At 67.4% G+C, this 57,671-nt stretch carries 43 protein-coding genes and 1 tRNA gene (1 of these 44 running past the window's edge); 28 read left to right on the top strand and 16 right to left on the bottom strand.

Features of this window, described 5'->3' with window-relative positions:
* Positions 1 to 408, top strand: partial view of a TolC family protein gene (locus LZ005_RS18630; RefSeq protein WP_237810007.1) — the final stretch only. It extends 1,095 nt beyond the left edge of the window; the window shows 408 of its 1,503 coding nt (coding positions 1,096-1,503); its start codon lies off the left edge, out of view; it ends in the stop codon at positions 406 to 408.
* Between the two features lie 7 nt (positions 409 to 415).
* Here the strand turns inward: LZ005_RS18630 and LZ005_RS18625 are convergent, their stop codons facing one another.
* On the bottom strand, positions 416 to 1,681 hold the full coding sequence (locus LZ005_RS18625; protein ID WP_237810006.1) for an NHLP bacteriocin system secretion protein: 1,266 nt from the start codon (positions 1,679 to 1,681) through the stop codon (positions 416 to 418).
* A 7-nt stretch (positions 1,682 to 1,688) separates the two neighbouring features.
* On the bottom strand, positions 1,689 to 3,338 hold the full coding sequence (locus tag LZ005_RS18620) for a diguanylate cyclase domain-containing protein (RefSeq protein WP_237810005.1): 1,650 nt from the start codon (positions 3,336 to 3,338) through the stop codon (positions 1,689 to 1,691).
* A gap of 103 nt (positions 3,339 to 3,441) precedes the next feature.
* On the opposite strand from LZ005_RS18620, the gene LZ005_RS18615 reads away from it, so the two are divergent.
* The 6 genes from LZ005_RS18615 (at position 3,442) to trmB (ending at position 10,133) form a co-directional block, all read left to right on the top strand.
* Positions 3,442 to 3,515, top strand: a tRNA-Gly gene (locus tag LZ005_RS18615).
* Between the two features lie 255 nt (positions 3,516 to 3,770).
* Entirely contained in the window at positions 3,771 to 4,751 is a 981-nt protein-coding gene (locus LZ005_RS18610) for an HlyD family secretion protein (protein WP_237810004.1), read from the top strand.
* A gap of 6 nt (positions 4,752 to 4,757) precedes the next feature.
* Positions 4,758 to 7,502: a ribosome-associated ATPase/putative transporter RbbA gene (gene rbbA, locus LZ005_RS18605; protein ID WP_237810003.1), complete on the top strand. Its 2,745-nt coding sequence runs from the start codon at positions 4,758 to 4,760 to the stop codon at positions 7,500 to 7,502.
* Between the two features lies 1 nt (position 7,503).
* On the top strand, positions 7,504 to 8,637 hold the full coding sequence (locus LZ005_RS18600) for an ABC transporter permease (protein WP_237810002.1): 1,134 nt from the start codon (positions 7,504 to 7,506) through the stop codon (positions 8,635 to 8,637).
* Between the two features lie 3 nt (positions 8,638 to 8,640).
* Positions 8,641 to 9,324, top strand: coding sequence for a CerR family C-terminal domain-containing protein (locus LZ005_RS18595; protein WP_237810001.1), 684 nt, complete (start codon positions 8,641 to 8,643; stop codon positions 9,322 to 9,324).
* Between the two features lie 128 nt (positions 9,325 to 9,452).
* Positions 9,453 to 10,133 (top strand): tRNA (guanosine(46)-N7)-methyltransferase TrmB, encoded by a 681-nt coding sequence (gene trmB, locus LZ005_RS18590; RefSeq protein ID WP_237810033.1) that lies wholly within the window; start codon positions 9,453 to 9,455, stop codon positions 10,131 to 10,133.
* Between the two features lie 4 nt (positions 10,134 to 10,137).
* Here the strand turns inward: trmB and recQ are convergent, their stop codons facing one another.
* The 6 genes from recQ to LZ005_RS18560 all read right to left on the bottom strand — a co-directional run bounded on the left by recQ (position 10,138) and on the right by LZ005_RS18560 (position 22,631).
* On the bottom strand, positions 10,138 to 11,967 hold the full coding sequence (gene recQ / locus LZ005_RS18585; protein WP_237810000.1) for a DNA helicase RecQ: 1,830 nt from the start codon (positions 11,965 to 11,967) through the stop codon (positions 10,138 to 10,140).
* 4 nt (positions 11,968 to 11,971) lie between these two features.
* Positions 11,972 to 12,805: an undecaprenyl-diphosphate phosphatase gene (locus LZ005_RS18580; RefSeq protein WP_237809999.1), complete on the bottom strand. Its 834-nt coding sequence runs from the start codon at positions 12,803 to 12,805 to the stop codon at positions 11,972 to 11,974.
* A 63-nt stretch (positions 12,806 to 12,868) separates the two neighbouring features.
* Positions 12,869 to 13,165 carry a YkgJ family cysteine cluster protein gene (locus LZ005_RS18575; RefSeq protein ID WP_237810032.1) on the bottom strand — a complete coding sequence of 99 codons (297 nt, stop codon included), beginning with the start codon at positions 13,163 to 13,165 and terminating at the stop codon, positions 12,869 to 12,871.
* A 42-nt stretch (positions 13,166 to 13,207) separates the two neighbouring features.
* The gene (locus LZ005_RS18570; RefSeq protein ID WP_237809998.1) at positions 13,208 to 15,886 is read right to left on the bottom strand and encodes an EAL domain-containing protein; all 2,679 of its coding nucleotides are present in this window, start codon (positions 15,884 to 15,886) and stop codon (positions 13,208 to 13,210) included.
* Between the two features lie 64 nt (positions 15,887 to 15,950).
* Positions 15,951 to 17,567, bottom strand: a complete 1,617-nt coding sequence (locus LZ005_RS18565; protein ID WP_237809997.1) for a PAS domain-containing methyl-accepting chemotaxis protein — start codon at positions 17,565 to 17,567, stop codon at positions 15,951 to 15,953.
* 108 nt (positions 17,568 to 17,675) lie between these two features.
* On the bottom strand, positions 17,676 to 22,631 hold the full coding sequence (locus LZ005_RS18560) for a PAS domain S-box protein (RefSeq protein ID WP_237809996.1): 4,956 nt from the start codon (positions 22,629 to 22,631) through the stop codon (positions 17,676 to 17,678).
* 109 nt (positions 22,632 to 22,740) lie between these two features.
* Here LZ005_RS18560 and trxC point away from each other — a divergent pair, with 109 nt between their 5' ends.
* Entirely contained in the window at positions 22,741 to 23,175 is a 435-nt protein-coding gene (gene trxC / locus LZ005_RS18555; RefSeq protein WP_237809995.1) for a thioredoxin TrxC, read from the top strand.
* Here trxC and LZ005_RS18550 read toward each other — a convergent pair.
* From LZ005_RS18550 to LZ005_RS18540, 3 genes are all read right to left on the bottom strand, one after another.
* Positions 23,166 to 24,041 carry a hypothetical protein gene (locus tag LZ005_RS18550; protein ID WP_237809994.1) on the bottom strand — a complete coding sequence of 292 codons (876 nt, stop codon included), beginning with the start codon at positions 24,039 to 24,041 and terminating at the stop codon, positions 23,166 to 23,168. The genes trxC and LZ005_RS18550 overlap by 10 nt on opposite strands.
* 83 nt (positions 24,042 to 24,124) lie before the next feature.
* Positions 24,125 to 25,771, bottom strand: coding sequence for a S41 family peptidase (locus LZ005_RS18545; RefSeq protein WP_237809993.1), 1,647 nt, complete (start codon positions 25,769 to 25,771; stop codon positions 24,125 to 24,127).
* Between the two features lie 606 nt (positions 25,772 to 26,377).
* Positions 26,378 to 27,373: a S41 family peptidase gene (locus LZ005_RS18540; protein ID WP_237809992.1), complete on the bottom strand. Its 996-nt coding sequence runs from the start codon at positions 27,371 to 27,373 to the stop codon at positions 26,378 to 26,380.
* Positions 27,374 to 28,400: 1,027 nt separating this feature from the next.
* On the opposite strand from LZ005_RS18540, the gene LZ005_RS18535 reads away from it, so the two are divergent.
* The 4 genes from LZ005_RS18535 to LZ005_RS18520 all read left to right on the top strand — a co-directional run bounded on the left by LZ005_RS18535 (position 28,401) and on the right by LZ005_RS18520 (position 31,538).
* Positions 28,401 to 29,048 carry a TetR/AcrR family transcriptional regulator gene (locus tag LZ005_RS18535; protein ID WP_237809991.1) on the top strand — a complete coding sequence of 216 codons (648 nt, stop codon included), beginning with the start codon at positions 28,401 to 28,403 and terminating at the stop codon, positions 29,046 to 29,048.
* A gap of 146 nt (positions 29,049 to 29,194) precedes the next feature.
* On the top strand, positions 29,195 to 29,845 hold the full coding sequence (locus LZ005_RS18530; protein ID WP_237809990.1) for a protein-L-isoaspartate O-methyltransferase: 651 nt from the start codon (positions 29,195 to 29,197) through the stop codon (positions 29,843 to 29,845).
* Positions 29,846 to 29,855: 10 nt separating this feature from the next.
* Entirely contained in the window at positions 29,856 to 30,179 is a 324-nt protein-coding gene (locus tag LZ005_RS18525; RefSeq protein WP_237809989.1) for a rhodanese-like domain-containing protein, read from the top strand.
* 42 nt (positions 30,180 to 30,221) lie between these two features.
* The gene (locus tag LZ005_RS18520; protein ID WP_237809988.1) at positions 30,222 to 31,538 is read left to right on the top strand and encodes a TolC family outer membrane protein; all 1,317 of its coding nucleotides are present in this window, start codon (positions 30,222 to 30,224) and stop codon (positions 31,536 to 31,538) included.
* 62 nt (positions 31,539 to 31,600) lie between these two features.
* Here the strand turns inward: LZ005_RS18520 and gloA are convergent, their stop codons facing one another.
* Genes gloA through LZ005_RS18505 form a run of 3 tightly spaced genes read right to left on the bottom strand, consistent with a single transcriptional unit; the run spans position 31,601 to position 32,770 of the window.
* A complete protein-coding gene (gloA, locus tag LZ005_RS18515; RefSeq protein ID WP_237809987.1) occupies positions 31,601 to 32,011 on the bottom strand; it encodes a lactoylglutathione lyase in 411 nt (136 codons plus the stop codon).
* A gap of 43 nt (positions 32,012 to 32,054) precedes the next feature.
* A complete protein-coding gene (locus LZ005_RS18510; RefSeq protein ID WP_237809986.1) occupies positions 32,055 to 32,330 on the bottom strand; it encodes a hypothetical protein in 276 nt (91 codons plus the stop codon).
* 59 nt (positions 32,331 to 32,389) lie between these two features.
* Positions 32,390 to 32,770: a VOC family protein gene (locus tag LZ005_RS18505; RefSeq protein ID WP_237809985.1), complete on the bottom strand. Its 381-nt coding sequence runs from the start codon at positions 32,768 to 32,770 to the stop codon at positions 32,390 to 32,392.
* A gap of 50 nt (positions 32,771 to 32,820) precedes the next feature.
* On the opposite strand from LZ005_RS18505, the gene LZ005_RS18500 reads away from it, so the two are divergent.
* The 10 genes from LZ005_RS18500 (at position 32,821) to LZ005_RS18455 (ending at position 47,663) form a co-directional block, all read left to right on the top strand.
* The gene (locus LZ005_RS18500) at positions 32,821 to 33,696 is read left to right on the top strand and encodes an NAD kinase (RefSeq protein ID WP_237809984.1); all 876 of its coding nucleotides are present in this window, start codon (positions 32,821 to 32,823) and stop codon (positions 33,694 to 33,696) included.
* 31 nt (positions 33,697 to 33,727) lie between these two features.
* Complete coding sequence (recN, locus tag LZ005_RS18495) at positions 33,728 to 35,374, top strand: DNA repair protein RecN (protein WP_237809983.1); 1,647 nt, start codon at positions 33,728 to 33,730, stop codon at positions 35,372 to 35,374.
* 21 nt (positions 35,375 to 35,395) lie between these two features.
* Positions 35,396 to 36,505, top strand: a complete 1,110-nt coding sequence (hemH, locus tag LZ005_RS18490) for a ferrochelatase (protein ID WP_237809982.1) — start codon at positions 35,396 to 35,398, stop codon at positions 36,503 to 36,505.
* A gap of 239 nt (positions 36,506 to 36,744) precedes the next feature.
* Positions 36,745 to 37,287: a nucleotide exchange factor GrpE gene (gene grpE / locus LZ005_RS18485; protein WP_237809981.1), complete on the top strand. Its 543-nt coding sequence runs from the start codon at positions 36,745 to 36,747 to the stop codon at positions 37,285 to 37,287.
* An 81-nt stretch (positions 37,288 to 37,368) separates the two neighbouring features.
* Positions 37,369 to 39,303, top strand: coding sequence for a molecular chaperone DnaK (gene dnaK / locus LZ005_RS18480; RefSeq protein ID WP_237809980.1), 1,935 nt, complete (start codon positions 37,369 to 37,371; stop codon positions 39,301 to 39,303).
* 105 nt (positions 39,304 to 39,408) lie between these two features.
* Positions 39,409 to 40,539, top strand: coding sequence for a molecular chaperone DnaJ (dnaJ, locus tag LZ005_RS18475; protein WP_237809979.1), 1,131 nt, complete (start codon positions 39,409 to 39,411; stop codon positions 40,537 to 40,539).
* The gene (can, locus tag LZ005_RS18470) at positions 40,536 to 41,198 is read left to right on the top strand and encodes a carbonate dehydratase (protein WP_237809978.1); all 663 of its coding nucleotides are present in this window, start codon (positions 40,536 to 40,538) and stop codon (positions 41,196 to 41,198) included. Before dnaJ ends, can begins: the two co-directional genes overlap by 4 nt.
* 4 nt (positions 41,199 to 41,202) lie before the next feature.
* Complete coding sequence (locus LZ005_RS18465) at positions 41,203 to 42,090, top strand: hypothetical protein (RefSeq protein WP_237809977.1); 888 nt, start codon at positions 41,203 to 41,205, stop codon at positions 42,088 to 42,090.
* Between the two features lie 79 nt (positions 42,091 to 42,169).
* Positions 42,170 to 43,099 carry a diguanylate cyclase domain-containing protein gene (locus LZ005_RS18460; protein ID WP_237809976.1) on the top strand — a complete coding sequence of 310 codons (930 nt, stop codon included), beginning with the start codon at positions 42,170 to 42,172 and terminating at the stop codon, positions 43,097 to 43,099.
* On the top strand, positions 43,071 to 47,663 hold the full coding sequence (locus LZ005_RS18455) for a CHASE domain-containing protein (RefSeq protein ID WP_237809975.1): 4,593 nt from the start codon (positions 43,071 to 43,073) through the stop codon (positions 47,661 to 47,663). The genes LZ005_RS18460 and LZ005_RS18455 overlap by 29 nt, the downstream gene beginning before the upstream one ends.
* Here the strand turns inward: LZ005_RS18455 and LZ005_RS18450 are convergent, their stop codons facing one another.
* Positions 47,664 to 49,118: an NAD-dependent succinate-semialdehyde dehydrogenase gene (locus LZ005_RS18450; protein WP_237809974.1), complete on the bottom strand. Its 1,455-nt coding sequence runs from the start codon at positions 49,116 to 49,118 to the stop codon at positions 47,664 to 47,666.
* 104 nt (positions 49,119 to 49,222) lie between these two features.
* Here LZ005_RS18450 and LZ005_RS18445 point away from each other — a divergent pair, with 104 nt between their 5' ends.
* From LZ005_RS18445 to LZ005_RS18430, 4 genes are all read left to right on the top strand, one after another.
* A complete protein-coding gene (locus tag LZ005_RS18445; RefSeq protein WP_237810031.1) occupies positions 49,223 to 50,008 on the top strand; it encodes a gamma-glutamyl-gamma-aminobutyrate hydrolase family protein in 786 nt (261 codons plus the stop codon).
* An 81-nt stretch (positions 50,009 to 50,089) separates the two neighbouring features.
* The gene (locus tag LZ005_RS18440; RefSeq protein ID WP_237809973.1) at positions 50,090 to 51,460 is read left to right on the top strand and encodes a glutamine synthetase family protein; all 1,371 of its coding nucleotides are present in this window, start codon (positions 50,090 to 50,092) and stop codon (positions 51,458 to 51,460) included.
* 10 nt (positions 51,461 to 51,470) lie between these two features.
* Positions 51,471 to 52,862 (top strand): aspartate aminotransferase family protein, encoded by a 1,392-nt coding sequence (locus tag LZ005_RS18435; RefSeq protein ID WP_237809972.1) that lies wholly within the window; start codon positions 51,471 to 51,473, stop codon positions 52,860 to 52,862.
* 71 nt (positions 52,863 to 52,933) lie between these two features.
* Positions 52,934 to 53,698 (top strand): ABC transporter substrate-binding protein, encoded by a 765-nt coding sequence (locus LZ005_RS18430; protein WP_237809971.1) that lies wholly within the window; start codon positions 52,934 to 52,936, stop codon positions 53,696 to 53,698.
* A 3-nt stretch (positions 53,699 to 53,701) separates the two neighbouring features.
* Here the strand turns inward: LZ005_RS18430 and LZ005_RS18425 are convergent, their stop codons facing one another.
* Positions 53,702 to 55,171: a sodium:solute symporter family protein gene (locus LZ005_RS18425; protein ID WP_237809970.1), complete on the bottom strand. Its 1,470-nt coding sequence runs from the start codon at positions 55,169 to 55,171 to the stop codon at positions 53,702 to 53,704.
* 134 nt (positions 55,172 to 55,305) lie between these two features.
* Between LZ005_RS18425 and LZ005_RS18420 the strand changes: the two genes are divergently transcribed.
* Both LZ005_RS18420 and LZ005_RS18415 read left to right on the top strand, forming a co-directional pair.
* The gene (locus tag LZ005_RS18420) at positions 55,306 to 56,787 is read left to right on the top strand and encodes an aldehyde dehydrogenase (RefSeq protein ID WP_237809969.1); all 1,482 of its coding nucleotides are present in this window, start codon (positions 55,306 to 55,308) and stop codon (positions 56,785 to 56,787) included.
* An 81-nt stretch (positions 56,788 to 56,868) separates the two neighbouring features.
* The gene (locus LZ005_RS18415; protein WP_237809968.1) at positions 56,869 to 57,570 is read left to right on the top strand and encodes a YqhA family protein; all 702 of its coding nucleotides are present in this window, start codon (positions 56,869 to 56,871) and stop codon (positions 57,568 to 57,570) included.
* Positions 57,571 to 57,671 lie beyond the last annotated feature (101 nt).

The raw sequence follows: 57,671 nt of genomic DNA, 5'->3' as shown, positions 1-57,671 counted from the left end.
TCGCTGCCGATGGCGAATGCCGCCACCGAAGGCCCGCTGTTGACGGCGCTGGCCAATGCCGACAGCGCGCGCCTGCGCCGCGAGGCGCTCGAACAGAGCATCCTGGCGAATGTGGAAGCGGCCTATGGCAATCTGCGCGCGGTCGAAGCCCAGCTGGCTTCATCGGCCGTGTCGGTGGAGCGCTACCGCGCCGCCCTGCGCGACACGGTGACCAAGCGCCAGCTCGGCACCGCCACCCTGATCGACGTACTGAATGTGGAAGACCGCCTGAATAATGCGATCCAGGGGCGCCTGGCCTATCAGCTGGCCTATGTGCAGGCGCGCGCCACGATTCTGTATGAGACCGGACGGCTGCTGAAACCGGAAGGGCAGGGCTTCACCGTGGCGCTCGAGCAGCTGCTGCCCTGAACCGCGCTTACTGGCCCTGCTTGACGGTGCTGCGGAAGATCGGCAGCACCATGGCCACCGGCTTTTCGTGCTGGACCAGGATCTCGCCCTGGCACAGGGCGCCGCTCGAAATGGCGACGCGGTTGCCGCCTGCGCTGGTCCACTGATACGGGTTGCCGGGACCGGCGCCCGGCCCCAATTTGAGCAGCTGCAGCCGCACCTCATAGGTGGCCGTGCCGCGCGCCAGTTCGCGCATCAGGTCCGGATTGGCGATGGTGTTCAACAGGCCCTGGGGCGAGGCCGGGTAGGCCGAGGTGGTGCGCACGCGCGCGCGCAGCATGCCATGCTCCTCACGCTTGGCGTGGCTGGGCAGCAGCTCGGCGTCCTGCCCGGCCGCGATCTTCTTGCCATCCGCGGCCGACACATACATCACCGCTTCCAGCTCGCGTCCGGCGTTATCGATGCGTTCCAGCGACAGCACCGCCATGTCGCGCTTGACCGGCGCGTCCAGCCCCGCCTTGACCTCGACCACCTTGCCGTCTGTCGGCGCGCGCAGGCGCGTCACCGCGCCCTCCTGGTTTTCGAGTGCGGCCAGCGCGCGGCGCGCATCCTGGATCTGCAGGGTGAGCTTGGCCAGGGTGCCGCTGCTCTTGCGCGCGAGGTCGGCCTCCTGCTTGTCGATGTCGACCAGCTTGCGCTGGGTGTCTTCCAGCGCCGCGCGGGCGTCGGCGAGATCGAGCGGCGTGGTGGCGGCGGCGCGCTCGGTGATCAGGCCTTCCTTGCGGATGCGATTATTGATGTCGACCTGCTGCTCCAGCAGCGCGATGCGTTTCTGATCGCTGCGCGCGCGCAGCTGCAGGGCGGCGCGCTGCTCGGCCAGACTGTCGTGGGCCAGACGCACGCTGTTGCTGGTCTGCTCGCGCGCGACGCGCGCTTCGGCCTCGAGATCGGCCACCGACTGGCGTGCCGACTGGATTTTTTCGTACAGGTCGGGCGTGGCCACCAGCGCCACTTCCTGGCCCGCGCTGACGCTGTCGCCCGGCTTGACCAGCAGGGCCGTGATGCGGCCCGCCACGTCGGTCGTCACGTCGGTGACGCCGGCCGGATGCATGATGATGCAGCTGCCGCGCACCCGCGTCGGCACGTCGCCGACGGCCGACCAGACGATGATCGCCGCGAGAATCGCGCCCAGCAGGGCCAGCATGCCCCAACCGCGCCAGCCCACGCGCGCCACGTGGCGGTCGAACTCGCGCACGGCTTCGGGCGGGGGCAGGGTCGGCGTCGGGGTGCTCATCCGGCGATTATGCCAAGCGGGCCAGATTGCTGTCGAGCGCTTCGTCGTAGATGCAGTACTGATTCTTACCGGCGCGCTTGGCCGCGTACATGGCCGTGTCGGCGCGCGACATCAGCTGCGACCCGGACAAGGCAATGCCGTGATAGATGGCGATGCCGATCGAGGCCGACAGGTTGACGCGCACTTCGCCCGCCAGATAGGGCTCGGCCAGCACCTGCAGATAATGGCGCGCGATGGCCTCGGCATCGGCGCGGCCCTGCTCCAGGTCGGCCAGCAGGACCACGAATTCGTCGCCGCCCTGGCGCGCCACGGTATCGGTGCGGCGCCGCCCGGCGCTCAGGCGCTGCGCCACTTCCACCAGCACGGCGTCGCCGACATCGTGGCCGTGGGCGTCGTTGACCGGCTTGAAGCCATCGAGGTCGATGAACAGCAGCGCGAACACGGCCGGTCCGCGCGCCGCCCGTGCGATGGCCTGCTGCAGGTGGTCTTCCAGCATGGCGCGGTTATACAGGCCGGTCAGCGAGTCATGATGGGCGATGTAGCTCATGCGCGCCTCGCTCGCTTCGAGCGCCGCCTCTTTCTCGCGCAGGCGTTTGACCAGATGATTGAAGCCCTCGAGCATCTGGCCCACTTCATCATCGGCCTGCACCGGCAGCGGCGCCAGTTCGCGCTTGCCATCGGCCATATCGCGCATCGCGCTGGCGGCCGTGCTGAGAGGGCGCAGAATGCGCGGCAGCGCCAGCACCATGATGGCGATCAGCAGGGCCGAAAAGGCCAGGCCGAACGTCAGGACCACGCGTTTAAACGACTGCATCACGGCGAAGGCCTCGCGCGTGGGCACGCGCGCCACCACGAACCAGCCGGTGGTCGGCACGCTGGCGATGGCGGATAGCTCCTCCACGCCCTGGGCATTGGTGGTGATGCCGCTGCCGCGGAAGCCGTTCATGGCTTTGTCGTGCAGCGGATTGACGCCGGCTGGCGGCAGCGGCGTGAACACCATGGCCGGATCGCTGGCGCCGACGAACAGGCGATCGTCGGGCGCCACCACCAGCAGGCCGCCGCTGCGGCCCACATGGTGGCCCTGCACGCGGCCCAGAAGGCTGGACGCGTCGAGGCGCGCCACACCGGCCAGCACAGCGCGTGCGCGGCCATCGGCATCGCGCACGGCGGCGGCAAAAATCAGGATCGGCTCAGCGCTGATGCGCCCGCGCGCAGGGCGCGACAGCACCGCGCCGCGGCTACCCAGCGCGCGCTGGAACCATTCGGTATCGCGGTAATTGAGTTTGCCGCGCGCGGCCACGGGCGGATAGTCGGCCAGCACGCCATTGCCATCGATGGGCAGGACGGTCAGGCCGCGGTCGAGCAGCGGCGCCATGCGCTGGCGCTCGCCCAGCCAGGCTTCCAGCGCATCGCCCTGGGTCAGCAGGTTCTGCGGCAGGGCGGAGGCAAGGGAGCTGACCATCAGCAGGCGCGCGCGGATCGCTTCGTCGATGTCCTGGGCGACATAGGTCGCCTGCGACATGGTCTGGTCCTCGGTCGAGCGCTCCACCTCTTCCTGAGCGATCGGCATGGCGACCAGAATCCGAACCAGGACCGCGACCACCATCAGCGTGATGGTGACCGCCATGAGCCGGAATTTGATGCTTTGTGGATTCATAGCCTTGCATAATACCCAATACCTGTGACGGGCAGGTTGCAGAGGCTCCACAATCGGGGGACTTTGCCAGACTTGCCGGGTTTCGCGTAGAATGCGGGGCGCTGCGGGTGTAGTTCAATGGTAGAACGCCAGCTTCCCAAGCTTGATACGTGGGTTCGATTCCCATCACCCGCTCCACAGAGCACCGTCGCGACAGCCAACCCTAGCCGGTTGGCTTTTTTATTGCGCCTCGGAAAAAATGGGGTCAGACCCCATTTTTCAATATCCCCAGGCGCTTCCTTGCCCAGCAGATAAATGGGGTCTGACCCCGATTTATTCGAAATTTTGATTTGGACATGTTTTCCACAGGAATCCCTCGGAGTAGAATGAAGTCATTCAAATGAATGAATTTCGCCGGGCCTGGTGCTGTGGCGGGTTAAAGGGAGTGGAGCCATGTCTTTCCTCACACTGCGCCGCTGGTCGGCCTTGGTGATCCTGCTGGTGGTCGGCGTGGCCATTTTCCTGCTGCTGCGGTCTCAGCATCAGACCAGCCTGCCGCCGGGTATCGCGCTCGGCAACGGGCGGCTCGAGGCCACCGAGGTCGATGTCGCCACCAAGGTGGCCGGGCGGCTGGCCACCGTGGCCGTGCGCGAGGGCGATGCCGTCGTGCGCGATCAGGTGCTGGCCAGCCTCGATGTGGCGGACCTGCAGGCGCAACTGCGCGCCGCCCAGGCCCAGGTGGCCCAGGCGCGCGCCGCGGTGGCGGAAAGCCGGGCTGGGGTGGACAGCAGTAACAGCCAGCAGAAGCTGGCCAGCCTGACCCTGGGGCGCACCGATCAACTGGTCAAGCGCGGCTTCCTCTCCGGCGATCGGCTCGACCGCGATCAGAGCGCCCTGCAGACGGCCGAATCAGGCGCCGCGGCTGCGCGCAGCCGCCTGCGCGAAGCCGGCGAGGCCGTCACGGCGGCCGAAGCGCGCGTCGATGCGCTCAAGGTGACCATCGCCGATGCCGCACTCAAGGCGCCGCTGGCGGGGCGGGTGCTGTATCGCCTGGCCCAGCCGGGCGAGGTGATCGCGGCCGGCGGCAAGGTGCTGACCCTGCTCGATCTGTCCGATGTGTTCATGTCCGTCTACCTGCCGACCAGCGAGGCCGGCAAGGTCGCCCTGAATAGCCCCGCGCGCATCGTGCTCGATGCCCTGCCGGGCCAGGTGATTCCGGCGCGCGTGGTGTTTGTCGCGCCGCGCTCGCAGTTCACGCCGAAGGAAGTCGAAACCCGCAACGAGCGTGAGAAGTTCATGTTCCGCGTGAAGGTCCAGGTGGAGCCGGCCTGGCTGGCCGCCCACGCGGAACTGGCCAAGCCTGGCATGCCCGGCGTGGCCTATGTGCTGACCGTGCCGAACACGCCCTGGCCGGCTGCGCTGACGCCGCGGTAAATCGGCATGCGCACGGATCCGCAGCCCTCTGCCGTCGCCAGTCTGGCCGGCGTCAGCCTGCGCTACGGCGCGGTGGCGGCGCTCGACGATGTCAGCGTCGCGCTGCCGGCCGGGGTCATGGTCGGCTTGATCGGGCCCGATGGTGTCGGCAAGTCCTCGTTGCTGGCGCTGGTGGCGGGTGCGCGCAAGCTGCAGTCGGGCGAGGTGCGGGTGTTCGGCGGGGACCTGAGCGAGCGGCGCTTCCGTAGCCGCGTCCAGCCGCGCATCGCCTACATGCCTCAGGGCCTGGGCAAGAACCTCTACCCAAGCCTGTCGGTGGCCGAGAATGTCGACTCGTTTGGCCGCCTGTTCGGCCAGGGCCGCGCCGAGCGCGCCGCCCGCATCGATGAACTGCTGACGGCCACGGGCCTCGCGCCTTTCCGCGACCGGCCGGCCGCCAAGCTCTCGGGCGGCATGAAGCAGAAGCTGGGCCTGTGCTGCGCCCTCGTGCACGACCCCGATTTGCTGATTCTCGATGAACCCACGACCGGCGTCGACCCGCTCTCGCGCCGCCAGTTCTGGGAGCTGATCGACACCATCCGCGCGCGTCGTCCGGGCATGAGCGTGCTGGTGGCCAGCGCCTACATGGAGGAGGCCGAGCGCTTTGACTGGCTGGTGGCGATGGACGCGGGCCGCGTGGTCGGCACCGGTTCGGCCAGCGAACTGAAAGCGCAGACCGGCAGCGCCACGCTGGAGGAGGCCTTTATCCGCCTGCTGCCGGAGGAGCGCCGCCGTGGCCACCAGGCGCTGGTGATTCCGCCGCGCCCGGCCGATCAGCAGGCCTGGGCGATCGAGGCCGAGGGCCTGACCCAGCGCTTCGGCGACTTCACCGCGGTCGATGGCGTGAGCTTCAAAATCGGCACCGGCGAGATTTTCGGCTTTCTCGGCTCGAATGGCTGCGGCAAGACCACCACGATGAAGATGCTTACCGGCCTGCTGCCGCCCACGGCCGGGCAGGCGCGCCTGTTCGGGCATCAGGTGGACGCGGGTAATCTGGAGAGCCGGCGCCAGGTCGGCTACATGTCGCAGTCGTTCTCGCTGTATGGCGAACTGACGGTGATGCAGAACCTGGACCTGCATGCGCGCCTGTTCCATCTGCCGGCCGCGCAGATCGGCCCGCGCATCGCGGCGCTGACCGCGCGCTTTGGCCTGGCGCCGTATGTCGACATGCCGGCCGCCGCGCTGCCGCTGGGGATCCGCCAGCGCCTGTCGCTGGCGGTGGCAGTGGTGCACAGTCCGCGCCTGCTGATCCTCGATGAACCCACCTCGGGCGTCGACCCGATCGCGCGCGATGAATTCTGGGCGCTGCTGGTGGAGCTCTCGCGCGAGCAGGGCGTCACCATCTTCATCTCGACTCACTTCATGAATGAGGCCGAGCGCTGCGACCGCATCTCGCTCATGCATGCGGGGCGGGTGCTGGCCAGCGACAGCCCGGCCGCGCTGCAGGCCGCGCGCGGCGCCGATAGTCTGGAGCAAGCCTTCATCGGCTATCTGGAAGAGGCCACCGCCGCCGAACGCAGCGCCACGCCCGCGCCCAGCGCCGCGCCCACGCCGGCAGCGGTGCGCAAGGCCGCGGCGCCGGCCGCCTTCAGCCTGGCGCGCCTGCTTGGCATCGCCTACCGCGAATCGCTTGAACTGCGGCGCGACCCGATCCGGCTGGCCTTCGCCCTGATTGGGTCGGTGCTGCTGATGTTCGTGCTGGGCCTGGGCATTTCGCTCGACGTGGAGAACCTGCGCTTCGCCGTGCTGGACCGCGACCAGTCGCCCGAGTCGCGCGCCTACATCGAAAACATCGCCGGCTCGCGCTATTTCGACCGCCGCGCCGATATCCGCGACGATGCCGACATGGCGCGCCGGATGGAGAGCGGCGAACTATCGCTGGCGGTGGAGATACCGCCGAACTTCGGGCGCGATCTGCGCCTGCTGCGCAGTCCCGAAGTCGGCGTCTGGGTCGATGGCGCGCTGCCCTTCCGCGGCGAGACGGCGCGCGGCTATGTGCTTGGCATGCACCAGGACTACCTGGTCAAGCTGATCACCGAAAAAACCGGCAATCGGCCGGAGCTGCTGCCCACCGATATCGCGCTGCGCTACCGCTACAACCAGGACTTCCGCAGCATCTACGCGATGGTGCCGGCCGTGATCCCGCTGCTGCTGATGTTCATCCCGGCGATCCTGATGGCCCTGGGCGTGGTGCGCGAAAAAGAACTGGGTTCGATCACCAACCTGTATGTGACGCCGGTGACGCGCACCGAATTCCTGCTCGGGAAGCAGCTGCCGTATATCGCTGTGGGGATGATCAGTTTTCTGGCGCTGGTGCTGCAGGCGGTGTACTCGTTCAAGGTGCCGGTCAAGGGCGATCTCGGCGCGCTGGCCCTGGGCACGCTCGTGTATGTGACGACCAGTACCGGTATCGGCCTGCTGATCTCCACCTTCACGCGCACGCAGATCGCGGCGCTGTTTGGCGCCGCCATCCTCACCATGCTACCGGCGATTCAGTTCTCCGGCCTGACCACGCCGGTCGGTTCGCTCGAAGGTATGGCCTACTGGATCGGCCAGTTCTTCCCCACGACTTACTACCTGACCCTGTGCCGCGGTGTCTTCACCAAGGCGCTGGGCTTTGCCGATCTGGCCGGCCAGTTCGCGGTGCTGCTGGCCTTTGTGCCGGTGCTGACTGCGGCCTCGGTCGCCCTGCTGCCAAAACAGGAAAAATGAGATGCTGCGCGATTCGCTGACCAACATCTTCCGCCTGGGCCTGAAGGAGCTGCGCAGCCTCGGTGCGGACACCGTGCTGCTGGTGCTGATCATCTGGGCCTTCACCGGCGCCATCTACAGCGCGGCCAAAGGCGTGGCGCAGGAGCTGCGCCAGGCGCCGGTGGCCGTCGTCGACGAGGACCGTTCGCCGCTGTCGCAGCGCCTGGTCGGCGCGCTCACGCCGCCTTACTTCCGGCCGGTGCAGCACCTGTCGCTGGCGCAGATGGACGCCGCCCTCGATCACGGCAAGGTGTCGTTCGTGATCATGATCCCGGCGAACTTCCAGCGCGACTTCGTGGCCGGCCGCCGTCCGACCATCCAGGTCAATATCGACGCCACCATCATGACCCAGTCCTTCATCGGCGCCAGCTACATCCGCACCATCTTCGCCGAGGAGCTCAATGAATATCTGACCGGGCGGCGCGACGGGGCCGAGCTGCCGGTGCGGATCGCGCCGCGCGTGCGCTTCAATCCGAATCTGACGGGCTTCTGGTTCGGCGGGGTGATGGAGACGATCAGCAATATCACGATGTTGACCATCATTCTGGTGGGCGCCGCCTTCATCCGCGAGCGCGAACACGGCACCCTCGAACACCTGCTGGTGATGCCGCTGACGCCCTTCCAGATCCTGGTGGCGAAGATCTGGGCCAATGGCCTGGCCGTGCTGATTGGCGCCGCAGTGGCCCTGATCGCGATCATCCAGGGCCTGATGGCGGTGCCGATCGCCGGCTCGATTCCGCTGTTCCTGTGCGGCGCCGCGCTGTATCTGTTTTCGGCGGCGTCGATCGGCATCTTCCTCGCCACGCTGGCGCGCTCGATGCCGCAATTCGGGCTGCTGGTCATCCTCACCATCGTGCCGCTGGAGTTGCTGTCAGGCGGGGTCACGCCGCGCGAGAGCATGCCCGAGATCGTCCAGAACATCATGCAGGCCACGCCCACGCCTTACTTCGTGCGCCTGGCCCAGGGCATTCTGTACCGCGGCGCCATCTTCCGCCAGGTCTGGCCCGATTTCCTCGCCATCGCGGGGATCGGCACTGTGTTCTTCACCCTGGCCTCGCTGCGTTTTCGCCGCTCGGTCTCGCAATCGCAGGGCTAAGCCATGCCGCGACATGATCGTGCCGAAGAGACCCGCCAGCGCCTGATCGCGGCCGGGATGCGCCTGTTTGCGCGCGATGGCTACGAGGCCGTCACGACGCGCCAGCTGGCCGAAGCGGCGGCAGTCAACCAGGCGGCGATTCCCTATCATTTCGGCGGCAAGGAGGGCGTCTACCTGGCCGTGGCCGAGCATATCGCCAGCGCCGCCGGCGCGCGTGTGCAGGCGCTGGCCGCTTCGGTACAGGCGCGCCTGCCGGCGGCGGATCAGACGGCCGTGCGCGCGCTGCTGCTGGAAGCCACCGTCGCCGTCGCCGAGGCCATCTTCGCCACCGGCGATCGCGGCGTCTGGGCCCTGTTCCTCGCGCGCGAGCAGTTCCATCCTTCGCCCGCCTTCGCGCAGCTGTATGCGGCCTTCGTCGAACCCGTGCACGCGCTGATCGGCGCCCTGATCGCCCGTCTGACCGGCAGCGCAGCGGACGCGGTCGACAGCGTGATGCTGACCCACGCCTACCTCGGGCAGATTCTGGCCTTCACCTCGGCCCACGCGACGCTCGAACGGCGCCTCGGCCAGGCCGCCGGGGACGACACCGCCGCCACGCTGGCGGCGATCCGCCGCTTCAGCGGGATGGCGATAGCGGGCATGGGGGCCGGCCGCGATGCGACAGCGGGCGTCGGTGCGCAGACCTGACGGTGTGATGCCTATTTCGCGCGCTGCCCTTGTTAGCGGCCGCCGTGATCAACCAGGGCGAGCCCCATGCTAGAATGTCGGCCCCGCCAAATGACCGACATGCCATGAGCAACGACGACACCCGCCAGATGCTGTATGACCCGACCGAGCGCCGTATCCGCAGCTTTGTCACGCGTGCCGGCCGTCTGTCGACCGGGCAGGCCAAGGCGCTCGAGCAGTTTGGCCCGGCCTTCCTGATTCCGTATCAGAAGGCGGCGCTCGACCTGCATGCGCCGTTCGGCCGCCAGGCCCCGGTGGTGCTGGAAATCGGCTTCGGCATGGGCGATTCGACCGCCAAGATCGCCCAGGCCATGCCGGACACGGATTTCATCGGCGTCGAAGTGCACACGCCCGGCGTGGGCAGCCTGCTCAAGCTGATCGGCGAACAGGGCCTGCGCAATCTGCGCCTGATCCAGCATGACGCGGTCGAAGTCCTCGACCACATGATTCCCGATGGCGCCCTGCACGGCGTGCACATCTTCTTCCCCGATCCCTGGCACAAGGCGCGCCACAACAAGCGCCGCCTGATCCAGGCGCCCTTCGTGGCCAAGCTGGTGCAGAAGATCGCGCCGGGCGGCTATCTGCACTGCGCCACCGACTGGGAGGACTACGCCGTGCAGATGCTGGAAGTGCTGTCGCAGGAGCCGCTGCTGGCCAACGCCGCGCAAGCCTATGCCGAAAAGCCGGCCTACCGTCCGCTGACCAAATTCGAGAACCGCGGCCTGAAGCTGGGCCACGGCGTGTGGGACCTGGTGTTCAAGCGCGTCTGAGCGCTTAGTCGCCGGCGTCGAGTGCGCCGATCAGGCGGATGATCTCCTCGCCATACGAGGCGAGCTTCTTGTCGCCCACGCCCGAAACGCCGCGCAGCGCGGCCAGGGTGGTCGGGCGCGCGCGCGCGATGTCGCGCAGCGTCGCATCCGGAAAAATCACATAGGCCGGCACATTGTGGGTGCGCGCCATCTCCACGCGCCACCAGCGCAGCTTGTCGAACAGCTGCTGTTCGTGCGCGCTCAGATCGGCCTCCACGTGGCCGCGCGGGGTGCTGGCGCGGCGCGCCTTGACCGGCTTTTCGTACTGGCGCAGCTGCACGCGCTGCTCGCCCTTGAGCACCGGGCGCGCGCTGTCGGTCAGCTTCAGCGAGCCATAGGCGTCGTGGTCGACCCAGACCAGGCCAAGCGCGATCGCCTGGCGCAAAATGGCGCGCCACTCGTCGTTGCCGCGGTCGCTGCCGATGCCAAACACCGACAGCGTCTGGTGGTGCCACTGCAGCACCTTCTCCGATTCCACGCCGCGCAGCACATCGAGCACATGGCCGGCGCCAAAGCGCTGGTCGACCCGGTAGATCGTCGAGAGCAGCTTTTGCATCGGCACCGTGCCGTCGAAGGACACGGGCGGGAACAGGCAGGTGTCGCAATTGCCGCACGGGCCGCTGTGCTCACCGAAGTAGGCGAGCAGGCGGATGCGCCGGCAGGACAGGGTCTCGCACAGGCCCAGCATGGCGTCGAGTTTGGCCGACAGCACGCGCTTGAAGGTCTCGTCGGCCTCCGACTCGTCGATCATGCGCCGCTGTAGCACCACGTCCTGCAGGCCGTAGGCCATCCAGGCGCTGGCCGGCAGGCCGTCGCGCCCGGCGCGCCCGGTCTCCTGGTAATAGCCCTCGATACTCTTGGGCAGATCGAGGTGGGCCACGAAGCGCACATCGGGCTTGTCGATGCCCATGCCGAAGGCGATCGTGGCGACCATCACCAGACTGTCTTCGCGCAGGAAGCGCGCCTGGTTGGCGGCGCGCGCCGTGTTGTCCATGCCGGCGTGGTAGGGCAGGGCGCGGATCCCATGCTCCTGCAGGAATTCGGCCGTCTCCTCCACCTTTTTGCGCGACAGGCAGTAGACGATGCCGCTGTCGCCCGCGTGTTCGCCTGTGATGAAGTCGAGCAGCTGCTTGCGCCCATTGGTCTTTTCGACGATCTGGTAGCGGATGTTGGGGCGGTCGAACGAGGACACGAACTGGCGCGCGTTCTCGAGCGCCAGGCGGTGCACGATCTCGGCGCGCGTCTGGGCGTCGGCGGTGGCCGTGAGGGCGATGCGCGGCACCTCGGGGAACAGCTCGTGCAGCACCGACAGGCGGATGTACTCGGGCCGGAAGTCGTGGCCCCATTGGCTGACGCAGTGCGCCTCGTCGATCGCGAACAGGGCGATGTGCGTATCCTGCAGCAGGTCCAGGCAGCGCTGGGTCAGCAGGCGCTCGGGCGCCACGTACACGAGATCGATTTCGCCGCGCCGCACCAGCTTCTCGATGCGCATCGTCTCATCGAAAGTCTGGGTCGAATTCAGGAAGGCGGCGCGCACGCCGACTTCGGCCAGGGCGTCGACCTGGTCCTGCATCAGCGCGATCAGCGGCGAGATCACCACCCCGACGCCGTCGCGCAGCAGGGCCGGAATCTGGTAGCACAGGCTCTTGCCGCCGCCGGTCGGCATCAGCACCAGGGCGTCGCCGCCGCGGCCGACATGCGTGACGATCTCCTCCTGCTGCCCGCGGAAGGCCGGGTAGCCGAAGATGGTCTGCAGCAGCTGGCGCGCCTGGTCGGCGACTTCGGTACCGCTCATGGCATCAATCGGCCCAGACCACCCACTGGAAATGTGCGGTCAGGAGGATCAGGGCGCCGAACACGATGCGGTACCAGGCGAAGGCAGAGAAGTCGTGGCTGCTGATGTAACGCAGCAGCCAGCGCACGCACAGGAAGGCCGAGACGAAGGCGGCCAGGCCGCCGATGCCAAACATCGGCAGGTCGGCGGCCGACAGCAGCGCGCGTTCCTTGATCAGCGAGTAGGCGGTGGCCGCAAACAGGGTCGGAATCGCGAGGAAGAAGGAGAACTCGGTGGCCGCCTTGCGCGACAGGCCAAACAGCATGCCGCCGATGATGGTGGCGCCCGAACGGCTGGTGCCGGGAATCAGGGCAAACGCCTGGGCGCAGCCGACCTTGAGCGCGTCCAGCCCGCTCATCTGGTCGATGCTGTCGATGCGCGCCGCACGTGGCTGCAGGCGCGCGCGCCGCTCGACGTAGAGGATGATCAGGCCGCCGATGATGAAGGCCAGGGCCACCGGCACCGGCGCAAACAGCCTGGCCTTGATCGCCTTGTTGAACAGCAGGCCGAGCACGGCCGCCGGCAGAAAAGCCATCAGCAGATTGGCGGCGAAGCGGTTGGCCTTGGGATCGCGCCCGAGGCCGGCCAGCACGCTGGCGATGCGGGCCCGGTATTCCCAGCAGACGGCGAGAATGGCGCCGGCCTGGATCACGATTTCAAACACCTTCTGCTTCTCGCCCGTGAAGTCGAGCAGGCTGCCGGCCAGGATCAGGTGGCCGGTGGAAGAAATGGGCAGGAATTCGGTGAATCCCTCGACCAGACCCATGACCAGGGCCTTGAGAGCAAGCAAGATGTCCATGCAGTGATTCGATAAGAGCGCGGCGCGCGGCAAGGGACGAAGCTTACCACGAGCCCGCTCGATTCAGGGACTGGCGGGCGCTGCGGGCAGGGTCTCGCGTTCGAGGATGCCGAGCCAGCGCAAGGCTTGCTCGCGGTTGTCGCCGCACATCTCGGCGCTTGGCTGCAGGCCGCTGCAGCAGGCGGGCCGCTCGGGCTGGCCGAAAATCTTGCAGTTCAGTTGTTCGTCGAGCTGGACGCAGGGCACGCCGGCCGGCTTGCCTTTCGGCATACCGGGAATCGGCGAGCTGATCGAGGGGGCGATGCAGCAGGCGGCGCAGCGGGGGCGGCAGGCGTGTTCCACAAGCGGGTCGGCAAACAGGGAGGGCCCAACAGTAGCACGGCGGCGCGGCCGGCGCCAGATTCAGGCCACGCGCGCCGGGCGCCAGGCAAAGTCGAACTGGCGCGCGCTCAGACGCGCTTCGATGGCGGCCAGCGGCAGCGGGCGCGCCAGCAGGAAGCCCTGCACCTCGTCGCAGCCGAGGGTTTGCAGAATCGCCAGCTGCTGCGGCGTCTCCACCCCTTCGGCCACCACCGTCATCCCGAGCGCATGCGCCATCGAGATGATGGCCTCGAACAGGATGCGGCCGTCGCTGCCCTGATCGAGGCCCTGGGTGAACGCGCGGTCGACCTTCAGGCCGTCCATCTGCAGGCGCTGCAGCTGCCACAGCGAGGAATAGCCGGTGCCGAAATCGTCGATGTGCAGGCGGATGCCGAGCGCACGCAGAGCGCGCAGCTGGGCCTGGACCTCGGCCTGCTCGCCCATCATGGCTGACTCGGTGATCTCGACTTCGATCAGATGGGCCGGGACCTGGTGGCGCGCCATCGCCTCGGCCAGCTGCTGGTCGACGCTGCCGCTGCCGAACTGGGTCGGCGAGACATTGATCGACAGCGGCACCAGCGGCAGGCCGCGCGCCTGCCAGTCGGCCAGCTGGGCGCAGGCCAGGTCCATCACCAGCGCGCCCAGTTCGCCCATCATGCCGTGGCTTTCGGCCAGCGCGATGAATTCGCCGGGGCCGATGGTGCCGCGCAGCGGATGCTGCCAGCGCAGCAGGGCCTCCATCGACAGCAGCTGGCCGCTGCGGGCGTCGATGCGCGGCTGGTACATCAGGAAGAACTGGCGTTCGGCCAGGGCCGTGCGCAGGGCCTGGCGCGCCTGGCTGCGCGCCTGCAGGTGTTCGAACAGGGCCGGGTGGAAGGGGCGCACCTGGCCCTTGCCGTCGGTCTTACCGGCATACATGGCGATATCGGCCTGCTGCAGCAGCACCTCGGCGCTCTGGCCATGCTCCGGATAGCAGCTGATGCCGATCGAGGCGCCGATGCTGTACTGGTTCTCGCCCAGCTGGCAGGGCTGGGCCAGGGCGCGCAGCACGCGCTCGCCCACGCTGTGGGCGGTGGCGATGCTCTCGACCGGGGCCAGCACCACCAGGAATTCGTCGCCGCCCAGGCGCACCACATGGTCGCCCGGGCGCAGCAGGCGTTGCAGACGCGTGCCGACTTCGGCCAGCACGCTGTCGCCGGCGGCGTGGCCGAGCGTGTCGTTGACCTGCTTGAAGCCATCGAGATCGATGAACAGCAGGGCCAGGCGGTAGCCGCCGGCGCCGGCCGCCTCCAGCATGCGCGGCAGCTCGGCGCGCAGCCAGTGGCGGTTGGGCAGACCGGTCAGCGTGTCTTCGTTGGCCAGCTTGGTCAGCTCGGTCTCGTGGCGCTTCTGGCGCGAGATGTCGTGCAGGGTCACCGCCAGGCCGGGACCGGCGCGCACCAGCGTGCGCTGCGCCCACTCGAGGCGCATGCGGCCGCTGCGCGGCATCTCGACGTCGCTCTGGGCGAAGCCGCTGTGCAGCGCGTCGGTGTATTCGTGCAGCAGCTGGGCGAAGTAGACCGGGTGGCCAGCGTGCAGCTGCGACAGGCGCATGCCGATCAATTCGGCCCGTCCCAGGCCATAGAAGGAGGCGCCGCGCTCATTGCAGTCCTGCAGACGGAAGTCGTGGATCTGGCCGCGCCCGTCGCGCTCCGGTTCGACTAGGAAGAAGCCGTCGTTGGCGTGCTCGGTGGCGGTGCGGTAGGCGGCGCGGATGGCCTGCTCGGCGCGCTCGCGCTGCAGCAGGCGCCAGCTGGCCAGCGCGCCGCCGAGGCCGGCCAGGCCAAGCAGCACACTGGCCAGCGTGGCCCACTGGCGGCGCGCGCGCTGGCTGGCCGTCAGCGCGGCGCGCGCCGGTCCCTGGGCCAGGCCGACCAGGGCCTGCACCGGATAGGCGCGCACCGTCTGCCAGCCGAGCGCGCGCGCTTCGCCATCGGGGAAGGCGCGCGCCGGCACCAGGGTGGCGCCGGTCTCGCTGCTGCCGCCCGGCCAGGGCAGGTCGCGCAGCAGCTCGGTGCGGCCGTCGGCGCTGGCCAGCTGGGCGATCGCGCCGTTGTCCTCGAGCAGGCGCAGGGCGACCAGGCCGGACGGACCGAGGCCGAGGCCATCATCGAAGGCGGTGAAGTAGGCGGCGTCGATCTGCAGCAGGATGACGCCGTCGAAACCATCGTCGGCCGTGTCGAGCCGGCGCGAGAAGGCGATCCAGTCCTGGCCGTGCGGGCCGCGCGCCGGCAGCTGCAGGCGCAGCGCGGTGGAGATGTGGTTGCGGTGGTAGGCGAAGGCCGGGCTGTCGGCCAGCTGGGGCGGGGCCAGCTGCGGGCGCGTGCTGCTGCGCAGCCGGCCCTGGGCGTCGTACAGGCTGATGGCGGCGAAGGCGGCGTCGGCGAACATCCCCTGGCGCAGCAGGGTGTCCATCGCCAGGCGGCCGCCCGACTGCTCCCAGTCGTATTTGAGCTGCAGGCTGATATGGTCCATCTGGCCGAGCGAGCGGCCGAGGAAGTGCTCGTACGCCTGGGCGTAGTTGTGGGCTTCGCGCAGCAGACTCGCCTCGGCCTGCAGATCCTCCTCGGCGTCCTGCCAGCGGACCGCGCTCCACAGCGCGGCCAGGATGGCCAGGGCTAGCAGGGGCCAGATCAGCAGGCGGGCGCCGTCCTGGCGCAGGGTTGGGGCGGTCAGGTCCATCGTGGGGGCGTGGCAGGCACAGACCCCCATGCTAGCCGGTCAGCATGACCGGCGTGTGACCGGCTCAGGCGGCGCGGCGCAGGGCCGGCAGCGCGGCCTTGGCGGTGCGGCGCAGATCGACGGCATCGCGTTCGCTGGCGGTGCGGTCGCGCGTGTTCAGACGGAACAGGCTCATGGCGTCGTACAGGGCGGCCACTTCCTCGTTGAGTGACGTGGCCGATTCGGCCAGCTCTTCCACCATGCTGGCGTTCTGCTGGGTCACGCGGTCGAGCTCTCCGATCGCGCTGTCGATCTGGGCGATGCCGTCCTGCTGGGCGGCGGCGTCGGCGCTGATCGAATCGAGCATGCGGCGCACCTCGGCGATGGCCTGCATGGTCTGGGCCATGCGTTCGCTGGCCGCTTCCGACTGGACGTTGCCGGCCGCGACCTGGGACTGCGAATGGGTGGCCAGCTGCTTGATCTCGCGCGCGGCGTCGGCCGTGCGGGCGGCCAGCGCGCGCACCTCCTGCGCCACCACGGCGAAACCGCGCCCGGCCTCGCCCGCGCGCGCTGCTTCGACAGCGGCGTTGAGCGCCAGGATATTGGTCTGGAAGGCGACCGCCTCGATGATGTGCGAGAACTCGCCGATGCGCTGGGCCGAGTCGGCGATGGCGTGCATGGTGCTGCGCATCTCGGTCACCGTCTGGGCGCTGTGTTCGGCCTGCTGGTGCATGCCCTGGGCCAGGCGCGCGCCATCGGCCGCGCTGGCGGCGCTGCGTGTGAGCGTGTCGCGCATTTCGTGGATGGCGGCCGAGGTCTGTTCGAGCGCGCTGGCCTGGTTCTCGGTGCGCGCCGCCAGGTCCTCGTTGCCGGCGGCGATCTGCTGGGTGGTGGTGCGCACGCGTTCGATCTCGTCGCGCGTGTCGCGCACCACCGTGCGCAGATTGACTTCGACCTGGTGCAGCGCCTGTTCGAGCGCGGCCAGGTCGGAGCGTTCGTGCTGGGTGATCTCGCGCGACAGGTCGCCGGCGGCCATGCGGTAGGCTTCGGTCAGCATGGTGTGGGTGCCGCGCCGGCGCACGTGGCTGCCCCACAGGTTCAGGGCCAGGGCCAGCGCCAGTGCGGCAGCCAGGCCCGCGGCGAGGCCGCCGGCCAGGGCCGCCAGCACGCTCAGGCCGCACGCGCCCAGCTGCAGCAGCAGGGCCGGCCAGGCCAGGCGCGGCAGCGCGCGCTGCAGACGTCCGAGCACTCCGGCGCGCACCACTTTGCCGGCCGCCAGGGCGATCCCGCTGTCGCCGCGCGCCAGCCGCTGGTACAGGGATTCGGCCGCCTGCACCTGGGCACGCGAGGGCATCACCCGCACCGACAGATAGCCGGTCACGCGCTCGCCATCGCGCATCGGGGTGGCGTTCGCATGCACCCAGTAGTAGTCGCCGTTCTTGCGCCGGTTCTTCACCACGCCCGACCATGGCCGCCCCTGTCCGAGCGTGGCCCACATGTCGCGGAAGGCTTCGGCCGGCATGTCCGGATGGCGCACCAGATTGTGCGGCTGGCCGAGCAGCTCTTCGCGGCTGAAGCCACTGGCGGCGATGAAGGCCGGATTGCAGTAGGTGATGCGGCCTTTGGTGTCGGTCACGCTGACGAGGCTCGACTCCGGGGCGAGCTTGTACTCGGTCTGCGTGACGGGAAGGTTTTGACGCATGGGTAGTCTCCGGCAGGGGCTGGGCGGGGCACGGAGTTACTGTACATCAATTTTGTTCTCTCTGGAACAAAAAGTTTTATTCAAATTACAAAACTTGGTTACTTTCTTTTAAACCGGTTCGGCGTGCGGCTGCTGGGCCAGCCAGTGGCGTGCGCCGCCGACGCTCAGGCGCAGGGCCTGGTGGGCTTCGGCGAACAGCGGGCGCACAGCAGCGCGCTCGTCGTGGCGCAAGGCCTGCTCGAGGCGCTGGCTGGCCGCCACCAGGCTGGGGGCGCCGAAGGTGCCGGCGCTGCCGCGCAGATTGTGGACCAGGCGCGCCGCGTCCTCGGCCTGGCCGGCTTCCCAGGCCTGCAGGGCTTCGTCGAGGCGCGCCGGGCCGTGGGTGATGAAGTTCGCGATCAGATCGCGCAGTTCGGCCTGGAAGGCGGGATTGGCCGCGCTCAGTTCGGCCAGATGGCTGATGTCGAATTCGGCGCTGGCGGCGGCCGGCGGCGGCGCGCTGTCGGTCTGGGCCAGCTGGCGCCGCACCACCGCGAACAGATCGTCGAAGTCGATCGGCTTGGCCACGAAGTCGCTCATGCCGGCCTGGGTGCAGGCGTCCTTTTCGGCCGCCGTGACGCCGGCCGTGAGGGCGACGATCGGCAGCTTCAGGCCGAGCTGGTGGCGGATCAGGCGGGTCGCCTCGAAACCGTCCATGCCCGGCATCTGCACGTCCATCAGGATCAGGGCGAAGCGCTGCGGATGCTCGGCCAGCAGGGCCAGGGCCTCGTGCCCGTTGTTGGCCGATTCGACGCTGGCGCCCGCGTGCTCGAGCGCCTCGCGCGCGATGATCTGGTTGAGCGGATTGTCCTCGACCAGCAGCAGGTGGGCGCCGTCAAGGCGGTTGCCGGGCTGGCGCCCGACGCTCTGCACCTCATGCAGCGGCGGGCCGCTGCGGCGCGCCAGGGCCTCGTTGATGGCGTCGTACAGGCTGGCGCGCGTGGCCGGCTTGACCAGCACCCCGTCGGCGCGCGCGGCGTCGCTCTGCTCGACCAGTTTCATGCGCGCCAGCGCCGGCACCATCAGCAGCACCGGGGCCTGCACGGCCGGCGCCAGCGCGCGCAGGGCGGCCAGCGTGGCCAGGCCGTCCATGCCGGCCAGGTTCCAGTCGACCAGGATGGCGTCGTAATGGCGCCCGGCCTCGGCCTCGGCGCGCGCCCGGGCGACGGCTTCGGCGCCGCTGGTGCAGTGCTCGCAGCGCCAGCCCCAGGCCGCCATCAGACGGCGCAGGGCCTGGGCGCTGCTCGGGTGGGCTTCGACCAGCAGTAGCTGGCGCACGGCGCTGGCGGCGCCGCTCGGGGCGACGGCGCTGGCCGCGGCCTGGGTGAACGGCAGCGCGACCTGGAAGCTGCTGCCGACCCCGGGCTGGCTCTGCACGCTGACCTGGCCGCCCATCAGCTCGACCAGGCGCTTGCTGATCGCCAGACCGAGGCCGGTGCCGCCGAAGCGGCGCGTGGTGGAGGCATCGGCCTGGGAGAAGGCGCTGAACAGGCGCTCCTGCTGGGCCGTGCTGATGCCGATGCCGGTGTCGCGCACGGTGAAGCGCAGCAGCACGGCGCGCCCGTGCGCCTCGCGCAGATCGATCTGCAGCACCACTTCGCCGTGGTCGGTGAACTTGATCGCATTCGACACCAGATTGACCAGCACCTGCTGCAGGCGCAGCGCGTCGCCCACCAGATGCGCGGGCACGGCCGGATCGATGTCGATCACCAGGGCCAGGGCCTTGTCGCCGGCGCTGGCGCTCATCACCGTGGCGATCGCGCCGAGCATGGCGTCGAGGTCGAACTCGGCCTCGGCCAGCTCGAGCCGGCCGGCTTCGATCTTGGAGAAGTCGAGGATGTCGTTCAGGATGCGCAGCAGCGACTGGCCGGCCGTGCCGATCATGTCGACATAGCGGCGCTGGCTGGGCGTCAGCGCGGTCGAGGTCAGGAGCTGCGCGGTCCCCAGCACGGCATTCATCGGCGTGCGGATCTCGTGGCTCATGTTCGCCACGAACTCGCTCTTGGCGCGGCTGGCCGCCTCGGCGTGCGACTTGGCGGCGCGCAGTTCCGACTCGGCCTTTTTGCGGGCGCTCATGTCGGTGTAGGTGGTCACGAAGCCGCCCTCGGGCAGCGGGCTGCCGCGGATTTCGAGCACCTGGCCGTTCGGGCGCGTGCGCTCGTAGCGGTGCGGGACCGGGCGGCGCGCCCGTTCGAGCAGCTGGGCCACGGTCGGTTCGAGGTCGCCGTCGCCGTATTCGCCGCGCAGGGCATTGAAGCGCATGATCTGTTCGAAGTCCGGCACCCCTTCTGCGAACAGCTGCTCGAGGCCGAGCAGGGTGATGAACTCCTTGTTGTGGGCCACCAGTTTCAGGTCGGCGTCGAACACCGACAGGCCGCACGGCAGATTCGCCAGGATCGCGCTCTGGGCCGCATTCGCGCGGCGCAGCGCCGCTTCCATCGCGCGCCGCTCGGTCACGTCCTGCAGCGCGCCGACCAGACGCCGCACCGGCGCTGGCGCGGCGCCGCCCTGGCGCAGGGCCTCGCCGGTGATGCGCACCCAGCGCGCCATGCCGCAGGCGGTGGTGAACGGCAGTTCGAGGTCGAAGCCGGTGCCGCTGTCGATGGCGGCGGCCAGCGCGGCGCGCAGCTGCGGCTGGACCTCGCGCGCGAAGTGCTGCAGCAGGCTGTCCAGCTCGGGCGGGCCGGCCGGGCGCTCGGCGATCGCGCAGGCCTGGCGCGTCCAGTCCAGGCGCGCCTGCGGCAGTTCGAGCTGCCAGCCGCCCACGCCGGAGACGGTGCCGACCCGTTCGAGGAAGCGCTCGTTGTCGGCCAGCTCCTGCTGGGCGCGGCGGGTGGCCGAGACGTCGAGCAGGATGCCGTGCGCGCGCAGCGCGCGGCCGTCAGTGTCGCGCGCGCTGACGCGGCCGCGTTCGAGCACCCAGACCTGGTGGCCGTCCTGGTGGCGCAGGCGGCCCTCCCATTCGTAGCTGTCGCTCAGGCCATCGAGGTGGCGCTGGCGCAGGGCCTGCATGCTGGCCAGGTCTTCGTGCGCGCACAGGGCGTCGTGGCTGGCGATGCCGTCCAGGACCAGCTCGCCCTCGGCATACCCGAGGATGGCGTTCCAGCGTGCGTCGGCCTGCAGGCGGTCGCGCTGCAGATCCCATTCCCAGGTGCCGGCCGTGGTGGCGTCGAGGATGTCGGCCAGGCGTTCGCGTTCGCGCGCCAGCGCCAGGCGGCTTTCGGTCAGCTCGGTCACATCGTGGACGATCACGTAGAAGCCCTTGACCTGGCCGTCCTGCCAGTCGGGCAGGTAGTGGGCGAGCGAATAGCGCATGCCTTTGCCGTCCGGGCGCGGGATCGGCCGCTCGAAGGTCTGCGGCTCGCCGCGCAGGGCCGCCTGGATGTAGGGCAGGTTGCGGGCGAACAGGTCGGGGCCGAGCAGGGACTGCAGCGAATGCCCGTGAATGGCCTCGGGCGCCACGCCGAACCATTGTTGGTAGGCGCGGTTGGCCACACGGTTGACCAGCTTGTCGTCCCAGTAGCCGATCATCGAGGGGACGGCGTCGAACAGGGTCTGCATGTCGCGCCGCGCCTCATTCAGTTCGGCCGTGCGCGCCGCCACTTCCTCCTCCAGGCGCGCATTGAACTGGCGCAGGCGCGCGGCCTGCTGGCGCTGCACGCCGATGTCGCGCATGAACAGGGCCAGGCCTTCGGGCGCCTCGGCGCTGCCCATCGGCGCGCTGCTGATGGCGACATCGAGCGGACGGCCATCGGCATGCACGAGTACCGCCTCGAACGGCGCCTCGGCCGCGCCGGCGGCGATGCGGCGCAGGGCCGCGCTGTCGGCGCCGTGGGCGGGCAGCAGCAGCTGCAGCAAAGGCCGGCCGAGCGCCTGCTCGCGGCTGTAGCCGAACAGCTGGGCGCAGGCCGGATTCCACAGCACCACCATCCCCTGCGGATCGAGCGCCAGCACGGCGTCGCTGGTGGTTTCCAGCACGGCCGCCAGACGCGCCTGGCCGGTCAGCAGCTGGCGGCGGCGCTGGCCGAGGCGGCGCAGGATCACCACCAGTGCGGCGGCGGCGGCGCTCGTCATCAGGCCCAGGCCGAGCACCAGCAGCGGTTCGGTCGGATGCTGGCGCGCGACGAAGGCCTCGCTGGGGGCGATGCGCAGGCGCCAGCGGCGCCCGAACACATCGAGCTCGCGCACCTGGGCCGGGCCGGCGCCGGCGGCGCCACTGGTGAACACGGTGGCGCTGCCGTCGCCGCCGATGTCGGCCACTTCGAGCGTGTAGTCGCCGCGCGCGCCGCTGACGGCGGCCAGCACGTCGTCGGCCACCAGGGCCGTGTAGGCCCAGCCGATGGCGGCGGCCTCGCGCTCATTGCGGGTGGCCAGCGGCAGGCCGCTGCGGTAGACCGGCAGCAGCAGCAGGAAGCCGCGCCGCCCGGCCTGGGGCGCCTGCACCAGGGTCAGCGGGCCGGTCATCTGCGGCTGGCCGCTGTACAGGGCGGCCAGGGCGGCGCTGCGGCGCAGAGTTTCGCTGGCGATGTCCAGGCCGAGCGCATTGCGGTTGCCCTCGATCGGTTCGACCAGCTCGATCACCATCGCGTCTTCGCCGGCCGGGCCGAGCGCATGCAGCGCGAACGGGGCCTGGGGCCGCGCGGCCATGTGCGCTGCGTAGGCGGCGCGCGCGCCGGCCGGCACGCGCCGGATAAAGCCGAACAGGCGCGCGCCCGGATACACGGTGCCGGGGTCACGCGCGCGCACGAAGCTGGCAAAGCGTTCCGGCGTCAGGCCGTCGGGACCGATCAGGGCGACCGCCCCGCGCACGCCGTGCAGGCCATAGCTGTAAATGCGCATCTGCGCCGCCACGTTGGCGGCGACATGGTCGGCCACGTGGCTGAAGGCATCCTGCTGCTGGGCCGCGTTGAGGTCGCGCTGGTGCGCGCTGAACCACACGCTGGCCAGGGCCCCGACCAGCACAATCGCGGCCGGCCACAGTCCGAGGCGGCTGTCGGCGGTGGGGGAAGAGGGCGCGGTACTCATGGATCAGGCCATCATGCCATACGGCGCGCGTCGGTGGAAGCCGGGCCGCCCTTGCGCCGGCGGCCGGGCGCCCCCATCTGAAGCCTATCGAACCGAGAAAGGATGCGCCATGCACTTCGTTTGCCCCGCCTGCAGTGCCACCAACCGCGTGCCCGAGGCGCGCCTGGCCGATGGGCCGGTGTGCGGCCGCTGCGGCGCCGAACTGGCCCCGGCCGAGCCCATCGCCCTGACTGACGCCACGCTGCCGGCCTACCTGGCCAAGAGCGAGCAGCCGGTGCTGATCGATTTCTGGGCCGCCTGGTGCGGCCCCTGCAAGATGATGGCGCCGCAGTTCGCCCAGGCCGCGCGTCAGCGTGGAGACGTGCGCTTCGTGAAGGTCGACACCGATGCCTGCCCCCAGGCCAGCGCGCGTTTCCAGATCCGCAGCATCCCGACCCTGGCCTTGTTTGTCGGCGGGCGCGAAGTGGGGCGTGTGGCCGGCGCCATGTCGGCCGCTGATCTGCAGCGCTGGCTCGATACCCAGCTGGGCCGCGCTCAGTCCTGAGGCAGGCGCTCGAGCCAGCTTTCGCGCCAGTACAGATTGCTGGCGCGCGGGCAGTCCTTGACGCAGATGCCGCCGCAGTTGACGTCTTTCAGCACGACGGTGGCGCGCAGGGCGATCATGCGCCCGCTCTGCTCGTGAATGATGCGGGCCGGCGCGAACGCCACCTCGCATTCCTGCCCGAGCCAGGGCTGCATGCTGGGAATGAAGGCCAGGCCGCGGTTCTTGCCGGCCGGGTCCAGCTGCTGCTGGATGGCGGCTGCCGTGCGCACACGTACGCGCTCGCCGCTGCGCAGGCCGAGCTCGCCGCGCGCCGGGGCCGGATTGGTGCCACGCAGGACGCCGCTGTCTTCCAGCGGGGTGAAGCGCGTGCGCAGCGTGGCCAGCACGATGCGCAGCAGGCGCCCCAGGCCGAGTTCGCCGCGGGCCACTGCGCGCAGCCAGGGACCGGGATTCCAGCGCGACAAGGGGCGCGTGGCCCCGAGCAGGCTGGTCGACTGGCATAGATAGCGCTCGCCGCTGCGCGTGGGCAATTGGCTGAGCCAGGCCGCGTCGCTGCGGGTGGCGCCTGGGCTGTCGGCGCTGAGCCAGGCTTCTTTCCAGAGCAGCAGACAATTGCGCTGGCAGCCATCGTGGGCGCTGCCGTCGCAGCGCAGGCCGGCCAGAAACACGGCGCCGTCCATGCGGCGCAGGCCATGCCCCTCGACACAGGTGTAGTCGGCGCGCCGGTGCACCCAGGCCGGCTGGCCGCAGAAACGCGCCATCTCGGGCATGAAGGCCAGCCCGTCGAGGCGGCCATCGGCATCGAGCGTGGCACGGATCTCATCAAGTGAGCGAATACTTACTAACTGACCGGCGAGAAAGGGCATGATGCGCTGGAGAACGGGGACAACGGACCATGCTAGCGGGCCCGGTCCGGCCCCCGTTTGCGTCAGCGCAAACGCGTGCGGGCTCAGCGCAGCAGGCGCAGGGCCGCTTCGAGCGTGCCGTCGCGCCCGCTCTGGGCGTCGCTGACGCTGGGCGGCGCCAGCACCTCGGGCTGGATACCGAGGCCGACCCAGGGGCGGCCGTCCGGGAAGGTGTCGGCCTTGGTGCAGATGCGCGCCATGCCGCCGCCCGGCAATTTGAAGAACAGCGGCTGGCCGGTGCTGCCCCCGGTTGCTTCGCCGACGATCTTGCCGCGCGCGCTGGTCTGGAAGGCGGCGACAAAGTCTTCGGCCGCCGAGTAGGTGCCAGGCGAGGTCAGCACGACGACCGGCTGGCTGTAGCGGTGCTGCGGGTCGATTGGCCAGGGCGCGCCCGGATTCTCGAGCGGCGGCATGGCGCGTTTCCAGGCGCGCCAGGTCGGCACATAGTTGCGCGTCCACCAGTTGCTGGTGGCAAAGGGCTGCGCCGCCAGTGTGGCCAGCACGCGGTAGCCCTCGTTCGAATTGCCGCCGCCATTGCGGCGCACGTCGATCACCATGGCCTTCGATTTGGCGATCTCGTCAAAGGCAGCCAGATAGGCATTGGCCGCGCGCGCATCAACGAAACTGTTCAGGGCCACATACGCGATGCCGCCCTCAAGCATGCGGAATTCGAAGGGCGCCGGCGGCGCGCCGCGCAGCTGGGCCAGGGTGGCCTCGGACAGGCGCGGCACAGGCAGGCTGAAGCGCTTGCCGCCAGCATCGCGGAAGCCGACGCGCGGGGTCATCGCGGCCGGGCCTGCCAGGAAGTAGTAGACGTAGGCGCGCCACTGCAGGTCCTGCGGCGTCGAGGCGCTCTGGAAGGGCATGATTTCGCGCGTGCTCCAGGCCTGGACCGGCTCGCCGTCGATGGTTTCGACTTCGACGCCGGGCAGCACGCCTTGGGCGCGCAGCTGCGGATCGAGGACGTCGGTCAGAAACACGCGCCCCTCGACCAGGCGCGCGCGCAGGGCCGTGCGCGCCATCTGGCTGGCCGTGACCTGATCGGGCGGGTAGACATTGGTGTGGCCGTCCTGCAGGCGCGCGCAGAGTTCCATCAGCAGGCGGTAGTACTCGGCCGTGCTCTTGCTGGCGCGCACGCGCGGCAGATACTCGAGGTAGAGCTTGTCCCAGTCGAGTTCCTTGAGTTTGTCGCTGTAGACGAAGTTGTACTTCACCTCCGACCAGAATTTCGACAGGCCGGCGATCTTTTCATCCTCGCTGATGTTCTCGGCATAGGGGGTGGCCAGGGCCGGCGAATCGAACAGGCGCGCCGCCTTCTGCTCGGTCGCGCGGATCTCGGCCAGCAGCGGCTGCCAGCGCGGATCGCTGTGCAGGCTGGTGAAGTCGCTGTCGGCCGCCGTGGCGTCGGCGCGCGCGTAGCCGTTCTCCATCGCCAGGCGCAGGGTGCGGAAGGCGCTCTCGCTGTCGCCGGCCAGTGCATAGGCACAGGCCGCGTTGTACAGGCTGCTGGCCTCGTGGCGGTTGGCGGCGAAGGCCTGGGTGAACAGGCGGGCCGCCTCGGGGAAGGCGCGGCGCTTGAGCGCCTCGCTGCCTTGTTTATAGAGTTCGGCCGGGGTCTGGGCCAGGCTGCCGCTGGCGCCCACGGCAAGGAGCAGGGCGAGCAGCAGGGGAGCGGGTGTGCGAGCGGTCATCAGCGATTATCCGTTGTCAAAAGGACTGGCGGACGCCAGCATAGCGCCGGCGCCGCGCCGCCGTCTACATATGCACCGGATCGAGGAGCGGAAATAAAAAAGCCCGCATGTGCGGGCCTCTTTACTGTAATACCAATCTAATCTCAAATCACCCGCCCTATCTGAGCGGTGTAAAGCCTGTTCACCTGAACGATCTGCGCAGTGCAAACGTGTTGATTATTTCTTATGGGGCTACAAGTTTGCGGTACTCGAGAACCACAAACTGAAGCCAGTGTACCACAATTTGTGCGTCGCAACATTTTTTTTATGCGACCGGCCGAATAGGACAAGGAAGTAGCAACTTACCATCCCAGTTCTGACGCCAATATGTACTTGAACAATCCACTCCGACGGCTTTTTCTGCGGACAAACGTTGGAATATGAACTTGAACATGGCAAGCGCTTTGCCTCCGAGCGCATTCAGGCACGCTTCGGAATTACCTGCCGTCGAGACCGAACGGCTTTGCCCCAAAGCAGCCAGCCACCCGCACTTTCGAAAAATCACAAAATGCGAATCCAATTTGAATATTGCCAAAGCAAGGGCTTTTGGCGATTTCTACGGATTAATTATTTGGTACGAGCCAAGGTAAGGGCTTTGTCGAGCGCTTGCGTCGGTGCGACTTCGATATCGGGCGTAATACCGACACCCTCCCAATCTTTTTCGAATCCGGGCGTCACACTGTGTCCGATTGCCAGCATATTGACTAGGTGGTGTGACACGTTGGTGCCGTATCCACGATGGGCGCCGCCCGCTGTCTTTTCACCGATGACCGTGACACGATTGCGAGCCTTGAGTACGTAAATGAAGCGCTCCGCAGCAGAGAAAGTCTCCTTGCTGGTCAAGATAAAAACAGGCTTCTTGCTGCCAAAACGTGGACCTGGCACAGCGGGATCTGTCCAGTTCTCGATGCGTGTGTTGTCTTTTCGGTCGTAGCTTGTGTCCAGCAGAACCCGTTCTTCAAATAAGTAACTGGCCAGCAGCGTGCCTAAGGCACTATTGCCTCCCCCATTTTCACGCAGGTCGAAGATAAGCGCATCAGCATCAGCTGCTTGGTTCATCCACTTTATGGCCGTGTCTCGTGCGAAGTCGAGGGGGGCAAAGCCATCAAACTCAATAAAGGCGATATTGCCTGGTAATCGTTCCTGCTTCCGGAAATAGAAGTTCTGTTTCTTCAAGCTTTCAAGTTGGCGGCTTGCTTGGGCGGCCATCCGTACCTGGTCGGGGGCTTGTGGCGGCGTATCTGGCGAGACTGCGTCGCCCTGGTCGTCATCGAAAAAGCGTAAGCCTGTGTGGTGGTCTGTGGTTAGGCTATGGATGTCCGCGTTGACATGCTCAGCAAGGTCGCGAGCGCTGGTGATCTGGTCATACGCCCCCTCACGCAATCGGCTGCGCAACAAAGCGGCGATCTTTTTTCCGATAGCTGGTTCGTAAAACAGCTTGTCATACATGTCCGCGCTGTACTGAATCGCTTTGGTACGCGCCGCAGCATCGAGAATCTCATCACTTGTGGCAAAGGCAGGCAGGGCCAAGATGAGCGCCATGCAGAAAAGAAGTTTTCTCATTCCATCAATTCCATGTCACGTCCGAACTTGCGATTCTCGAGCTTCATGAATCGTCTTGCGAGTGTCGGCTTTTGGCCGATTGCCGCCCGCCAGCTCAAGATGCGAGCTTGCCAATCAATTAAATTAATGTCAATCTTTGATTCAATGTGTGATAGCCAGAGATGAGCCGAGCGGTCCTCGTACAGGGCGCGGATTAAGGAGGACAGATGGAGGAAAGTCTTAATTTCTTGATTTGTGAACGGCATGCGATTGCTGAATTTGTCGTGAACAATTCGAGCAAATTTGGTGAGCAACAATCGTCTACGACGGTCGAAGCACTTATGGACCCTGCCGTTGAGCTATTTCGCCATTCCAACGGATTTGCCTTCGTGCATCGAACAGAGCGATCAGGCCGCGTCCTTTGGTACGTCTACTCCACGAAAAAGGGCAGCGGCCGGGAACTCATTAATGAAATACGACAAGACCGCCCTCTAGAATCAGTAACTTTGCTTTGCAAAGGTCTAGAACGACGAAATATATTTCAGCGTCTTGGATTCGAAGAGCGGAGGGCCTTTAATGACGGCGACTTCGCTATGACAGCACCTCCTCTGAGTGTCTCCTAAGGGATATTGCCATGACACACATAGCTTGGACCCCCGACGGATACCCGGTAGACGCTTCTGAGTTCTCTGGCGCCGATTGGGAAGTATTGAAACAAATCACGAAACTCGGCGACTTCATATTGCCATGTTGCATGAGCCCCGCGGTGCCGAAGACAAGCATCAACGGTTTGCCGTTTTTTGCGCATCTTTCAGATTAGCGCTCGCCGGCGCGAGGTATGTGGAAGGAAGAGTTTGAAATTGCAAAGGATTGGTTTTCCAACTAGCTACTTAATCTAACGGCCCCGGAAACGGTTCATTGCCTTTAGCACGGGCGCGTCAACAACCCCATCTGGAATCATCCGTTCCCGCGTGCCGGCCGACGCCAAACTTGACGCTGAGGAAGGGGAGGACTATATTAATGACTCAAGAGTAAGTTATTGCTGGCCATGTCTTGTTGTCCTGAATCCAAACCGCGCTGGGAGCGCCGCAAAGAAGCCCGTCCGCAGGAGCTGCTGGCGGCTGCGCTCGAGCAATTCGTCGAGAAGGGCTATGCCGCCACCCGGCTCGAGGACGTGGCGCGCTGCGCCGGTGTGTCCAAGGGCACGCTCTACCTGTATTTCACCAACAAGGAAGAGCTGTTCAAGGCCGTCGTGCGCGACTCGATCGTGCCGGCCATTGGCGCGGCCGAGGACCGCATCGCCGGTTTCCAGGGCCATTCGGGCGAACTGCTGCGCCAGGTGATGGGCGCTTGGTGGGAACGCATCGGCGCCACCAAGGCCTCGGGCATCGTCAAGCTGGTGATGGCCGAAGCGGCCAATTTCCCCGATCTTGCGCGCTTTTATCAGGAAGAGGTCATCGAACGCGGCACGGCCATGCTGCGCAGCCTGCTTGCCAACGGGGTCGCCAAGGGCGAGTTCCGCCCGGTCGACATCGACGCCATGACCCAGGTGCTGATCGCCCCCGTGCTGATGCTGATGGTGTGGAAACACTCTCCGGCGCCCTGCAATATGCATGGCATCGACGCCCAGAGTTTCGTGGCCAGCTACCTCGATTTGATCCTGCACGGCCTCCTGCCCGCGGCCGCCGATGCTTAACAATGCGCCAATTCCGACGTTCATTCCCGCTTTTCTGCAACCTGTCGCATTTTCCGTCCGGAATGCGACCTGATCAGTAAGATGTGGGTCTGGATGCGGACTGACGATAAAATAGCGGTTTTCCTCCTTTTTACGCCGAGTTGACGATGAATATCGAACAAGCCCGCTTTAATATGATTGAGCAGCAAATTCGTCCCTGGAACGTGCTGGACCTGGACGTGCTGGCGCTGCTGTCGGTGGTCAAGCGCGAAGATTTCGTGCCGGCCGCCTACAAGAGCCTGGCGTTTGCCGATACCGAGATTCCGCTGGCGGGCGGCGAATCCATGTTCACGCCCAAGACCGAAGCACGCATCCTGCAAGACCTGAAGCTGAAGAAACATGAAACCGTGCTCGAAATCGGCGCCGGTTCCGGCTATATGGCGGCCCTGCTGGCGCACAAGGCGCGCCATGTGACGACCGTCGAGCTGAATCCGGAACTGAAGGCCTTTGCCGAGCAGAATCTGGCCAAGGCCGGGGTAACGAATGTGACCGTGGCCCAGGGCAACGGCGCCGACGGCTGGACCGATGGCGCCCCCTGGGACGTGATCGTGATTTCGGGCGCGCTTGAAGTGCTGCCCCAGGCTTTCCTCGACCAGCTGAAGGTCGGCGGCCGCGTCTGCGCGATCGTCGGCCAGGCGCCGGTGATGGAAGCCCAGATCACGACCCGCACCGGTGAAACGACGTTCGAGACCGTGACCTTGTTCGAGACCAACGTCAAGCCCCTGGTGGCGAAGGCGCCCTCGCACTTCACGTTCTGAAGGAGCAGTGATGGAGCAGGTGAGCGCCCCCGCCCTGGCTGCCTGGCTGGCCGATCCGAACCGGGCCAAGCCGCTGTTGCTCGACGTGCGCGAGCCGTGGGAATTCGACACCTGCCACATTCCCGGTTCGGTCCTGATGACGATGCACACGGTGCCGATGCGTTGGCAGGAGCTGGACGAGGACGCCGAGATTGTCTGCATCTGCCACCATGGCGGACGCAGCATGCAGGTGGCGGCCTATCTGGCGCGTCAGGGTTTTGCGAAAGTGATCAACCTGACCGGCGGCGTCCATGCCTGGGCGCAGCAGGTCGACAGCACGATGCCGACGTATTGAACCGAAGTGATTAACCGTTAGATGACTCCCATGGAGAACGCAATGCAGAAATCCCTGATCGCCGCCCTGGTGGCGGGCGCCTTCCTCTCGCTGCCGGCCACTGCCGCCGACCTGCTGCAGGTCTACAAGCAGGCGCTGACCAACGACGCCACCTTTGCCAGCGCGCGTGCCTCGCTGCTGGCCGGGCGGGAACGCGTGCCGCAAGGCCTGTCGGGCCTGCTGCCGACCGTGAGCGCCAGCGTCGGTTATTCGCGCGACAGCTCGCAGTCCACGCCTGACGGCCTGCCCGAACTGCCCAAGGTGACGGGCAATAACACCACCTATGGCATCAACCTGAGCCAGCCGCTGTTCCGCTGGGATCGCTATCAGACCTATCAGCAAAGCAAGCTGGCCGAAGCCATCGCCGAAGCCACCTTCGCCCAGGCCCAGCAGGACCTGATCACGCGCGTGGCCCAGGCCTATTTCGACGTGCTGGCCGCCCAGGACACGCTGGAATCGACGCGCGCCCAGAAGACCGCCGTGACCGAACAGCTGGCCTCGGCAAAACGCAATTTCGAAGTCGGCACCCAGACCATCACCGACACCCACGAAGCCCAGGCCGCGTATGACCTGGTGGTGGCGCAGGAGTTCGCCGCCGTCAACGATCTGGAAGTCAAGCGCACCGCCCTCCAGGCCATCATCGGCCAGGCCCCGGGCGCCCTGTCGGCGCTGAAGCCGGGCGTGAGCCTGAGCGCGCCGAAGCCGGCCGTCATCGATGAATGGGTGGGGACCGCCGAGAAGCAGAACTACACGGTGCAGATCTCGAGCCTGAACGTGGAATCGGCCAAGCGCGATATCGAAAAAGGCAAGGCCGGCCACTACCCGACCCTGGACCTGAACGCCAAGATGGGCCGCAGCAAATCGACCACCCCGGGCAATGCCGGTTCGGCCGATACCAATTCGATCGGCGTGGCCCTGAACGTGCCGCTGTTCTCCGGCTTTGCCGTCACCAGCCGCGTACGCGAAACCATCGCCCTCGAAGACAAGGCCCGCAATGATCTGGAAGCCGCGCGCCGCGCCGCCGCCCAGGCCACGCGCCAGTCCTTCCTCGGTGTGAACAGCGGCCTGGCCCAGGTCAAGGCGCTCGAGGCAGCGGAAGTGTCGAGCCAGTCGGCCCTCGATTCGAACAAGCTCGGCTATCAGGTCGGCGTGCGTATCAATATCGACGTGCTGAATGCGCAGAAGCAGCTGTACTCGACCCGCACCAGCCTGGCCAAGGCGCGCTACGACACCATCGTCAATGGTCTGCGTCTGAAAGCCGCCGCCGGCGTGCTGAAAGAGGAAGACCTGGCCGTCGTCAACGAATTGCTCCAGAAGTAAACCGGTCTCCAGCAGAGAGGCAGACGGCGCCCTAGGGCGCCGTTTGTTTTTGCCGCGCCCGCTTAGCGCAGGCCGGCGCCGGGCGCGTCGAAGCTGCGCTCGATCAGTTCGATCTTGTAGCCGTCCGGGTCGACCACGAAGGCGATCACGGTGCTGCCGCCCTTGACCGGGCCCGGCTCGCGCGTGACCTGGCCGCCATTGGCCTTGACGGCGGCGCAGGCGCCGACGATGTCTTCGGTGGAAATGGCGATATGCCCATAGGCCGTGCCGAGCTCGTATTTGTCCACGCCCCAATTGTAGGTCAGCTCGAGCTCGGCATGCTCGGGATTGCTGCCGTAGCCAAGGAAGGCGAGCGTGTATTTGTACTCGGGATTCTCGCTCTGGCGCAGCAGTTTCATGCCGAGCACCTTCGTGTAGAAATCGATGGAACGCTGCAGGTCGCCGACCCGCAGCATGGTATGCAGAATGCGCATGGTGTCCTTTCTCTGTTGTGGCGACAGAGATTGTAGGGCAGGCTCAGTTTCCGCGCTCGCGCATGCCTTCGCCGCGCTGGGGCAGGGGATCGGCCGGCTGCGCGGGCGGGCGCGGGCGCAGCGATTCTTCGACCCCGCCGCCGCCGCTGCGGTCGGTGTCGACCAGGCCGCGCGCGATGTCGCTGGCGGCCTGTTCCATTACCCCGTGGGTCTGGGGCGCGTCGGTGTCCGGAATTTCATCGCGCTCGTGCGGCAGATAGCGCGGGTCGTCCGGGTGGTGCTGGTCGGGCGGGTCGGTGTGGCCGGATGGATTGGGCATGATGGCGTCCTCCTTGCCACCCATGCTAGGCCGGGGCGCGCCCGCGCGGCGCACCTTTGCTATTCGGCAGCGGCGAGCGGCTGCCAGAGCTCGACCTTGTTGCCATCCGGGTCGACGAACCAGCCGAAATGCCCGTACGAGTAGCTCTGCGGCTCACCAGCCAGACGGGCGCCGGCGGCCTGCACCTGGGCCAGGGCGCCGGCCAGGTCATCCACCACCAGGTTCAGCATGAAGCCGCGCGTAGACGGGGCAAAATAGTCGGTGTCCTGCTGGAAGGGGCTGAAGCAGGTGACGGCCTCGGCCGGCATGCTGGCCGGCGTGAACGTCGCATAGGCCCCGCCCTCGGCCGGCAGGCCCAGGGCTTTTTCGTACCAGGCCATCAGGGCCTGCGGATCGGGGGAGGTGAAGAAAATACCGCCAACGCCCAGTGCTTTTGCCATATCGGCCTCCTTGGTAGCAGAGGGCCCGATTATGGGTTAATCTTGCGCCCATGAACAGTACGCCAGCCACGATTGCCCTCGTCGTCCGTCCCAATACGGACGGCATCGAGGCGCGCCTGGCCGGCGTGGTGGAATTTTTGCGCAGCGCCGGCTACCGCGTGGTGCTCGAAGCCGATACCGCCAGCCACCTCGGCCAGGCCGGGCTGGAGGTCGCCACGGCCGAGCAGATCGGGCACAGCGCCAGCGCCGCCGTGGTCATGGGCGGCGACGGCACCATGCTGGGCATCGCGCGCCAGCTGGCCCCGTACGGGGTGCCGCTGATCGGCATTAACCAGGGCCGGCTCGGCTTCATGACCGATATTCCGATCGAGCAGATGCTGCCCGCGCTCGGCGCCATCCTGTCCGGCAAAGCCAAGAAGGAAAAACGCACGCTGCTGCAGGGCCGGGTCGAACGGGCCGGCCAGGTCATGGGCCAGGGCCTGGCCGTCAACGACGTGGTGCTGGCGCGCGGCGCCGGCGCCGGCATGGTCGAACTGGCGGTCACGGTCGACGGCCAGTTCATGTACCGCCAGCGCTCCGATGGCCTGATCATCACCACCCCGACCGGCTCCACCGCGTATGCGCTGTCGGCCGGCGGCGCGCTGCTCCATCCGGCCCTGGGCGGCATCGGTCTGGTGCCGATCGCGCCGCACGCGCTGTCGAACCGGCCGATCGTGGTGCCCGACTCCAGCGAGATCGCGGTCGAAATCCTCGGCGGGCGCGACACCACCCTGAATTTCGACTTCCAGACCTTCGAGAACCTGCAGCACGGCGACCGCATCATCGTCGAGCGTTCGCCGCACACGGTCACCTTCCTCCACCCCGAGGACTGGAACTACTACCACACCCTGCGCGAAAAGCTGCACTGGAACGAGTCGCGCCATTAAAATACGGGCTCCTTCGTCCACTGAGCGAGCCATGCTGCGTACCCTGTCCATCCGCGACTTCGTGATCGTCGATGCGATCGAGCTGGAATTCTCCGGCGGCTTCACCGTCTTCACCGGCGAAACAGGCGCCGGCAAATCGATATTGATCGACGCCCTGCAACTGGCCCTGGGCGGGCGCGGCGACGCGTCGGTCGTGCGCGAGGGTGCGCCCAAGGCCGACATCACGGCCGATTTCGCCCTCAGCGACGCGGCCCGCGCCTGGCTCGCCGAGCACGAATACGCGAGTGAGGAAGACGGCGCGATTCTGCGCCGCGTGATCGACAATGCCGGTCGCTCCAAAGCCTTCATCAATGGCGTGGTCGCCACCGCCGCCCAGCTGCGCGAACTGGGCGAGCTGCTGGTCGACATCCACGGCCAGCACGCGCACCAGTCGCTGCTGCGGCCCGAGGCCCAGCGCGCCCTGCTCGATCAGCAAAGTCCCGAGGCCGACCCGGACGCCGTCAGCGCCGCCTACAAGGCCTGGCGTGCGGTGGCGCGCCAGCGCGAGGAGTTCGAGCAGAATGCGCGCAATGTGCTGCTCGAGCGCGAGCGCCTCGAGTGGCAGGTGGCCGAACTCGATAAGCTGGCGCCGCGCCCCGGCGAATGGGAGAGCGTCAGCCAGGAGCACAGCCGCCTGGCCCACGCGGCCAGCCTGATCGCCGGCGCCCAGGAGGCCGTGCAGGCGCTCAGCGAAGACGAGCAGCCGATCCTGTCCCAGCTCAATCAGCTCGGGCAGAAGCTGGGCAAGCTGGCCGCCATCGACAGCGCCCTGCAGGGCGTGCTCGATTGTCTCGAACCGGCCCGCATCCAGCTGCAGGAAGCCGTGTACGCGCTCAATGATTATCTGGGCCGGGTCGAACTCGATCCGGAGCGCCTGCAGGAAGTCGAGCAGCGCCTCGAGGCCCTGCACAGCAGCGCGCGCAAATTCCGCGTCACGCCGGAAGAACTGCCGGCCGAAGCGGCGCGTCTGGGCGAAGCGCTGCGCCAGCTGGCCGACGCCAGCGACATCGACGGCCTGAAACAGCAGGAAGCGCGGCTCGAAGCCGAGTACCGCGCGCTGGCCGGGCGCCTGTCGCTCCAGCGCGCCGCGGCGGCTGCGCGCCTGGGCGCCCAGGTCACGGCGGCGATGCAGGAACTGAGCATGAGCGGCGGCCGCTTCGAGGTCGCGCTGGTGCCGGGCGAGGCCACCGCGCACGGTCTCGAACAGGTCGAATTCCTGGTGGCCGGCCATGCCGGCGTGGCGGCGCGCCCGCTGGCCAAGGTGGCCTCGGGCGGCGAGCTGGCGCGCATCGCGCTGGCCATCTCGGTGATCACCTCGAGCGCGTCGACCACCCCGACCCTGATCTTCGATGAAGTCGACAGCGGCATCGGCGGCGCCGTGGCCGAGGTGGTCGGGCGTCTGCTCAAGCGCCTCGGCCAGCAGCGCCAGGTGCTGTGCGTGACCCACCTGCCGCAGGTGGCCAGCCAGGCCAGCCAGCACTTCCAGGTGGCCAAGGCCAGCGAAGAGAACGGCAAAACCGTGTCGCGCATCGCCGCCCTCGACGCCAAGGACCGGGTCGAGGAAGTGGCTCGCATGCTGGGCGGCCTGGAAATCACGGCCACCACCCGCAAGCACGCGCGCGAACTGCTAGCATCCTGATTTCGACAGCACGAGAACCCTATGGCCTACCGACCCGAACCCGCCCATCCCCACGGCCGCCAGGCCGGCACCGCTGTCGTGCTGGTCAACCTCGGCACGCCCGACGCGCCCACGCGCAGCGCCGTGCGGCGCTACCTCAAGCAGTTCCTGTCCGACCCGCGCGTGGTCGAGATTCCGCGCGCCGTCTGGTGGTGCATCCTGAACGGCATCATCCTGCCTTTCCGCTCCGGCAAATCGGCGGCCAAGTACGCCAGCATCTGGACCAATGAAGGCTCGCCCCTGAAGGTCTACAGCGAGCGCCAGGTCAGCCTGCTGCGGCGCGCCCTGGCCGAGCGCGGCCACAATACCGTGCGGGTCGAGCTGGCGATGCGCTACGGCGCGCCCGGCCTGCCCGAGGTGCTCGATCGCCTGAAGGCCGAGGGCGTCGACCGCATCCTGCTGTTGCCGGCCTACCCGCAGTATTCGGGCACCACCACCGGCTCGATCAACGACGCCGTGTTCCAGCACTATCTGCGCGTGCGCAATGTGCCCGAGCTACGCCAGGTCAAGCACTACCACGACCACGAGGCCTATATCGACGCCCTGGCCGCGAGCGTGCGCGCGCACTGGGAGCAGCATGGGCGCGGCGACAAGCTGGTGATGAGCTTCCACGGCGTGCCCAAGCGCACCCTGCTGCTGGGCGACCCCTACCACTGCGAATGCCACAAGACCGCGCGTCTACTGGCGACCAAGCTGCGCCTGACGCCCGAGCAGTACCTGGTGACCTTCCAGTCGCGCTTCGGCAAGGCCGAATGGCTGCAGCCCTACACCCAGCCGACGCTCGAGCGTCTGGCCAGCGAAGGCCTGGCCAAGGTCGACGTGATCTGCCCCGGCTTCATCAGCGACTGCCTCGAGACCCTGGAAGAAATCCAGATGGAAGTGCGCCAGGCCTTCCTCGAGCATGGCGGCAAGCAGTTCCACTACATCCCTTGCTTGAACGACAACCCCGCCTGGATCAGCGCCCTGGCCGAAATTGCCGAGCAGCATCTCATCGGCTGGCCGACGATGCAGAGTACGGCGCAGCGCGAGGAAGCGCGCCGCGAGGCCGAGCAGAGCCGCGCCCGCGCCCAAGCCCTGGGCGCCCCCGACTAAATCCCAAACGGGGTCAGGTCCGGCAATCGGACATTGCAGAACTTTTCAGGCCGAACGATGTCGGCTTCCGCCGATGACAGTCTCGCCCACACAAAGTTCGCCGATGTCCGATTGCCGGACCTGACCCCGTTGTGGATTTTTTTGGGCAATCCCCCTTGAAAGGCAGGGGATTGGCCCCATATGCGCCCGGTCAGGATTCATCCATATGTATTAAGTCTTTGATTTCAGGAGTGTTTTCGATGCAAGAACAAGAACAGCAGCACGAGGCCGCGGCCCAGGCCCAGGCCGACGAGCAGGCCAGCGCCCCGGTCCCCACCGACGAGCCTTCGCTCGAAGAACAGCTGTCGGCCACCGAGGCCCGCCTTGCCGAAATGCATGATGCCTTCATGCGCGCCAAGGCCGAAGCGGACAATATCCGCCGCCGCGCCCAGGAAGACGTCAGCAAGGCCCATAAATTCGCCGTCGAGAGCTTTGCCGAGGCCTTGCTGCCGGTGAAGGACAGCCTGGAAATGGCCCTGAAAGTCGAGACCCCGAGCACCGAGTCGCTCAAGGAAGGGGTGGAAATGACGCTCAAGCAGCTCAATGCCGCCTTCGAACGCAACCGTCTGGTGGAAGTGCTGCCGGCCGTCGGCGACAAGCTCGACCCGAACAAGCACCAGGCCGTGGCCGTGGTGCCGGCCGACCAGGAAGCCAATACCGTCGTCAGCGTCCTGCAAAAAGGCTATATGATCGCCGACCGCCTGCTGCGCCCGGCCATCGTCACCGCCGCCCAGGGCAAATAAGGCCCTTGAAATAGCAGGGGCTTTCCCCATATTTGAAACATCGCAGTCTCCAACCAATACAAGATCACAAGGACCACTATCATGGGCAAAATTATCGGTATCGACCTGGGCACGACCAACTCCTGCGTGGCCATCATGGAAAACGGCCAGCCGAAGGTGATTGAAAACGCCGAAGGCGCGCGCACCACGCCCTCGATCATCGCCTACCAGGACGATGGCGAGATCCTCGTCGGCGCCCCCGCCAAACGCCAGGCCGTCACCAATCCGAAAAACACCCTGTTCGCCGTCAAGCGCTTGATCGGCCGTAAGTTCGACGAAAAAGAAGTGCAGAAGGACATCGGCCTGATGCCCTACCAGATCGTCAAGGCCGACAATGGCGACGCCTGGATCTCGGTGCGCGACAAGAAACTGGCCCCGCCCCAGATCTCGGCCGAAGTGCTGCGCAAGATGAAGAAGACGGCCGAGGACTACCTGGGCGAGGAAGTGACCGAGGCCGTGATCACGGTGCCGGCCTACTTCAATGACTCGCAGCGTCAGGCCACCAAGGATGCCGGCCGCATCGCCGGTCTGGAAGTCAAGCGCATCATCAACGAGCCGACCGCCGCGGCCCTGGCCTTTGGCCTCGACAAAACCGACAAGGGCGACCGCAAGATCGCCGTGTTCGACCTCGGCGGCGGTACCTTCGACATCTCGATCATCGAGATCGCCGATGTCGACGGTGAAAAGCAGTTCGAAGTGCTGTCGACCAATGGCGACACCTTCCTCGGCGGCGAGGACTTCGACCAGCGCGTGATCGATTACATCATCGACGAATTCAAGAAGCTCAATGGCCTCGACCTGAAGAAGGACCCGATCGCCCTGCAGCGCATCAAGGCCTCGGCCGAGCGCGCCAAGATCGAACTGTCGTCCTCGCAGCAGACCGAGATCAACGAGCCCTACATCGCCATGGCCAATGGCGCCCCGGTCCACCTGAACCTGAAGATCACGCGCGCCAAGCTGGAAGCCCTGGTCGAGGAACTGATCGAGAAGACCATCGAGCCCTGCCGCACCGCCATCAAGGATGCCGGCGTCAAGGTCTCGGACATCGATGACGTGATCCTGGTCGGCGGCATGACCCGCATGCCCAAGGTGCAGGAAAAGGTCAAGGAATTCTTCGGCAAGGACCCGCGCAAGGACGTCAACCCGGACGAGGCCGTCGCTGTCGGCGCCGCCATCCAGGGCTCGGTCCTGTCGGGCGAACGCAAGGACCTGCTGCTGCTGGACGTGACCCCGCTGTCGCTCGGTATCGAAACCCTGGGCGGCGTGATGACCAAGATGATCCACAAGAACACCACGATTCCGACCAAGTTCTCGCAGGTGTTCTCGACCGCCGACGACAACCAGCCGGCCGTGACCATCAAGGTGTACCAGGGCGAACGCGAAATGGCCGTCGGTAACAAGGCGCTCGGCGAGTTCAATCTCGAGGGCATCCCGCCGGCCCCGCGCGGCACCCCGCAGATCGAAGTGACCTTCGACATCGACGCCAACGGCATTCTGCACGTCAGCGCCAAGGACAAGGCCACCGGCAAGGAAAACAAGATCACCATCAAGGCCAACTCGGGTCTGTCCGAAGACGAGATCCAGAAGATGGTCAAGGACGCCGAACTGAACGCGGCCGAGGACAAGAAGCTCAAGGAGCTGGCCGAGGCGCGTAACCAGGCCGACGCCCTGGTCCACTCGACCCGCAAGTCGCTCGGCGAATACGGCGACAAGCTGGAAGCGGGCGAGAAGGAAAAGATCGAGGCCGCCATCACCGATCTGGAAGCCACGATCAAGGCCGGCGACAAGGAAGCCATCGACGCCAAGGTGCAGGCGCTGTCGACGGCGGCCCAGAAGCTCGGTGAAAAGATGTACGCCGACATGCAGGCCCAGCAGGCCGCTGCCGGTGGCGCCGGTGCCGCCGGCGGTGCCCAGGCCGATGCCAAGCAGGATGACGTGGTCGACGCCGACTTCAAGGAAGTCAAGGACACCAAGTAAGCGTCCCGTGGCCGCGGGAGCCTTCCCGCGGCATGCGCCGAGCCGCGAGCCGCCTGGCTTCCGGCTCGGTTTTTTGCATAAGAAAGCTCATCAGTAAGGCAATCCATGTCGAAGCGAGATTATTACGAGGTTCTGGGCCTGGCCAAGAACGCGTCGGACGACGAGATCAAGAAGGCCTACCGCAAGCTGGCGATGAAATATCACCCGGACCGCAATCCGGACAGCGCCGACGCGGAAGAGAAGTTCAAGGAAGTCAAAGAGGCCTACGAGATGCTGTCCAATCCGGAAAAGCGCGAAGCCTATGACCGCTATGGCCATGCCGGGGTCGACCCGAACATGGGCGGCGGCGCCGGCGGTTTCGGCGGCTTTGGCGGCGGCGGCTTCTCGGATGCCTTCGGCGACATCTTCGGCGATATTTTCGGCGGCCGCCGCGGCGGTGGCGGTCCCCAGGTCTACAAGGGCGCCGACCTGCGCTACAACCTCGAGATCACGCTCGAGCAGGCCGCGCATGGTTTCGACACCACGATCCGGGTGCCGAGCTGGGACAAGTGCGACACCTGCCACGGCAGCGGCGCCAAGCCCGGCACCTCGCCCACGACCTGCCCGACCTGCGCCGGCCACGGCCAGGTGCGCATGACCCAGGGCTTCTTCAGCATCCAGCAGACCTGCCCGAAGTGCCATGGCAGCGGCAAGATCATCCCCGATCCGTGCTCGTCCTGCGGCGGCGCCGGCCGCATCAAGCGCAACAAGACGCTCGAAGTGAAGATCCCGGCCGGGATCGACAATGGCATGCGCATCCGCTCCTCGGGCAATGGCGAGCCGGGCACCAATGGCGGCCCGCCGGGCGACCTGTATGTGGAAATTCACATCAAGCCGCACCCGGTGTTCCAGCGCGAAGGCGACGACCTGCATTGCGAGATGCCGATCTCGTTTGCCAAGGCCGCGCTCGGCGGCGAGATCGAGGTGCCGACCCTGTCTGGTAAAGTGTCGTTCACGATTCCCGAAGGTACCCAGTCGGGCAAGACCTTCCGCCTCAAGGGCAAGGGCATCAAGGGCGTGCGCTCCGGCTACGCGGGCGATCTGTTCTGCCATGTGCAGGTCGAGACCCCGGTCAAGCTGACCGACAAGCAGAAGGAGCTGCTGCGCGAGTTCGACCGTTCCACCAGCGAAGGCGGGGCCCGTCACAGCCCGCAGAGCAAGAGCTGGATGGACAAGGTGAAGGACTTTTTTGAGTGACTGATGACGAACTGAGCCTGGAGCACGTGCTCCAGAAGAACCGGGCCTGGGCCGCCGCACAGGTCGGCCACGACCCGGATTACTTCAAGCGCCTGGCGGCACAGCAGAGCCCGGAATACCTGTGGATCGGCTGTTCCGATTCGCGCGTGCCGGCCAATGAGCTGATCGGCATGGCCCCGGGCGAACTGTTCGTCCATCGGAATATCGCCAACGTGGTCGTGCACTCGGACCTGAATCTGCTGTCCGTGCTGCAGTTCGCGATCGACGTGCTGAAGGTCAAGCACGTGATGATCGTCGGCCACTACGGCTGCTCGGGCGTGATGGCCGCGATGATCAAGCAGCGCGTCGGCCTGGCCGACAACTGGCTGCGCCATGTGCAGGATGTCTACCAGAAGCACGAGCGCTATCTGGGCGCCTCGCTGTCGGTGCCGGCGCGCGCCAAGCGCCTGTGCGAACTGAACGTCATGGAGCAGGTGCTCAACACGGCCCAGACCACGGTGGTGCAGGACGCCTGGCACCGCGGCCAGGAACTGGCCATCCACGGCTGGGTGTACGGGCTCGAGGACGGCCTGCTGCGCGACCTCGGCCTGACGGTGGCCGAACCCGGCGACATCGGCGCCCGCCTCGAAGCGCGCCTGCAGACCTACGACCCGGCCTGATCCCATGCCCGCCGCGCGCCGCCGTGTCCTCACAACACTGCTGGCGCTGGGCGCCTGGCCCTGTGCGGGCTGGGCCGCCGCCTCCGTGCGCGCGCGCTACGCCGCCTTCCGCGCCGTCGAAACGGCCCTGCTCGAACAAGACCTCGACGACAGTGCGCGCGCCAGCCTGCTGGCCGAAGCCTATGCGACCCTGGCCCCGGACGGTCTGGCCGGCCTCACGCCGGACGAGCTGCTGCTGGTGTTCGACGCCGCCGACCGCCTCTGCTATCTGAGTAAAGCGCCGGCCGACGCGCGCGCCATGGCCGCCGTGCTGCAGGCCCTGCCTGGCACGCCGCCGCCGGCCCTGCTGGCGCGCACCCATGCGGCCCTGCTGTCGGCCCGCCTGTTGGCCGAGGCCGCGGCCTGGCGCGCACGCTACCCGCACGCCCGGCTGAGCGCGCCGCCGCTCACCGGCAGCGTGGCGCCCGGCACGCCGGCCGAACTGGTGCTCGACGCCCGCGGCAGCGGCTTGCTGCTGCGCCCCCTGCCGATCGGCAGCGGCAAGCAGGTAATCGCCATCGGCCACCCCGACTGCCATTTCTGCGCGCGCTTTCTGGCCGCCCTCGACGCCGACCGCGATTTCGGGCGCGCCTTCGCCGGCCGCCTGCACTGGCTGGCGCCGCAGCAGCGCGTGCTCGACCTGGACGCGCTGCGGCGCTGGAACCGCCAGCATCCGCAGGCGCCGCTGGCCATCATCTACGAACGCAGCGCCGTGCCGATGCTGACGCGCTGGGCCACGCCGACTTTCTATTTTCTGCAGGGCGCGGTGGTGCGCACGCGCCTCGACGGCTGGCCCGGCCTGCGCGCCAAGCCGGCCATGCTGGCCGCCCTGCAGGCGCTCGACGCGGCCTGAACCCCGGGGTCGCAACCAGCTGATTTTGGCTGGCAAGGATGATATAGTGGCATCGACCGGCCCCCTCCGCGGCCGCCCTATGGAACCCATGTCGCTGCCGCCGCTGCCGCCCGCCCTGATCCTGATCATCGACGACGACGCCGATGCGATCCGTCTGCTGTCCGGCATGATTGCCGACCAGGCTGAGATCCTGTTCGCCACCAGCGGCGAGGCCGGCATTCAACTCGCGCGCGCGCGCCGCCCGCAGCTGATCCTGCTCGACCTGCAGCTGGGCGGCATCGACGGCTTCGAAGTCTGCCGCCGCCTGCGCCAGGACCCCGACACCAGCGATTGTTCGATCGTGTTCGTCACGGCCGACAGCAGCCCCGACGCCGAAGTGCGCGGCCTCGAAGCCGGCGCCGTCGATTTCATCACCAAGCCGCTCAATCCGCCCGTGGTGCAGGCGCGCGTGCGCACCCATCTGAATCTGCAGCGCACCGCCATGCTGCAGGCCCAGCTGGCCAACCAGGACGGCCTGACCGGCCTGTTCAACCGGCGCTATGTCGACCAGATGCTGGAGCGCGAATTCCAGCGCCACAAACGCCAGCAACTGCCGCTGGCCGTGGCCTTCGTCGACATCGACCACTTCAAGGCCTACAACGACCACTACGGCCACCCGCAGGGCGACCAGTGCCTGCGCGAGGTGGCCGCCACGCTGGCCGCCAGCACCCGTCGTCCGGGCGAATTCGTCGGCCGTTTCGGCGGCGAGGAATTCGTCGCCGTGCTGCCCTACACGGGGCCGGCCGATGCCCAGAAATACGGCGAGCGCCTGTGCGAACAGGTGCGTGCGCGTGCCTTGCCGCATGCGCTGGCGCCGACCGCCCCGATCGTCACCGTCAGTGTCGGCGTGGCGGCCCTGGTGCCCCAGCCCGGCCAGCGCGCCGAGGACCTGCTGGCCCTGGCCGACCGCGCCATGTACCGGATCAAGCAGGAAGGGCGCAATGGCTGCCGCCTGGCTGAGCCGGACTGAGGCCGCCATGCGTCTGCGCACCATCGGCCTGTCTTTGCTGCTGGCCCTGGCCTATTTCGGCGCCGCCCGCCTCGGGCTGGCGCTGGCCTTCGCCAATTCGAATGCCTCGCCCGTGTGGCCGCCGGCCGGCATCGCGCTGGCGGCCCTGGTGCTGGGCGGCTGGCGTCTGTGGCCGGGCGTGCTGATCGGCGCGGTGGCGGCCAATCTGGTCGCCTTCCTGGGCAACCAGGTCGGCACCCTGAGCGACTGCCTGACGCTGTCGCTCGCGATCGGGGTCGGCAACACGGCCGAGATCCTGCTGGCGGCGCTGCTGTTGCGGCGCGTGGCCGGCGGCGAGGATCCGCTCGGCCAGCTCTCGCATGTGTATAAATTCGCGCTGATCGTGGCCGGCTGCGCGGCGCTGGCGGCGGCGGTTGGCACGGCCGCGCTGCTGCTGGCCCACGTGGTCCCGGGCATCAGCAAATGGACGGTGCTGCTGACCTGGTGGCTGGGCGACACGGCCGGCATGCTGGTGCTGACGCCGCTGCTGCTGGCCTGGGGACGCGCGCGCCCGCGGCCGCCGCGCGGGCGCGAATGGCTGGAGGCCGGCATCGGCCTGCTGCTGCTGGCGGCCCTGAGCGCGGGCGTGTTCTTCCAGCCGTTCGCGGCCGACAGCAGCCTGCGCTGGCTGGTCTACCTGGCGGTGCCGCTGATGGCGCTGGCGGCCTACCGTTTCGGCCAGCATGGCGCCGGCATCGTGGTGCTGGTGGTGGCCGCCAGCGCGGTGCTGGGCACGGTGCGCGGCCTCGGCCCGTTCGCGGTCGGCACCATGAACGATTCCCTGATCGCGATCGGCAGCTTCCTCGCCCTGGCCGCGCTGGTGCCGCTGGTGCTGTGCGCCGACCTGGCCGAACGGCGCCGCCTGGCCGCCGGCCATCCGGCCCTGCGCACCCTGGTCACGCACTGGGGCACGCTGCTGATCGGGGTCGGCCTGACCCTGTTCGTCTGGAACCTGGTGGCCGCCACCACCGAGCGGCGCGCGCGCGAACGCTTCGACGTGCTGGTGGCCGACATCGACAAGCGCATCAGCGAAGGCATCGAAAGCAGCGAGCGCGGTCTGCGCAGCGCCCAGGCCCTGTTCAAGGCCTCGCCCGGCGTTGGGCGCGAGGAGTGGCGCCGCTTCGTCGACGGCATGAGCATCGCGCGCACCCTGCCCGGCGTGCAGGGCATCGGGTATGCCGACGTGGTGCCGGCGGCGGCCCTGGCGGCCTTCGAGCGCGGCGTGCGCGCCGACGGTTTCGCTGCCTTCGCCGTGCATCCGGCCGGCGCGCGCGAGCTGTACGTGCCGGTCAAATACATCGAGCCCTTCAGCGACCGCAATCTGCGCGCCTTCGGCTTCGACCTGTATTCCGAACCCGAACGCCGCGCCGCCCTCGACCGCGCGCGCGACACCGGCGAGGCGGCCGCCACGCGCCGCGTGACCCTGGTGCAGGAATACGAGGCCGGCGCCCAGGCCGGCTTCCTGCTGGCCCTGCCCGTGTACCGCAATAACAGCGATGTGCTGACCGTCGAGCAGCGCCGCGCCGCCATCAGCGGCTTCGTGTACAGCCCTTTCCGCATGGACGATCTGATGACGGCCGTGCTGGGCCCGACCCTGACCGACGTCGCTCTCGAAATCTACGATGGGCGCAGCAATGCGCCCGCCGATCTGCTGTATTCGACCTTCGCCGAGGCGCGCCAGGAGGCGGTGCGCTATCCGAATCCCTTCGTCGCCGACACCGCCGTGCTGGTGGCCGACCGCGCCTGGACCGTCAAGGTGCGCTCGCTGTCGGGCTTCGAGGACAGCATCGACCGCCAGAAGTCGCAGATCGTGCTGGTCGCCGGTTCCGTCATCAGCCTGCTGTTCTTCGGCGTCGTGCGCGCGCTGGCGGCGCGGCGCGAATACGCGGTCGAACTGGCGCGCGAAATGACGGCCGCGCTGGCCCGCTCGGAGAAGCAGTTCCAGTCGCTGGTGGAGTCGGCCAGCGAAGTCTCGATCATCTCGACCGACCTCGATGGCGTGATCCGCGTGTTCTCGGTCGGTTCCGAGCGCATGCTCGGCTACCGCGCCGAGGAGATGATCGGCAAACAGACCCCGGCCGTGATCCACCTGGCCAGCGAAGTGGCGCGCCGCGGCGCCGAGCTGTCGGCGCGCTTCGGCCGTCCGATCAGCGGTTTTGACGTGTTCGCCGCCGTCGCGCGCGAAGGCCAGAGCGAGTCGCGCGAGTGGACCTATGTGCGCAAGGACGGCAGCCATCTGCCGGTGCTGCTGGTGGTCTCGGCGATCCGCGATGCCGACGGCAAGGTCACCGGCTTCCTCGGCGTGGCCAGCGACATCACGCGCCAGCGCGAGCTGCAAGCCACGCTGACGCGCGCCAAGGAGCAGGCCGAGGCCGCGAGCCGCGCCAAGAGCCAGTTCGTGGCGAATATGAGCCACGAGATCCGCACGCCGATGAACGCGGTGCTCGGCATGACCCAGCTGCTGGCCAATACCGCGCTCTCGCCCGACCAGCGCGACTACCTCGACATGATCCGCGGCTCCGGCCAGTCGCTGCTGCGCATCCTGAACGACATCCTCGACTTCTCCAAGATCGAAGCCGGCGCGATGGAGCTGAACCGCGAGCCGTTTGCGCTCGACCAGCTGCTCAACGCCCTGGCCACGATCATGACGATGAACACCGGCGAGAAGGATATCGAGCTGGCCATCGGGGTCGCGCCCGAAGTGCCGCAGCGCCTGATCGGCGATGCGCTGCGCCTGCAGCAGGTGCTGGTCAATCTGGCCGGGAATGCGATCAAGTTCACCGAGAAGGGAGAAGTCTCGGTGCTGGTGGAACTGGCCGAGCGGCGCGAGCAGGAGGTCGAGCTGCGCATCAGTGTGCGCGACACCGGCATCGGCATGGACGCCGAACAGCAGGCGCGCCTGTTCTCCGCCTTCTCCCAGGCCGACGCCTCGATGACGCGCCGCTTCGGCGGCACCGGCCTCGGTCTGGCCATCTGCCGCCGCCTGGTCGAGCTAATGGGCGGCACCATCAGCTGCACCAGTACGCCCGGCGTCGGCAGCCTGTTCGTGGTGCGCCTGCCATTCAGCCTGGCGCCCGAAGAAGCGGCGCCGGCGCCGCGCCTGGGCCGCCTGCGCCTGCTGGTGGTGGACGACAACCGCACCAGCCGCGACTACCTGTGCATGACGATCCGCTCGTGGGGCTGGCAGGCCGAGGGCACGGCCTCGGGCGCGCTGGCGCTGGAGCTGGTCCCGGGCGGGAATTTCGACGCCATCCTGATCGACTGGCAGATGCCGGGCATGGACGGTCTGGCCACGCTGCGCGCGCTGCGCGAGATGAGTCCGCCCTGCCGCGTGCCGGTGGTGCTGATGGTGAATGCTTTCGGCCGCAGCAAGCTGACCAGCCTGGCCGAATCGCGCCAGGCCAGCGCCATCCTGATCAAGCCGGTCACGGCCTCGAGCCTGTTCGATACCCTGCACGAGGTGTTCGCCGGGCGCGCCGAGGAGCTGCAGCTCGCCCCGTATGAACAGCGTCCGCTGGCCGTGCGCCAGCGCTTCGACGGCCGCCGTCTGCTGCTGGTCGAGGACAATGCGCTGAACCAGCTGGTCGCGCGCGGCATGCTGGAACAGGCCGGCGCCCAGGTCGACGTGGTCGGCAATGGCAAGGAGGCGGTCGAACGCCTGCGCTCCGCGCCCCAGCACTACGACCTGGTGCTGATGGACGTGCAGATGCCCGAGATGGACGGCTTCACGGCCACGCGCCTGATCCGCAGCGAACTGAAACTGACGCTGCCGGTGCTGGCCATGACGGCCGGGGTGCTGGCCGCCGAACAGGCCCAGTGCATCGCCTCCGGCATGAACGACTTCATCGCCAAGCCAATCGAGATGGACATGATGCTGGCCGCGATTGCGCGCAATCTGCCGGCCAAGGCCGGCGCCGTCTCGCTGCAGCCGGTCAGCACGCGCAGCGAGGGCGGGGTGTTCGAAGTGCGCGCGCTGTTCGAACTGTCGAAGGACAATCCGGCCCAACGCGAGATGTTCCTGAGCCTGGTGGCGCGGCTGGTCGAGAAGGGCCCGGCCGATGTGCGCGCGGCCCACGCGGCCTGGCGCGACGGCCGCGGCGACGAAGCGGCGCGCAGCCTGCACGCGCTGCGCGGCTCAATCGGCACGCTCGGCGCGCGCCGCTTTGCGGCCGCTTCGATGGAGGTCGAGCAGGCCATCCGCAGCGGTGCGACCGGCAATATCGATGCCCTGTTCGCACGCGCCGAAAGCGAGATCAGCGAGACCGCCGAGGCGGCCCGCGCCTGGCTCGACACGCAGCGCGCAGCGGTGCCGGCGCCGGCCGCGGGCGGGCTCGATGCGGCCCGCCTCGGCGAATTCAAACGCCAGCTGGCGGAATCGAATATGGGCGCTTGCGACAGCTTTGCCGCGCTGCGCGCCGATCTGGCCGAGCGCCTCGCGCCCGAGCGCATGGCCGCGCTGGAAGCGGCCATCGGCAAGCTCGACTTCCTGGCCGCGCAGGAGATCCTGACCCAGGTGCAGGCCTGATCAGAGCCCGCCCAGGCAGATGTATTTGATGACCAGGTAGTCGTCGATGCCGTGGGTCGAGCCTTCGCGCCCGATGCCCGATTGCTTGACCCCGCCGAAGGGCGCGATCTCGTTCGAGATCAGGCCCGTGTTCACGCCCACCATGCCGGTCTCCAGCGCCTCGGCCACGCGCCACACGCGGCCGACGTCGCGCGCGTAGAAGTAGGCCGCCAGACCGAATTCGGTGTCGTTGGCCATGGCGATCACCTCGGCCTCCGTCTTGAAGCGGAACAGCGGCGCCAGCGGGCCGAAGGTCTCTTCGCGCGCCACCCGCATGGCCGGCGTGACGTCGGCCAGCACGGTCGGCTCGAAGAAAGTGTGGCCGAGCGCATGGCGGCGCCCGCCGCACAGCAGACGCGCGCCTTGCTCGAGCGCATCGGCGATGTGCTGCTCGACTTTGGCGACGGCCTTCGGCTCGATCAGCGGGCCCTGGCTGACGCCGGGCTCGACCCCGTTGCCGACCTTGAGCTGGGCCACTGCCTGCACCAGCTTGGCGGCAAAGGCCTCGTACACGCCGTCCTGCACGTACAGGCGGTTGGCGCACACGCAGGTCTGGCCGGCATTGCGGTATTTGGAAGCGATCGCCCCGGCCACGGCAGCGTCGAGGTCGGCGTCGTCGAACACGATGAAGGGCGCGTTGCCGCCCAGTTCGAGCGAGAGCTTCTTGATGGTCGGCGCGCACTGCTGCATCAGCAGGCGGCCCACGGCGGTCGAACCGGTGAAGGAAAGTTTGCGCACCGTGGGATTGGCGCACATCTCGGCGCCGATCGCCTGCGGGTCGCCGGTGATGACGGAAAACACGCCGGGCGGCACGCCGGCGCGCTCGGCCAGCACGGCCAGGGCCAGGGCCGAGAAGGGCGTCAGTTCGGCCGGCTTGACGATGATCGGGCAGCCGGCCGCCAGGGCCGGGCCGACCTTGCGGGTAATCATCGCCGCAGGGAAATTCCAGGGCGTGATGGCCGCGCATACGCCCACCGCCTCGCGCGTGACCAGCAGGCGCCGGTCGGGCCAGGGCGAGGCCAGGGTTTCACCGGCCACGCGCTTGGCCTCCTCGCCAAACCATTCGAGAAACGAGGCCGCGTAGGCGACTTCGCCCTTGGCTTCCGGCAGGGGCTTGCCTTGCTCGCTGGTCATGATCAGGGCCAGATCATCGGCATGGGCCAGCATCAGATCGGCCCAGCGGCGCAGGATGGCCGCGCGTTCCTTGGCCGGACGCGCGCGCCAGGCCGGCCAGGCGCGCGCGGCGGCATCGATGGCGCGCGCCGTCTCGGCCTGGCCCATGCGCGGGACACTGCCGAGTTCAGCGCCGGTGGCGGGATTGTGCACGGCGAGCCGGGCGCCGCCATCGGCGTCGACCCACTGGCCATCGAGAAAAGCCTGCGTGCGCAGCAGGCTGGCATCGTTCAAAGACAACATGGCGACCTCGCTTGTGATCATCCTGTCATCTTAATCCAATACCCTATCTGACGCCGGCGCAGCTTGCGCTGGCGTGTTGGCATTGCTTACCGAACTTGGCTATGATGGCCGTGAAAGCGAGTCCCACCATGCGCCGTCCGATCGTCCTCGTCCCAGCCTGTAGCTGGCATATCGGCCACCACATGCATCACATCGTGCAGTTCAAATATGTGGATGCTGTGGTGCACGGGGCCCATTGCGCGCCGCTGATCGCGCCGGCCCTCGGCGCCGAGGCCGATCTCGACACCTGGCTCGATACCTGCGACGGTGTGCTGCTGACCGGCTCGCCCTCGAATGTCCATCCCAGTTATTTCGACCAGGCCGTGCACAATCCGGCCCTGCCGCTCGATCCCGCGCGCGACGCCACCACCTTGCCCCTGCTGCGCGCGGCGATTGCGCGCGGCATTCCGCTGCTGGCCATCTGCCGCGGCTTTCAGGAAGTCAATGTCGCCCTCGGCGGCAGTCTGCACCAGGCCGTGCAGGAGGTGGCCGGCAAGTTCGACCACCGCGAAAATCCGCTCGCCGAGCTCGAGGAGCAATACGGCCCGGCCCATCCGGTCACCCTGATGCCGGGCGGCCTGCTGGCGCGCGTGCTCGGTAGCAGCGAGATCCGCGTCAACTCCCTGCATGGCCAGGGCGTCGATGTGCTGGCCCCGGGCCTGGCCGTCGAAGCGCGCGCCGAAGACGGCCTGATCGAAGCTTTCTCCCTGCCGGGTGCGCCCGGCTTCCTGCTCGGGCTGCAATGGCATCCCGAATGGCATCTGCAGCAGAACAGCGATGCCTGCAAACTGTTCGCGGCCTTTGGCGACGCCTGCCGCGACTACCACGCCGCGCTCGAACGCATCCCCTAGCTGGCCCGGCACATCTCTGGATACGGTCCGTCCGGCGCCTGCGCCGTGGCGGTTATGACTCGACACAAAAGAGAGGCCATCATGGCAATTCGCGACAATTTCAGCTTTACCGACATGGACCTGTGGCTCAACGAGAAACAGGTGACCGAAATCGAATGTCTCGTGCCCGACCTGACCGGCGTGGCACGCGGCAAAATTCTGCCGCGCGCAAAGTTCACCCAGGAACGCGGCATGCGCATCCCCGAAGTGGTGCTCGGCATGACCGTCACCGGCAATGTGCCGAACGACGACGAAGCCTATCAGCGCGCCATTTCCAGCGTCGACCGCGACATGTATCTGCGCGCCGACCCCGGCACCATCACGATGGTGCCCTGGGCCACCGACCCGACCGCCCAGGTGATCCAGGACTGCTATTTTGCCGATGGCAAACTGGTCGACTTCGCGCCGCGCAGCGTGCTGCGGCGCGTGCTGCGCCGCTACCAGGACCAGGGCTGGCAGCCGCTGGTCGCGCCCGAACTCGAGTTCTATCTGACGGCCAAGAACAGCGATCCCGACCAGCCGCTGCGCGCCCCCCAGGGCCGCAGCGGGCGCGCCGAAACCAGCCGCCAGGTGTACAGCATCGACGCCGTCAATGAATTCGATCCCCTGTTCGAGGACATCTACGATTACTGCGATCTGATGAATCTCGACATCGACACCCTGATTCACGAGATCGGCGCGGGCCAGATGGAAATCAACTTCCTGCACGGCGATCCGCTCGGCCTGGCCGACAAGGTTTTTTACTTCAAGCGCACGCTGCGCGAGGCCGCGCTCAAGCACCAGATGTATGCGACCTTCATGGCCAAGCCGATGGCGGGCGAGCCGGGCAGCGCCATGCACGTGCACCAGAGCGTGACCGAGATCAGCAGCGGTCGCAATATCTTCAGCAACGAGGACGGCTCGCCTTCGCAGCTGTTCAAGTGGTATATCGGCGGCCTGCAGCGCTACATGCCCTCGGCCATGGCCCTGGTCGCGCCCTATGTCAATTCCTACCGGCGCATCGTGCCGCACACCTCGGCGCCGATCAATATCCAGTGGGGCGTGGACAACCGCACGGTCGGCTTTCGTGTGCCCGAGTCGGGCGTGCAGGACCGGCGCGTCGAGAACCGCGTCATCGGCGCCGACGCCAATCCCTATCTGGCGCTGGCGGTGACCCTGGCCTGCGGCTTCCTCGGCATGACCGAGCGCCTCGAGCCGAGTGCGCCGATGACGGGCAGCGCCTACGACCTGCCGTTCCAGCTGCCGCGCGGCCTGCCCGAGGCGATCGACCAGCTGCGCCAGGAGACCAAGCTGGGCGAGGTGCTGGGCGAGCGCTTCATCGACGTCTACGCGGCCGTGAAGGAACGCGAGCATCTCGAATTCATGACTGTCATCAGCCCGTGGGAGCGCGAGCACCTGCTGCTGCACGTCTGAGGAGAAGAGCATGACCCGTCAAGTTCCGCCGATCGGATCGGCACTCGATACCCATGCGCTGCAGCTGCTCGACAGCGCCCATTACCTGCATCCGTTCACCGACCACGCCGCCCTGGCGCGCGAAGGGGCGCGCGTGATCGTGCGCGGCGACGGCATCTACATCTGGGATGCCGACGGCCAGCAGATCATCGATGGCATGAGCGGCCTGTGGTGCGTGAACGCCGGCTACGGGCGCACGCGCATCGTGCAGGCGGCGGCCGAGCAGATGCAGACTCTGCCGTTCTACAACAGCTTCTTCCAGAGCACCAATGTGCCGGCCGTGCAGCTGGCCGCGCGCCTGGCCGCGCTCGCGCCGCCCGGTTTTCAGCATGTGTTCTTCACCTCGTCCGGCTCGGAGGCGAACGACACCAATGTGCGCATGGTGCGGCGCTACTGGGAGCTGCTCGGCCAGCCGCAGCGGCGCGTGATCATCAGCCGCCACAATGCCTACCACGGCTCGACCCTGGCCGGCGCTTCGCTGGGCGGCATGGCCGGCATGCATGCCCAGGGCGGTCTGCCGCTGCCCGACATCCACCACATCGGCGAGCCGAATCTGTGGAAGCAGGCGCCCGGCACCGACCCCGAGGCCTTCGGTCTGCAGGCCGCGCGCTGGCTCGAACAGGCGCTGGCCGACATTGGACCGGAGCGGGTGGCCGCCTTCATCGGCGAGCCGGTCCAGGGCGCTGGCGGCGTGGTGATTCCGCCGGCCAGCTACTGGCCCGAAATCCAGCGCATCTGCGACGCCCACGGCATCCTGCTGATCGCCGATGAAGTGATCTGCGGCTTCGGCCGGCTTGGGCACTGGTTCGGCAGCGAGCGCTTCGGCATCCGCCCCGACCTGATCACCTTCGCCAAGGGCGTCACCTCCGGCTATGTGCCGCTGGGCGGGGTGCTGGTCGGCGAGCGGGTCGCGCGCGTGCTGGCCGCGGGCGGCGAGTTCGCCCATGGCTTCACCTACTCGGGCCATCCGGTGGCCTGTGCGGCGGCCCTCGAAAATCTGCGCATCCTCGAGGAAGAAGACCTGGTGCGGCGCGTGCGCGAGGACACCGGCCCCTATCTGGCGGCGCGCTTTGCCAGCCTGGCCGGCCATCCGCTGGTCGGCCATGTCGACAGCTGCGGTTTCGTCGCCGGGCTCAATCTCGTGCGCCCCGACGGCAGCGCCTTCGATCCGGCCCTGGGCGTGGGCCTGCTGTGCCGCGCCCAGATGTTCCGCAATGGCATGGTGATGCGCGCCGTCGGCGAGCGCATGATCATCGCGCCGCCGCTGATCATGCAGCCGCGCCAGATCGATGAAATGGTGGCGCGCATCCGCTATTGCCTGAACGAGACGCAGCAGGTGCTGGCCGCCCTCGGCTATGTATAAATTGCACACAAAGCTTGCTTGGAAGGAAGTCTTTGTTACAATGGGTGAGGATCTTTCTTTCCGTCCTCCCCATGCGCGCACTTCCTGCCTGGCTGCTGGCTGCACTGCTTGGTCTCGCTGCCGCGCGCGCGGCGGCGGGCCTGCCTGCCCAGCTGGTGTGCTATGACGATGTGTTCGTGCCGTATTTCATGCCCCAGGGCGCGGGCCTGGGCGTGCTCTCGGCCGATATCCTGAGCGAGGCCGGACGCCGCCTCGGGATTGCCATCCAGTTCCGCCAGATGCCTTGGCGCCGCCTCGAAAGCGAGCTGGCGCGCGGGGCCGCCAGCACGGTCGAATGCGCGTTCGCCTTCACCCGCATGGCGCACCGCGCCGCCTATCTCGAATACGGGCAGGTGCCGCTCCAGCACACCGAGTATGTGCTGTTCGTGCGCAATGAAGCGGGCGGGGTGGCCAGTCTGGCCGATCTGCAGGGCAAAAAGATTGGCGTGCGCGCCGGTTTTCGCCTGCCCGAGAGCATCGTGCAGGGCGTGGCGGCCGGGCGCTTTCAGGTGGCCGAGGTCGGCGCCGATGCCACCAATTTCCAGAAGCTGCAGCTGCGCCGCATCGACGCCGTGCTCAGCGACGCCACGGTCGGCGCCTACACGCTGCGCCAGCTGGGCCTGACGGGGATCCGCAAGCTCAGTCCCTCACTCGAACGCTATGACACCTTTGTGGTGTTCAGCAAGCGCCCGCAGGCGGCCGCCCTGGCTGCCGCCTTCGACCGCGCGCTGGCGCAGATGCAGCAGGACGGCAGCATCGAGCGCCTGACGGCGCCCTATCTGGGCAGCCAGAAGTAGCGCTCAGGCCGTTTCGGTGTGGACCGCGTGGCTCAGATGCGGTTCGTGCCGGTTCTTCAGCAGCTGGGGCGCGAGCGAGCCGATGAACATGCCGGCGAAGGCGGCCAGCAGGCCGGCCAGCTGGCCCGGGAACATCTGGCCGAGCGGGCTGACCTGGGGGAAGAACAGAATCCAGGTGCCAATGCCGAGCGTGACCGAGGCGATCGCGCCCTGGGTGGTGGCGCGCTTCCAGTACAGGCCCATCAGCAGCGGGACGAAGGCGCCGACCAGGGTGACCTGGTAGGCCGAGCTGACCAGATCGTAAATCGAGGTGCCTTTCATCGCGATCGCATAGGTCAGCACGAGGGCGGCGAAGACCACGATCGTGCAGCGCATGGCGAACAGCTGCTGGCGGTCACTCATGTGCGGGCGCAGATTTTTCAGGATGTTCTCGACGAAGCTGGTCGAGGGCGCCAGCAGCGTGGCCGAGGACGTCGACTTGATCGCCGACAGCAGCGCGCCGAAGAACAGGATCTGCATCACCAGCGGCATGCGCTCCATGACGAAGGTGGGCAGCACGCGCTGGTAGTCTTCGCGCGCCATGGTCAGGGCGGTGTCGCCCATCACGGTGACGGCCGAGGCGACGACGAACATCGGCACGAAGGCGAAGATGATGTAGCTGAGGCCGCCGATGACGGCGCCGCGCGTCGAGGTCTGGGCGTCCTTGGCCGACATCACGCGCTGGTAGACGTCCTGCTGCGGGATCGAGCCGAACATCATGGTCACGCCGGCGCCGATGAAGAAGGCCAGGTCCTTGAAGCTGGGCTCGGGCAGGAATTTCCACAGATCGCGCTGGCTGGCCATGTGCAGCACCTTGTCGGCGCCGCCGGCCAGGTCGGCCGAGAACACGGCGATCACGCTCATGCCCAGCACCAGCACGATCATCTGGATGAAGTCGGTCACGGCGACGGCCAGGAAACCGCCGACCACCACATAGATGAGGACGGCGAGGGTGCCGATGATCATGCCGGCCGTCTCCGACATCCAGCCATGCGTCAGCACCGAGAACACCAGGCCCAGGGCCGTGATCTGGGCCGCCACCCAGCCCAGGTAGGACAGGATGATGGCCACCGAGCAGAACACTTCGATGCCCTTGCCGTAGCGCGCGCGGTAGTAGTCGCCGATGGTCAGCAGATTCAGCCGGTACAGCTTGGTGGCGAACACCAGACCCACGAGGATCAGACACATGCCGGCGCCGAACGGGTCTTCGACCAGGGAATTCAGGCCGCCCTGGACGAATTTGGCCGGAATACCCATCACCGTTTCCGCTCCGAACCAGGTGGCGAAGGTGGTGGTAATCACCATCACCAGCGGCAGGCTGCGCCCGGCGACGGCGAAGTCGCCCGTGTTCTTGATGCGCGTGCCGGCCCACATGCCCAGCGCGAGCGTCCCCAGCAGGTAGATCACAACCGAAGTGATCAGGGTGGTGTTCATGGTGTTGCGGACTCCCCTTGTGGCTTTATCTGTACGAAAATTGGGCGATTATAGCCTCAGGAGGCACGCGCGGCCGCAAAAAAATCGGCGCCGACTGTGCCAGACTGGAGGCAAATCCGCCACAGGAGGACAGCATGGGAATCTGGCATGAACGGGCCGCGCGCGCAGACTGCGACGGCCGTGCACTGATCAATGGGGAACGCGTCTGGGCCGCAGCCGACGCCCGCTTCGACAATCTGTCGCCGGTCGACGGCCGCCTGCTCGGCCAGGTGGCGCGCTGCGACGGGCGCGACGTCGAGCGCGCCGTGGCCCTGGCGCGCGCCGCCTTCGAGGACGGACGCTGGGCCGGCCAGGCCCCGGCCGCGCGCAAACGCGTGCTGCTGCGCCTGGCCGAGCTGATGCTGGCCCATGCGGACGAGCTGGCCCTGCTCGAGACCCTCGACATGGGCAAACCGATCCAGTACAGCCTGAGCGTCGACGTGGCCCTGGCGGCCAACTGCATCCGCTGGTATGGCGAGGCCATCGACAAGCTGTACGGCGAAGTGGCGCCGGCCCCGGCCGACAGCCTGGCCCTGGTCGTGCGCGAGCCGGTCGGCGTGGTGGCCGCGATCACGCCGTGGAACTATCCGCTGCTGATGGCGGCCTGGAAGATCGGCCCGGCCTTGGCAGCCGGCAACAGCGTGATCCTGAAGCCCTCGGAAAAAGCCCCGCTGAGCGCGCTGCGCCTGGGCGAACTGGCCCATGCGGCTGGCCTGCCGCCCGGGGTCTTCCACGTGCTGCCCGGGTTCGGCCCCGAGGCCGGCGCCGCCCTCGCCCTGCACATGGACGTCGACAGCATCGGCTTCACCGGCTCGACCCGGGTCGGCAAGCAGATCCAGCAGATGGCCGGGCAGAGCAATCTGAAGCGCGCCTGGACCGAGCTGGGCGGCAAGTCGGCGAACATCGTCTGCGCCGATTGCCCCGACCTCGACGCCGCCGTCCAGGCCGCCGTCGGATCGATCTTCTTCAACCAGGGCGAAAGCTGCAATGCGCCCTCGCGCCTGTTTGTCGAGCGCGCGATCTACGCGGCCTTCATGGAAAAGGCCCTGGCCCTGGTGCCGCGCTACGCCCCCGCCGACCCGCTCGAGGAGAGCACCGTGATGGGGGCCCTGGTCGATGGCCAGCAGCAGCAGACCGTGCTCGGCTATATCGAAAGCGGCCAGAACGAAGGCGCGCGCCTGCTGACCGGCGGCACGGCGGCGCGCACCGACAGCGGCGGCTGCTATGTGGCGCCGACGATCTTTGACCAGGTGCGGCCCGAGATGCGCATCGCGCGCGAGGAGATTTTCGGCCCGGTGCTGTCGGTGCTGTGCTTCGACGACGTGCACGAGGCCGTGCGCCAGGCCAATGCCACCAGTTACGGCCTGCACGCGGCGGTCTGGACGCGCGAGCTGGGCAAGGCCGTGCAGCTGGCGCGCGCGCTGCGGGCCGGCACCGTCCACATCAACCAGTACGACAGCGACGACATCACGGTGCCGTTCGGCGGCTACAAGCAGTCCGGCAACGGGCGCGACAAGTCCCTGCACGCCTTCGACAAGTACACCGAACTGAAGACCATCTGGATGCAGATCGCCTAGACAAAATGATCATTGATGTATTTTCTTTACTACATAGATCGGTATAATCGGAGGATTCCTACAAGCACTCTGAGAGAAAGCATGAGCGAACTGAGCCCGCAAAACGGTCAACGCATCCCCCCGCTGGCCCGCTTCATTTTCACCAGCCGCTGGCTGCAGTTGCCGCTGTATCTGGGCCTGATTCTGGCGCAGTGCGTGTATGTCTACCACTTCTGGGTCGAGCTCAGCGAGCTGATCGCCGCCGCCCTCGGCAATGGCCATGCGCTGGCCGCGATCACCGAGAGCGTGGCCAATCCGCACAACCTCGGCAATGCGCCGGCCGCAGCCGCCGCGGCGGCCGCCTCGCTGCCGGACCCGCATGCAGCAGCCGCCGTCACCACCCCGCTGCCGCACGCGGCGCGCCTGACCGAGACCACGATCATGCTGGTCGTGCTCGGCCTGATCGACGTGGTGATGATTTCCAACCTGCTGATCATGGTGATTGTCGGCGGCTACGAGACTTTCGTGTCGCGCATGCACCTGCAGAGCCATCCCGACCAGCCCGAGTGGCTGTCGCATGTGAACGCCACGGTGCTGAAGGTGAAGCTGGCGATGGCGATCATCGGCATCTCCTCGATCCACCTGCTGAAGACCTTCATCAACGCCGCCCAGTACGATTCCAAGACCCTGATCGCCCAGACCGGCATCCACATCGTATTCCTGCTGTCGGCGATGGCGATCGCCTACTGCGACAAGCTGATGACCGACACCATGGTGGCCGGCCACAACCACAAGAAGCACTAAAGAAAAAATGGGGTCAGACCCCATTTATCTGCCAAGAAAGGCCGGGACATCCCGGCCTTTTTGTTTTCCGGAAAAATCGGGGTCAGCCCCCATTTTTCCTG

This window comes from Massilia sp. TS11, assembly GCF_022012445.1.
GTDB lineage: Bacteria > Pseudomonadota > Gammaproteobacteria > Burkholderiales > Burkholderiaceae_D > Telluria.
The sequence above is the reverse complement of the archived record's forward strand: the minus strand, read 5'-3'. Positions and strand labels throughout refer to the sequence as shown.

Excerpts from the sequence above, each read along its gene's own strand:
- LZ005_RS18560 (WP_237809996.1), bottom strand. The coding sequence starts at position 22,631 with ATGAGTACCGCGCCCTCTTCCCCCACCGCCGACAGCCGCCTCGGACTG.
- LZ005_RS18620 (WP_237810005.1), bottom strand. The coding sequence starts at position 3,338 with ATGAATCCACAAAGCATCAAATTCCGGCTCATGGCGGTCACCATCACG.
- LZ005_RS18455 (WP_237809975.1), top strand. The coding sequence starts at position 43,071 with ATGGCTGCCGCCTGGCTGAGCCGGACTGAGGCCGCCATGCGTCTGCGC.
- LZ005_RS18595 (WP_237810001.1), top strand. The coding sequence starts at position 8,641 with ATGCCGCGACATGATCGTGCCGAAGAGACCCGCCAGCGCCTGATCGCG.
- LZ005_RS18505 (WP_237809985.1), bottom strand. The coding sequence starts at position 32,770 with ATGGCAAAAGCACTGGGCGTTGGCGGTATTTTCTTCACCTCCCCCGAT.
- trxC (WP_237809995.1), top strand. The coding sequence starts at position 22,741 with ATGCACTTCGTTTGCCCCGCCTGCAGTGCCACCAACCGCGTGCCCGAG.
- LZ005_RS18520 (WP_237809988.1), top strand. The coding sequence starts at position 30,222 with ATGCAGAAATCCCTGATCGCCGCCCTGGTGGCGGGCGCCTTCCTCTCG.
- trmB (WP_237810033.1), top strand. The coding sequence starts at position 9,453 with ATGCTGTATGACCCGACCGAGCGCCGTATCCGCAGCTTTGTCACGCGT.
- LZ005_RS18545 (WP_237809993.1), bottom strand. The coding sequence starts at position 25,771 with ATGACCGCTCGCACACCCGCTCCCCTGCTGCTCGCCCTGCTCCTTGCC.
- LZ005_RS18440 (WP_237809973.1), top strand. The coding sequence starts at position 50,090 with ATGGCAATTCGCGACAATTTCAGCTTTACCGACATGGACCTGTGGCTC.
- LZ005_RS18445 (WP_237810031.1), top strand. The coding sequence starts at position 49,223 with ATGGCCGTGAAAGCGAGTCCCACCATGCGCCGTCCGATCGTCCTCGTC.
- LZ005_RS18465 (WP_237809977.1), top strand. The coding sequence starts at position 41,203 with ATGCCCGCCGCGCGCCGCCGTGTCCTCACAACACTGCTGGCGCTGGGC.
- LZ005_RS18525 (WP_237809989.1), top strand. The coding sequence starts at position 29,856 with ATGGAGCAGGTGAGCGCCCCCGCCCTGGCTGCCTGGCTGGCCGATCCG.
- dnaJ (WP_237809979.1), top strand. The coding sequence starts at position 39,409 with ATGTCGAAGCGAGATTATTACGAGGTTCTGGGCCTGGCCAAGAACGCG.
- LZ005_RS18535 (WP_237809991.1), top strand. The coding sequence starts at position 28,401 with ATGTCTTGTTGTCCTGAATCCAAACCGCGCTGGGAGCGCCGCAAAGAA.
- LZ005_RS18625 (WP_237810006.1), bottom strand. The coding sequence starts at position 1,681 with ATGAGCACCCCGACGCCGACCCTGCCCCCGCCCGAAGCCGTGCGCGAG.
- LZ005_RS18570 (WP_237809998.1), bottom strand. The coding sequence starts at position 15,886 with ATGGACCTGACCGCCCCAACCCTGCGCCAGGACGGCGCCCGCCTGCTG.
- recQ (WP_237810000.1), bottom strand. The coding sequence starts at position 11,967 with ATGAGCGGTACCGAAGTCGCCGACCAGGCGCGCCAGCTGCTGCAGACC.
- LZ005_RS18565 (WP_237809997.1), bottom strand. The coding sequence starts at position 17,567 with ATGCGTCAAAACCTTCCCGTCACGCAGACCGAGTACAAGCTCGCCCCG.
- LZ005_RS18425 (WP_237809970.1), bottom strand. The coding sequence starts at position 55,171 with ATGAACACCACCCTGATCACTTCGGTTGTGATCTACCTGCTGGGGACG.
- LZ005_RS18450 (WP_237809974.1), bottom strand. The coding sequence starts at position 49,118 with ATGTTGTCTTTGAACGATGCCAGCCTGCTGCGCACGCAGGCTTTTCTC.
- LZ005_RS18500 (WP_237809984.1), top strand. The coding sequence starts at position 32,821 with ATGAACAGTACGCCAGCCACGATTGCCCTCGTCGTCCGTCCCAATACG.
- rbbA (WP_237810003.1), top strand. The coding sequence starts at position 4,758 with ATGCGCACGGATCCGCAGCCCTCTGCCGTCGCCAGTCTGGCCGGCGTC.
- grpE (WP_237809981.1), top strand. The coding sequence starts at position 36,745 with ATGCAAGAACAAGAACAGCAGCACGAGGCCGCGGCCCAGGCCCAGGCC.
- LZ005_RS18430 (WP_237809971.1), top strand. The coding sequence starts at position 52,934 with ATGCGCGCACTTCCTGCCTGGCTGCTGGCTGCACTGCTTGGTCTCGCT.
- recN (WP_237809983.1), top strand. The coding sequence starts at position 33,728 with ATGCTGCGTACCCTGTCCATCCGCGACTTCGTGATCGTCGATGCGATC.
- LZ005_RS18510 (WP_237809986.1), bottom strand. The coding sequence starts at position 32,330 with ATGCCCAATCCATCCGGCCACACCGACCCGCCCGACCAGCACCACCCG.
- LZ005_RS18580 (WP_237809999.1), bottom strand. The coding sequence starts at position 12,805 with ATGGACATCTTGCTTGCTCTCAAGGCCCTGGTCATGGGTCTGGTCGAG.
- gloA (WP_237809987.1), bottom strand. The coding sequence starts at position 32,011 with ATGCGCATTCTGCATACCATGCTGCGGGTCGGCGACCTGCAGCGTTCC.
- LZ005_RS18600 (WP_237810002.1), top strand. The coding sequence starts at position 7,504 with ATGCTGCGCGATTCGCTGACCAACATCTTCCGCCTGGGCCTGAAGGAG.
- hemH (WP_237809982.1), top strand. The coding sequence starts at position 35,396 with ATGGCCTACCGACCCGAACCCGCCCATCCCCACGGCCGCCAGGCCGGC.
- LZ005_RS18435 (WP_237809972.1), top strand. The coding sequence starts at position 51,471 with ATGACCCGTCAAGTTCCGCCGATCGGATCGGCACTCGATACCCATGCG.
- LZ005_RS18550 (WP_237809994.1), bottom strand. The coding sequence starts at position 24,041 with ATGCCCTTTCTCGCCGGTCAGTTAGTAAGTATTCGCTCACTTGATGAG.
- LZ005_RS18610 (WP_237810004.1), top strand. The coding sequence starts at position 3,771 with ATGTCTTTCCTCACACTGCGCCGCTGGTCGGCCTTGGTGATCCTGCTG.
- LZ005_RS18415 (WP_237809968.1), top strand. The coding sequence starts at position 56,869 with ATGAGCGAACTGAGCCCGCAAAACGGTCAACGCATCCCCCCGCTGGCC.
- LZ005_RS18530 (WP_237809990.1), top strand. The coding sequence starts at position 29,195 with ATGAATATCGAACAAGCCCGCTTTAATATGATTGAGCAGCAAATTCGT.
- LZ005_RS18460 (WP_237809976.1), top strand. The coding sequence starts at position 42,170 with ATGGAACCCATGTCGCTGCCGCCGCTGCCGCCCGCCCTGATCCTGATC.
- LZ005_RS18540 (WP_237809992.1), bottom strand. The coding sequence starts at position 27,373 with ATGAGAAAACTTCTTTTCTGCATGGCGCTCATCTTGGCCCTGCCTGCC.
- LZ005_RS18420 (WP_237809969.1), top strand. The coding sequence starts at position 55,306 with ATGGGAATCTGGCATGAACGGGCCGCGCGCGCAGACTGCGACGGCCGT.
- dnaK (WP_237809980.1), top strand. The coding sequence starts at position 37,369 with ATGGGCAAAATTATCGGTATCGACCTGGGCACGACCAACTCCTGCGTG.